Source organism: Microbacterium pygmaeum, assembly GCF_900100885.1.
Taxonomy (GTDB): domain Bacteria; phylum Actinomycetota; class Actinomycetes; order Actinomycetales; family Microbacteriaceae; genus Microbacterium; species Microbacterium pygmaeum.
In genome coordinates this window covers 1-56,027 of the sequence record NZ_LT629692.1, presented here as the reverse complement: position 1 = coordinate 56,027, position 56,027 = coordinate 1, and the positions used below count along the sequence as shown (strand labels likewise).

The window sequence follows — 56,027 nt, the reverse complement described above, 5'->3', positions numbered from 1 at the left end:
CGAGACCGACGAGGAGCTCCTCGAGAAGCACTTCAGCGGCGAGCCCCTCACGGTCGCCGAGATCAAGGCGGCCATCCGCAAGCTGACCGTCAACTCGGAGATCTACCCCGTGCTCTGCGGCTCGGCGTTCAAGAACCGCGGCGTGCAGCCCATGCTCGACGCGGTCGTGGACTACCTGCCCTCGCCGCTGGACGTGCCCGCCATCGAGGCGCACGACCCGAAGAACGAAGAGATCGTCATCGAGCGTCACGCCGATCGCGAAGAGCCGTTCACGGCCCTCGCGTTCAAGATCGTCACGCACCCGTTCTTCGGCCGTCTGACCTACATCCGCGTGTACTCCGGTCATCTGGATTCCGGCGCGGCCATCGTCAACTCGACGAAGTCCAAGAAGGAGCGCATCGGGAAGATCTTCCAGATGTACGCCAACAAGGAGAACCCGGTTCCCTCGGTCACCGCAGGTCACATCTACGCGGTCATCGGCCTCAAGGACACGACCACGGGCGACACGCTCTGCGATTCGCAGCACCAGGTCGTCCTCGAGTCGATGACCTTCCCCGAGCCGGTCATCGAGGTCGCGATCGAGCCCAAGACCAAGGCCGACCAGGAGAAGCTGGGTCTCGCGATCCAGAAGCTCGCTGAGGAGGACCCGACGTTCCGCGTCGAGCAGAACTCCGACACCGGTCAGACCGTCATCAAGGGCATGGGCGAGCTGCACCTCGACATCCTGGTCGACCGCATGAAGCGGGAGTTCAAGGTCGAGGCGAACGTCGGAAAGCCGCAGGTCGCGTACCGCGAGACGATCAAGAAGTCCGTCGACCGTCACGACTACACGCACAAGAAGCAGACCGGTGGTTCGGGCCAGTTCGCGAAGATCCAGTTCGCGATCGAGCCGCTCGAGGTCACGGCCGACAAGACGTACGAGTTCGAGAACAAGGTCACCGGTGGCCGCATCCCGCGCGAGTACATCGCCCCGGTCGACCAGGGCTTCCAGGACGCCATGAACGTCGGCGTGCTCGCCGGCTACCCCATGGTCGGCGTGAAGGCGATCCTCATGGACGGCGCTTCGCACGATGTCGACTCCTCCGAGATGGCGTTCAAGATCGCCGGCTCGATGGGCTTCAAGGAGGCGGTCCGCAAGGCGAACCCCGTCATCCTCGAGCCCCTCATGTCGGTCGAGGTCCGCACGCCCGAGGAGTACATGGGCGATGTCATCGGCGACCTGAACTCGCGTCGTGGCCAGATCCAGTCGATGGACGACGCCCAGGGCGTCAAGGTCGTCCGGGCCCTGGTGCCGCTGTCCGAGATGTTCGGCTACATCGGCGACCTGCGTTCGAAGACCTCCGGCCGTGCCGTCTACTCCATGGAGTTCGACAGCTACGCCGAGGTGCCGCGCGCCGTGGCCGACGAGATCGTCCAGAAGAACAAGGGCGAATAGCCCGGAGGATGCCGGGGGTCGCGGCCCGCTGCGGTCGCAGCCCCGGCATCCATCGCACACACAACTTCACATCAGTAAGCTAGAAACAATCCCCGTAGAAATCCGGTCGCAAACCAGTGCCCGGTGGACCTACACGAATGTCCTGAGGAGGACCCAGTGGCTAAGGCCAAGTTCGAGCGGACCAAGCCGCACGTAAACATCGGAACGATCGGTCACGTCGACCACGGCAAGACCACGCTGACCGCTGCCATCTCGAAGGTGCTCGCCGACAAGTACCCGTCGGCCACCAACGTGCAGCGCGACTTCGCGTCGATCGACTCCGCCCCCGAAGAGCGCCAGCGCGGCATCACGATCAACATCTCGCATGTCGAGTACGAGACGCCGAAGCGCCACTACGCGCACGTCGACGCCCCGGGTCACGCTGACTACATCAAGAACATGATCACCGGTGCCGCGCAGATGGACGGCGCGATCCTCGTGGTCGCCGCCACCGACGGCCCGATGGCTCAGACCCGTGAGCACGTTCTGCTCGCCAAGCAGGTCGGCGTGCCGTACCTGCTGGTCGCGCTGAACAAGTCCGACATGGTCGACGACGAGGAGATCCTGGAGCTCGTCGAGCTCGAGGTCCGCGAGCTGCTCTCGAGCCAGGACTTCGACGGCGACAACGCCCCCGTCGTCCGCGTCTCGGGCCTGAAGGCGCTCGAGGGCGACGCCGAGTGGACCGAGAAGATCGTCGAGCTCATGGAAGCCGTGGACGAGTCGATCCCCGACCCGGTGCGTGACAAGGACAAGCCGTTCCTCATGCCCGTCGAGGACGTCTTCACCATCACCGGCCGTGGCACGGTCGTGACGGGTCGCGCCGAGCGCGGCACCCTCGCGATCAACTCCGAGGTCGAGATCGTGGGTCTGCGCCCGACGCAGAAGACGATCGTCACCGGAATCGAGATGTTCCACAAGCAGCTCGACGAGGCATGGGCCGGCGAGAACTGTGGTCTGCTCCTGCGCGGCACCAAGCGTGACGACGTCGAGCGCGGCCAGGTCGTCGTCAAGCCGGGTTCGGTCACGCCCCACACCAACTTCGAGGGCACGGCGTACATCCTGTCCAAGGAGGAGGGTGGCCGTCACAACCCGTTCTTCACGAACTACCGCCCGCAGTTCTACTTCCGCACCACCGACGTCACCGGCGTCATCACGCTGCCCGAGGGCACCGAGATGGTCATGCCCGGCGACACCACCGACATGACCGTTGAGCTGATCCAGCCCATCGCCATGGAAGAGGGCCTCGGCTACGCGATCCGTGAGGGTGGCCGCACCGTCGGCGCCGGCACGGTCACGAAGATCCTCAAGTAGCACCTGCGTTCCACGAAAGGCCCCCGGGTTCACCCGGGGGCCTTTCGCTGTGTCCGGGCGGTCTCAGCGGACGCGGTGGAACCCCTGCGCCACCGAGCGCATCCGGCAGCGCGCAGCCGGCAGCGCGCAGCCGGCAGCGGGCGGCAGAGAGCTCAGGCGGGTGAGAGGGGTGGCGGCGGATGCCGCGGCGCGGCCAGAATGAGGGTGAACGCCCACCGGGGGCGGCGAAGGAGCAACGCGATGGGTATCGACGACCTGGTCAATCAGGGCAAGCAGTTCCTCGATCAGAACAAGGACAAGATCGGCGAGGCGCTCAAGAGCGACCAGGCCGAGGACATCAGCGACAAGGCCCTCGACGCGGCGGCGGAATTCGTGAAGAAGGTCGCTCCGGACAGCGTGGACCAGCACGTCGACGGCGTGCGCGACAACATCGACAAGGCAGTCGGCAACGAGAAGTAGCGCCGCTTTTCGGACGGCCCGGGAGCATGCTCCCGGGCCGTTCCGCGTGCGAGCCAGAAACTCGCCGCGCCCGGTCTTGACGCATTCCGAGCGTGCGGCTACGGTCGCCCCAAGGACAGTGACGTCCGACGGGTGAGCTCTGGGGAGCCCCTTACCGCCGAACTCGTTTTCCGGGACGACCTCGATGTCTTGTTTCGTCAGTGACGCAGCGACGGAGAGTCCACGAACGTGGAGGAGGGTGTTCTGCCCCCAAGGTTTGCCCTCCTCCACCCCGGCCTCTTGCACATGTCGGGCATGTAAACAATCTGCACGCGTCAAACCGCGCGCGCGTTTCCTGCTAGCGTCGGAGCTTGGGGCAGACGTGGAGCGGCAGCGATGCCGCCCATGTTCGAAGGCAGAGCAGGTATCTGTCTGACTTCGTTATGCCATGACTCCACGAGGGAACGGGTTATGACACGGGCAGACAGAACGCCGCGAACGACACTCACCACGCGAGCCGAGCGCCGCGCGCATCAGCAGCGACTCCAGGGGCGCCGCAGCTGGCTCCGCGGAGCCACCGCGAGCGTCATGGCGATGGCGCTCGTGCTGGGCGGGACGTCGCTGGCGTTCGCATCGACCTCCAGCCCTGCTCCCGAGCCCGAGACCACGGTCTCCGTGCCGGACGCCTCGGAGTCGAGCACGCCGACGGTCGACACGGATGCCGCCGTCGTCGAAGAGGTCGCAGAGGACGACGCAGCCGCTGACCAGGCGAACGACGTCGCTGCCGAAGAGACGGTCGCCCCCGACGAGGCCTCCAAGCGGGTTCCCGCAGCAGTCGCAGCAGGGGAAGCGACGCTGCGTGTGAAGAAGCTCGGCGAGCGCACGAGTGACGGCGGCGTCACGTCGCTCGAAGGCGCGACCTTCTACGCCATCGACGCCGCGGCGAACGATCAGCCCAGCATCGACGAGACGTCGGACTTCAGCTGCACGACCGACGCCGAAGGCTTCTGCGACATCGAGGTCCCCGCCGTCTCCGGCGGAACCGGCCTGTCGACGAACGGCTACTGGATCGTCGAAGGCTCGACGACGTCGAACGGCTACACGCGCATCACCGCCATCGGCACGGGCCAGCACACCGACGCCAAGACCGACAGTGCCTACATGTTCTTCACCGGCCCGGTCAAGGACGGCGACCTCGTCGAGGTCACCGCCGAGACGGTCGCCTTCGCCAACCCGCAGACCGGGTCGACGACCGCGACCACGAAGGCCGGCGGTGTCGTCAACTCGCGCAGCAACACGGCGCTGCCCGAGTCCTGCGGACTGAGCATCGCGCTCGTGCTGGACCTGTCGCAGTCGATCGACAACACGAAGATGAAGCAGCTCAAGGCCGCTGCCAGCTCGTTCGTGGGCGACGACGGCCTGGGCGGAACCGCCTCGTCCGTCTCCGTCTACGGGTTCGGGACGAACGCGGGGCAGCTGCTGCCGTCGACGTCGCTCCAGACCTCGGGTGGTCAGGACGTCGTGAACGACGTCATCAACGCGCTGCCCAGCAACGGGTCGGGATTCACGAACTGGGATGACGCGTTCCAGAAGGTCGCATTCAACGCCTTCGACGAGCAGTACGACCTGGTCCTCTTCCTCAGCGACGGCGACCCGACGACGTACGGCCCCAACGGCTCGGCCAACATCGACACGAACGTCAGCTTCCGCAACGTGGAAGAGGGCGCGCTGTCGGCCAACGCGGTCAAGGGACTCACCGGCCCCGCAGGCGACAACACGAAGGTCGTCGGCGTCGGCATCGGCATGACGTCGAACTCCTACCTCAATCTCGCGGCGGTGTCCGGTCCGACCCAGGACGAGGACTACTACCTCACCGACTTCCCCGGCCTGTCCGAGAAGCTCCGCGAGATCGCCACGAAGAACTGCGGCGGCACGCTGACGGTCATCAAGAAGACGGTCGACGCCGAGGGCGCCACGATCAGTGAGACCACCAGCGGCTGGGCCTTCACGGGGACGACCGAGGGTGACTGGATCGCCGGTCCCGACGGTCTGACGGACGAGCTCACCCTGACCACGGGCGACTCCGGCTCGGTCAACTTCCCGCTGGACTTCGCCGGCGATGAGGGTCCGCGCGCCATCACCGTCACCGAGGACCAGCAGGCAGGCTGGACTCCGACCGACGTCGTCTGCGATGACGACATCGAGCCTTCCGGCGACGCTGCCTCGTTCACCGTCGACGTGCCGGTCAACGGCATCGTGGTGTGCACGGTCACCAACCAGAGCGGCGGAGGTGGCGGCGGCGACGTCGGCATCGAGAAGACCGCCGAGATCGACGGCGCTCCGGTGACCGAGCCGCTCGAGTCCGGTGACGCCTTCGACTATGTCCTCGAAGTGACCAACTACGGTCCCGACGCGGCATCCGACCTCGTCGTGACGGACGCCATCCCGTCGCGCCTGACCGTCACCGGCATCACCCTCCCGGCCGGCTGGACGAACGACAACGCTCCGGAGCTCGTGGGCGAGGGCAACGTCGTATCCATCAGCGGGGACACGCTGGCAGTCGATGACGCGGTGGAGATCGTCGTCTCGGTCGTCGTGAATGCTGCGGCGCCGGCACCCGAGCTCTCGCTGCTGAACGAGGCGTGCGTGACCGCAGCCGTGGATGCGGATGCGTCCAACAACTGCGACTCGGTGATCGTCACGGTCCTCGACCCGACGCCACCGCCGACCCCGACCCCGACCCCGACCCCGACGCACAGCGGCTCGCTGCCGGCCACGGGTGCGCCGGACATGGGGCTGTTCGTCGGACTCGGATTCGCAGCGCTCATCGCCGGCATCGTCGCGATGGCGATCGTTCGCCGACGCCGCGAGACCACTGAATCGAAGTAGCGCGAACGGGCGTCCCGCCCACATGGACTGAGGCCCTCCGGCAGACGCCGGAGGGCCTCATCCGGTTCGTGCAGCCTCCGTCCGCTGGGAACACGCCGTGGACGCGCCGCCGCGACACGCCCGAGTTTGCGACACGCCCGGGCTGCACGTAGACTAGGGAAGTTCCACACTCCGGTGCCGCTCCGCGTGCGCCGGATCACTGCCAGGGCAGTGCATAGGCGGCGCACACGCGCAGGGTCCTAGGCCGCAGGCAGCAGAACGACAATCCGACTCTCCACCCGGTTCCACCGGCGTGCGTCCGCGTGCGGGGGGAGACGGAGCCGGATGCCTCGGCATGCGGTTTGACAGCAGAACAGTGGTGCAGCATCCCGCAGCAATGCGGTATGCGAAGTGCCAAAGGGCGAGGGAGCATCCTCCCGCGTCCCCGTGCGTCCAATGCCCGTGAGGTATGACGCGAGAAGAGAGAGAGCAGACAATGGCGGGACAGAAGATCCGCATTCGCCTGAAGTCGTACGATCACGCCGGCCTCGACTCGTCGGCCCGCAAGATCGTCGACACCGTGACCCGTGCCGGTGCGACCGTCGTCGGCCCCGTGCCGCTTCCGACCGAGAAGAACGTCGTGTGCGTCATCCGGTCGCCGCACAAGTACAAGGACAGCCGCGAGCACTTCGAGATGCGCACCCACAAGCGTCTGATCGACATCATCGACCCGACGCCCAAGGCCGTCGACTCGCTGATGCGTCTCGACCTCCCGGCCGATGTCAACATCGAGATCAAGCTCTGAGGTTCGACATGGCTGACATCAACTCCAAGATTTCGAAGGGGCTGCTGGGCACCAAGCTCGGCATGACCCAGGTGTGGAACGAGAGCGGCAAGCTCATCCCCGTCACCGTCATCGAGCTCGCGCCCAACGTGGTCACGCAGATCCGTACGCCCGAGCGCGACGGCTACAACGCCGTCCAGATCGCCTACGGTCAGATCGACCCGCGCAAGGTCAACAAGCCGCAGACGGCCCACTTCGAGGCTGCCGGCGTGACCCCGCGTCGTCACCTGACCGAGGTCCGCACCGCGGACGCCGCCGACTACACCCTGGGCCAGGAGCTCACGGTGGACGGCACCTTCGAGCCCGGCCAGCTTGTCGACGTCGTCGGCACCAGCAAGGGCAAGGGCTTCGCCGGTGTCATGAAGCGTCACAACTTCAAGGGCGTCTCGGCATCGCACGGTTCGCACCGCAACCACCGCAAGCCCGGCTCGATCGGCGCATCGTCGACCCCGAGCCGCGTTTTCAAGGGAATGCGCATGGCCGGCCGTATGGGTGGCGAGCGCGTGACCGTCCTGAACCTCACGGTGCACTCCGTCGACGCCGAGAAGGGTCTGCTGCTCGTCAAGGGCGCCGTCCCCGGTGCCCGTGGCCGCATCGTTTTCGTCCGCAACGCAGTGAAGGGGGCTTGAGTCCATGGCTGACCAGACTCTCGCGCTCGACGTCCGAAGCGCAGACGGCAAGAAGGCAGGCTCCGTGGAGCTGCCCGCCGCACTGTTCGACGTCAAGACGAACATTCCGCTGATCCACCAGGTCGTCGTCGCGCAGCGCGCGGCGGCTCGCCAGGGCACGCACTCGACCAAGCGTCGTGGCGAGGTCTCGGGCGCCGGCCGCAAGCCGTTCAAGCAGAAGGGCACCGGTAACGCCCGTCAGGGTTCGATCCGCGCCCCGCACATGACCGGTGGTGGCATCGTCCACGGACCGAAGCCGCGCGACTACTCGCAGCGCACCCCCAAGAAGATGATCGCGGCCGCCCTGCTGGGTGCGCTGAGCGATCGCGCTCGGGGCGAGCGTCTGCACGTCGTCGAGTCCTTCGGCATCGAGGGCGCGCCCTCGACCAAGGCCGCTGCCGCCTACCTGACGAGCGTCGCGCAGACCAAGCGCGTCCTGGTCGTCATCGAGCGCAGCGACGACATCACGGTCAAGAGCGTCCGCAACCTCGCGTACGTGCACGTGCTGCCCGTCGACCAGCTCAACGCCTACGACGTGCTCGTCTCGGACGACATCGTCTTCACCAAGGCTGCCTACGACGCGTTCGTCGCGTCGAAGGCTTCCACCACCGAGGAGGTCTCGGCATGACCGACCTGCAGACGGCCCTGAACAAGGACCCCCGCGACGTCATCCTGCGTCCGGTCGTCTCGGAGAAGAGCTACGGGCTCATCGACGAGGGCAAGTACACGTTCCTCGTGGACCCGCGTGCGACCAAGACCGAGATCAAGCTCGCCATCGAGAAGATCTTCGGCGTCAAGGTCGCCGGCGTGAACACGATCAACCGCGTCGGGAAGTCCCGCCGCACCCGCTTCGGCACGGGAAAGCGCAAGGACACCAAGCGCGCCATCGTGACGCTCAAGTCGGGCACCATCGACATCTTCACGGCCGTCGGCTGAGCGCCGGAAGAAGGACGAGAGAACAATGGCTATTCGCAAGTACAAGCCCACGACCCCGGGTCGCCGCGGCTCGTCGGTGGCGGACTTCGCTGAGATCACCCGATCGACGCCTGAGAAGTCCCTCCTCCGGCCGCTGTCCAAGACCGGTGGTCGCAACAACCAGGGCCGCATCACCACGCGTCACATCGGTGGTGGCCACAAGCGCCAGTACCGCGTGATCGACTTCCGTCGCAACGACAAGGACGGCATCGACGCGAAGGTCGCTCACATCGAGTACGACCCGAACCGCACGGCTCGCATCGCCCTCCTGCACTACGCGGACGGCGAGAAGCGCTACATCATCGCGCCGAACAAGCTGTCGCAGGGTGATGTCGTGGAGTCCGGCCCCGGTGCCGACATCAAGCCCGGCAACAACCTGCCGCTGCGCAACATCCCCACGGGTACCGTCATCCACGCCATCGAGCTCCGCCCCGGCGGCGGCGCGAAGATGGCGCGCTCGGCCGGCGCCTCGGTGCGTCTGGTCGCCAAGGACGGCCCGTACGCCCAGCTGCGTCTGCCTTCGGGCGAGATCCGCAACGTGGATGCCCGCTGCCGCGCGACGATCGGCGAGGTCGGCAATGCCGAGCAGTCGAACATCAACTGGGGCAAGGCCGGCCGCAACCGTTGGAAGGGCATCCGCCCGACCGTCCGCGGTGTCGCGATGAACCCGGTCGACCACCCGCACGGTGGTGGCGAGGGAAAGACGTCCGGTGGACGTCACCCGGTGACGCCGTGGGGCCAGAAAGAAGGCCGCACCCGTCACGCCAACAAGGAAAGCGACAAGTACATCGTCCGTCGTCGCAACGCCGGCAAGAAGCGCAAGTAGGAGTAGAGGAAGATGCCACGCAGTCTTAAGAAGGGCCCCTTCGTCGACGAGCACCTGCTTCGCAAGGTCGTCGTCCAGAACGAAGCGGGATCCAAGAACGTCATCAAGACCTGGTCACGCCGGTCGATGATCGTGCCGGCCATGCTCGGCCACACGATCGCCGTCCACGACGGTCGCAAGCACATCCCCGTGTTCGTGACCGAGACCATGGTCGGCCACAAACTGGGCGAATTCGCGCCCACCCGCACCTTCCGCGGCCACGAGAAGGACGACAAGAAGGGCCGTCGCCGCTAGGCGATGCGAGAGGAGAGAGAAATGGTGGAGTCCATCGCACGAGTGCGACACATCCGCGTGACCCCTCAGAAGGCTCGTCGTGTCGTCGCTCTCATCAAGGGGAAGCCGGCCCTCGAGGCCCTGGCGATCCTGAAGTTCGCGCCGCAGAGCGCGAGTGAGCCCATCTACAAGCTCGTCGCCGCCGGTATCGCGAACGCTCGCGTCACCGCCGACAAGACGAACGAGTACCTGGATGATGCCGACCTGTACGTGGCCAACGCGTACGTGGACGAGGGCACGACGCTGAAGCGTTTCCGCCCCCGCGCCCAGGGTCGCGCATTCCAGATCAAGAAGCGCACGAGCCACATCACGGTCGTGCTCGCAACGCCTGAGGTGGCCGAGGCCGCCCCCGCAGCCAAGACCAAGAAGGCGAGCAAGTAATGGGCCAGAAGGTAAACCCGTACGGCTTCCGCCTCGGCATCACCACCGACCACGTGTCGCGTTGGTTCTCCGACTCGACGAAGCCCGGACAGCGCTACGCCGACTACGTGGCCGAGGACATCAAGATCCGCAAGCTGCTCCAGAAGAACCTGGACCGCGCAGGCGTGAGCAACATCGAGATCGAGCGCACTCGTGACCGCGTCCGCGTCGACATCCACACCGCCCGCCCGGGCATCGTGATCGGTCGTCGCGGAGCCGAGGCCGAGCGCATCCGCACCGACCTCGAGAAGCTCACCGGCAAGCAGATCCAGCTGAACATCCTCGAGGTCAAGAACCCCGAGGCCGACGCTCAGCTGGTCGCCCAGGGCATCGCCGAGCAGCTCTCGGCGCGCGTGGCCTTCCGCCGCGCGATGCGCAAGGGTCTGCAGGGCGCGCAGCGCGCCGGCGCCAAGGGTGTCCGCATCCAGGTCTCGGGCCGTCTCGGCGGCGCCGAGATGAGCCGGTCGGAGTTCTACCGCGAAGGCCGTGTGCCCCTGCACACCCTGCGCGCGAACATCGACTACGGCTTCTACGAGGCCAAGACCACCTTCGGCCGCATCGGCGTGAAGGTCTGGATCTACAAGGGCGATCTCACCAACAAGGAGCTCGCACGCGAGCAGGCCAATGCGCCGAAGGCACCCCGTGGTCGCGATGACCGCGGTGGCGACCGTCGTCGTGGCCCGCGCAGCGAGGACCCCGTCGCAGAAGGAGCGTCTGCCTGATGCTTATTCCCCGCAAGGTCAAGTACCGCAAGCAGCACCACCCCGGCCGCTCGGGCCAGGCCACCGGTGGCACCACGGTGTCGTTCGGTGAGTTCGGCATCCAGGCGCTCACCCCCGCTTACGTGACCAACCGTCAGATCGAGTCCGCTCGTATCGCGATGACCCGTCACATCAAGCGTGGTGGAAAGGTGTGGATCAACATCTACCCCGACCGTCCGCTGACCAAGAAGCCCGCCGAGACCCGCATGGGTTCCGGTAAGGGTTCGCCCGAGTGGTGGGTCGCGAACGTCAAGCCGGGCCGCGTCCTGTTCGAGGTGGCCGGAGTCGATGAGACTCTCGCCCGCGAGGCGCTGACCCGTGCAATTCACAAGCTGCCCCTGAAGGCACGCATCATCAAGCGCGAGGAGGGCGACGCGTAATGGCGATCGGCACCAAGCAGCTCGCCCCGAGCGAGCTCGATACGTTCGAAGACCAGCGCCTCGTCGAGGAGCTGCGCAAGGCCAAGGAAGAGCTGTTCAACCTGCGCTTCCAGTCGGCCACCGGCCAGCTCGAGAGCCACGGCCGCATCCGTGCGGTCAAGCGCGACATCGCGCGGCTCTACACCGTGATCCGTGAGCGGGAGCTCGGCATCCGTGCCACCCCCGCCCCCGTCGAGGTCGCGACGAAGGCGAAGAAGACGAAAGCCAAGAAAGCGGATGCCGCTGACGAGGCCGGAAAGGAAGAGGCCGAGTAATGGCTGAGACCACCGACAAGAAGCCCGCCGCGCCGAAGAAGGCTGCCGCCCCGAAGAAGGCCGCTGCGCCCAAGGCCTCCAAGGCCGAGGTCGTGGAGACCGTCGAGGCCGTGGATCCCAAGGGGCACGAGTCCTCCGCACATGACGTGCGCGACGCCGACGCCCGTGGATACCGCAAGTCCCGCCGCGGCTACGTGACCAGCGACAAGATGGACAAGACCATCGTCGTCGAGGTCGAAGACCGCGTGAAGCACCCGCTTTACGGCAAGGTCATCCGCCGGACGTCCAAGGTCAAGGCGCACGACGAGAGCAACTCCGCCGGCATCGGCGACCTCGTCCTCATCAACGAGACCCGCCCGCTCAGCGCCACCAAGCGCTGGCGTCTGGTCGAGATCCTCGAGAAGGCCAAGTAGGCCCCGGCCTGCTTGGAACCCAAGGAGTAACAAGTGATTCAGCAGGAATCCCGCCTCAAGGTCGCCGACAACACCGGTGCGAAGGAGCTGCTCACCATCCGTGTGCTGGGCGGCTCGAAGCGCCGCTACGCGGGACTGGGTGACACCATCGTCGCAACGGTCAAGGACGCGATCCCGGGCGGCAACGTCAAGAAGGGCGATGTGGTCAAGGCCGTCATCGTCCGCACCGTCAAGTCCACGCGCCGTCCCGACGGCTCGTACATCAAGTTCGACGAGAACGCCGCCGTCATCCTGAAGAACGACGGGGAGCCCCGCGGCACCCGCATCTTCGGACCGGTCGGTCGTGAGCTTCGCGACAAGAAGTTCATGAAGATCGTCTCGTTGGCGCCGGAGGTCATTTAGTCATGGCGAAGATCAAGAAGGGTGACCTGGTTCAGGTCATCTCGGGCGCAAAGCCCGAGCGTGGCGGCGACCGCGGCAAGCAGGGCAAGGTCCTCGAGATCCTGACCGAGCAGAACCGCGTCATCGTCGAAGGCGTGAACTACGTCACCAAGCACAACCGCGTGGGCCAGACCCAGCGCGGCACCAAGACGGGCGGCATCGAGACCTTCGAGGCTCCCATCCACATCTCCAACGTCGCACTCGTCGACCCCTCGACCAAGAAGCCGACCCGCGTCGGTCACCGCGTCGAGGAGCAGACCAAGGACGGCGTGAAGCGCACCGTCCGCGTGCGCTTCGCGAAGAAGTCAGGCAAGGACCTCTGATATGACAGACACCACTGCCGCGGTGGCTGGCCCGGCGGCCGAAGGCTCGCTCACGGCATCTCAGCCCCGCCTGAAGCAGAAGTACAACGACGAGATCAAAAAGGCGCTGCTGGAGGAATTCGGCTACGTCAACGTGAACCAGATCCCGCGTCTGGTCAAGGTCGTCGTCAACACCGGTGTCGGTGAAGCCGCTCGCGACAGCAAGGTGATCGATGGTGCGGTCGACGACCTCACCAAGATCACCGGCCAGAAGCCGATCGTCACCAAGGCACGCAAGTCGATCGCGCAGTTCAAGCTGCGCGAGGGCCAGCCCATCGGCGCGCACGTCACCCTTCGTGGCGACCGCGCGTGGGAGTTCCTGGACCGCCTCGTCTCGCTCGCACTGCCCCGCATCCGCGACTTCCGCGGTCTGTCGGGCAAGCAGTTCGACGGCACCGGCAACTACACGTTCGGTCTGCAAGAGCAGTCGGTCTTCCACGAGATCGACCAGGACCGCATCGATCGCGTCCGCGGTTTCGACATCACCGTCGTCACCACGGCCAAGACCGATGCAGAGGGCCGCGCGCTGCTGAAGGCCATCGGCTTCCCGTTCCGCAACGAGGACGCTCAGGCGTAATACCCACCACCACAGGTCGGCGGGCTCGAAAAGCCCGTCGAAACCTGGTGAACAAAGGAAACACCACATGACAATGACAGACCCGGTCGCAGACATGCTGACCCGTCTGCGCAACGCGAACTCGGCGCACCACGACTCCGTGTCGCTGCCGAGCTCCAAGCTCAAGACCAACATCGCCCAGATCCTCAAGCAGGAGGGCTACATCGCCTCCTGGAACGTCGAGGATGCCCGCGTCGGTCAGACCCTCACGCTCGAGCTGAAGTACGGCCCGAACCGCGAGCGTTCGATCGCCGGCATCAAGCGCGTCTCCAAGCCCGGTCTTCGCGTCTACGCGAAGTCCTCCGAGATCCCCACGGTTCTCGGTGGCCTCGGCGTCGCCATCCTGTCCACCTCGTCCGGCCTCCTCACGGACCGCCAGGCAGAGCAGAAGGGCGTGGGTGGGGAAGTCCTCGCCTACGTGTGGTGACCTGACATGTCGCGTATTGGACGTCTTCCCATCGACATCCCCGCCGGCGTGACCATCACGGTCGACGGCCAGGATGTCGCGGTCAAGGGCCCGAAGGGCGAGCTGTCTCTGACGGTCTCGAACCCCATCGAGGTTCAGGTCGAGGAGAACCAGGTCCTGGTCAGCCGCCCCGACGACGAGCGCGAGTCGCGTTCGCTGCACGGACTGACCCGCACCCTGATCAACAACAACATCATCGGCGTCACCCAGGGCTACACCAAGGGCCTCGAGGTCGTCGGCACCGGTTACCGCGTCGCGCAGAAGGGCGGCTCGATCGAGTTCGCCCTCGGCTTCTCGCACCCCGTGCTCGTGGAGCCGCCCGCCGGCATCACGTTCACGGTCGAAGGCAACAACAAGGTGACCGTGGCCGGCATCGACAAGCAGGCCGTCGGTGAGGCTGCCGCGAACATCCGCAAGATCCGCAAGCCCGAGCCCTACAAGGGCAAGGGTGTGCGGTACGCCGGCGAGGTCGTGCGGCGCAAGGCCGGAAAGGCTGGTAAGTAACCATGGCTGTGAAGTCGAAGTCAGACGCGCGTGCGCGTCGCCACACCCGCCTTCGCAAGAAGGTCGTGGGCACCGAGTCGCGTCCGCGGCTGGTCGTGACCCGGTCCGCCCGTCACGTCTTCGTCCAGGTGGTCGACGACGCGAAGGGGCACACCCTGGCATCCGCGTCCACCCTCGAAACGGATCTGCGTTCGTTCGACGGTGACAAGACCGCCAAGGCTCGCAAGGTCGGCGAGCTCGTCGCCGAGCGTGCCAAGGCTGCCGGTGTCGAGGATGTCGTGTTCGACCGCGGCGGGAACCGCTACGCCGGACGCGTCGCGGCGATCGCCGACGGCGCCCGCGAAGGAGGTTTGAACCTGTGAGCGATGCAGCAACCAACAACAACGGGGAGACCGTAGTGGCAGTCGATGCCGAGCAGACCGCGCCCGCCGAGGCGACGGCTGCGACCGAGGCGCCCGCCGAGCGCGAGCGCGAGCCGCGCCGCGGTGGCCGCGAGCGCAACGCCAACCAGCGCGACCGTGGTTCGCGTGATGCCGACAAGAGCCAGTTCCTGGAGCGCGTCGTCACCATCAACCGCGTCTCGAAGGTCGTCAAGGGCGGTCGTCGCTTCAGCTTCACGGCCCTGGTGGTCGTCGGAGACGGAAACGGCGTCGTAGGCGTGGGTTACGGAAAGGCTCGCGAGGTTCCCCTCGCGATCTCGAAGGGTGTCGAAGAGGCCAAGCGCAACTTCTTCCGCGTTCCCCGCGTCGGCGTGACCATCCCCCACCCTGTCCAGGGTGAGGCCGCCGCCGGTGTGGTGCTCCTGCGCCCCGCCGCCGCCGGTACCGGTGTCATCGCCGGTGGACCCGTCCGCGCCGTGCTCGAGTGCGCCGGTATCCACGACGTCCTGTCGAAGTCGCTCGGTTCGTCGAACACGATCAACATCGTGCACGCGACCGTCGCCGCCCTGAAGCAGCTCGAGGAGCCCCGTGCGGTCGCCGCACGCCGCGGTCTCGAGTTCGACCAGGTCGCGCCGGCTCGTCTCGTGCGTGCGGAGGCCGACGCCGCCGCTGCTGCGAAGGTAGGTGCCTGATGGCCGCGCGTCTCAAGGTCACACAGATCAAGTCCAAGGTGAGCGAGAAGCAGAACCAGCGTGACACGCTGCGCAGCCTCGGTCTGAAGCGGATCAACGACTCGGTCGTTCGTCCCGACGACGCGCAGACGCGCGGCTACGTCAAGACCGTCGCCCACCTCGTGAAGGTTGAGGAGATCGACTAATGGCCGACAAGGCTGAGAAGGCGACCGAAGAGGTCACCGAGAAGAAGGCTTCGCCCAAGAAGGCGACGGCCAAGAAGGCGGCGCCGAAGGCCGACAAGCCGAAGGCGGATGCTCCGGCATCCCGTCCCGGTGTGCTCAAGGTCCACCACCTCCGTCCGGTCCCGGGTTCGCACACCGCGAAGACCCGCGTCGGTCGTGGTGAGGGCTCGAAGGGCAAGACGGCCGGTCGCGGCACCAAGGGCCAGAAGGCCCGCTACCAGGTCAAGGCAGGCTTCGAGGGCGGGCAGATGCCCCTCCACATGCGCACTCCCAAGCTGCGCGGGTTCAAGAACCCGTTCCGCGTGGAGTACCAGGTGGTCAACCTCGACAAGCTCGCCGAGCTGTACCCCGCAGGCGGAGAGGTCACCATCGGCGACCTCGTCGCCAAGGGTGCGGTGCGCAAGAACGAGAAGGTCAAGGTGCTCGGCACCGGCGACATCGACGTGAAGCTCACCGTGGCGGTCGACAAGGTCTCGGGTTCTGCCGAGCAGAAGATCGTCGCCGCAGGCGGATCCGTCAAGTAGTTCACCCAGCAGGGGCCGGAGCATGCTCCGGCCCCTGCTGAGTTACCCTGGGAGTTGATGCGCCCCGTGCGCATCGGCACCCCTCTGGAGGCATCCTCTTGTTCAGCGCCATCGCGCGGGTCTTCCGTACACCCGACCTTCGTCGGAAGATCGCATTCACTCTGGCGATCATCGCCATCTACCGCTTCGGTGCGCACATCCCCGCGCCGTTCGTCGACTTCCCCAACGTGCAGGAGTGCCTGCGGCAGTCCGCCGGCACCGAGGGTCTGCTCTCACTCGTCAACCTGTTCTCAGGCGGCGCGCTCCTGCAGCTGTCGATCTTCGCACTCGGCGTCATGCCGTACATCACGGCGACGATCATCGTGCAGCTGCTGCGTGTGGTCATCCCGCACTTCGAGACTCTCTATAAAGAGGGCCAGTCGGGCCAGTCGCGTCTGACGCAGTACACCCGCTATCTCACGATCGCGCTGGCGCTCCTGCAGTCCACGACCCTGGTCACGGTGGCGCGCAGCGGTCAGCTGTTCGGCACCACCGGCGTCCCGGAGTGCGAGCAGCTGCTCACCAACGACGTGTGGTGGGCCCAGCTGCTCATGATCATCACGATGACCGCCGGTACCGGCCTCATCATGTGGTTCGCCGAGCTGGTCACCGAGCGCGGTATCGGCAACGGGATGTCGATCCTGATCTTCACCTCCATCGCTGCGGCCTTCCCCGCCTCGATGTGGGCGATCTGGCAGTCGCGCGGCTTCGAGGTCTTCCTCCTCGTCTTGGCGGTCGGGATCCTGGTGGTCGCGTTGGTGGTGTTCGTCGAGCAGTCGCAGCGGCGCATCCCGGTGCAGTATGCCAAGCGCATGGTCGGTCGCCGCACCTACGGCGGCACCAACACGTACATCCCGATCAAGGTGAACATGGCCGGCGTCGTGCCCGTCATCTTCGCGTCTTCGCTGCTGTACATCCCCGCGCTGATCGCGCAGTTCAACCAGCCGCAGGCAGGCCAGCAGGTCCAGCCCTGGGTGGCGTGGATCGCGCAGTACCTCACCACCGGTGACAGCCCGCTGTACATGCTGGTGTACTTCCTGCTCATCGTCGGCTTCACGTACTTCTACGTCGCGATCACGTTCAACCCGGTCGAGGTCGCCGACAACATGAAGAAGTACGGCGGCTTCATCCCCGGCATCCGCGCCGGTCGCCCGACGGCGGAGTACCTCGACTACGTGCTGACCCGCATCACCCTGCCCGGCTCGATGTACCTCGGCTTCATCGCCCTGCTGCCGCTGATCGCCCTGGCCGCGGTCGGCGCCAATCAGAACTTCCCGTTCGGCGGCGCCTCGATCCTGATCATCGTCGGCGTCGGCCTCGAGACCGTCAAGCAGATCGACGCGCAGCTCCAGCAGCGCCACTACGAAGGACTCCTGCGATGACCGCACGCTTTCTCATCGTCGGGCCGCAGGGCTCCGGCAAGGGGACCCAGGGCATTCGGATCGCGGAAGCGTTCGGAATCCCGGCGATCTCCACAGGCGACATGTTCCGCGCGGCGATCGCCGGCGGTACGGACCTCGGCACGCAGGTCTCCGCGATCATCGAGGCGGGCGACCTCGTCCCGGACGAGCTGACCAGCGCGGTCGTGCGGGAGCGGCTCTCCCAGCCGGATGCCGCGGAGGGGTTCCTCCTCGACGGCTACCCGCGCAACGTCGGTCAGGTCCGCGACCTCGACGCGTTCCTCGAGGGCCGCGATGAAGAGCTGGACGCCGTCATCGAGCTGAGCGTGCCGCGCGATGAGAGCATTGCGCGGCTCACGCTGCGCGCACAGGAGCAGGGCCGCACGGACGACACCGAAGAGGTGATCGCCAACCGTCTCGCGATCTACGAGCGCGAGACCGCGCCGATCCTCGGCGTCTACGGCACGCGCGACCTGGTCGTGGAGGTCGACGGCACCGGATCGCTCGACGAGGTCACCGATCGCATCGTCAGCGCACTGCGCGAGCGCGGTCTCGGCCGCGCCGCGGCGTGACCTGCGCTCCCACGCCGTGAACCGGGTTCTGTGATGCTGCGCCGTTCGATCTACAAGTCGCCGGCTCAGCTGCGGTCGATGGTCGAGCCCGGGCTGATCACGGCCGCGATGCTCGACGCGGTGCGCGCAATGATCCAGCCGGGTGTCACCACCCTGGAGCTGGATGCCGCAGCATCCGCAGTCCTCGATCAGCGCGGCGCGAAGTCCAACTTCCAGATGGTCCGCGGATACCGCCACACCATCTGCGCCTCGGTCAACGAACAGGTCGTGCACGGGATCCCCTCGCATCGCCCGCTCGAGCCGGGTGACATCCTCTCGATCGACGCGGGTGCCGAGTACCAGGGCTGGAACGGCGACTCGGCGTTCACCGTCGTGCTGCCCGACCCGGCGCGGCCGGTGCTGGTCGCCGCGCGCACCCGCCTGTCCGAGATCACCGAGGGATCTCTGTGGGCCGGCATCGCCGCGTTCGCGACGGCATCGCACATCGGCGAGATCGGTGTCGCGGTGGAGCGTTACGTCGAGGCATCCGGCGAGGGATACGGCATCCTGCGCGACTACGTCGGGCACGGCATCGGACGCAAGATGCACGAGTCGCCGTCGGTGTTCAACTACCGCGTGCAGGATCCGGGCGCCGAGGTGCGCCCGGGCCTGGTGCTGGCCATCGAGCCGATGGTCGTCGGCGGCGATCAGGCGACCTTCGTCGAAGACGACGACTGGACGGTCTCCACACTCGACGGCACAGCAGGCTCACATTGGGAACATAGCGTCGCCGTGCATGATGGCGGTATCTGGGTGCTCACGGCACCCGATGGTGGGGCCGCCGGCCTCGCGCCCTTCGGCGTGACGCCCACGCCCGTTCAGTAGATGCTTCTCAGCAGGTGAGGAATTGTGATGGCTGCGACTGCCCGCAAGGTTAATTGGTTCGCGATCTGGGTGAGCGCGGCCGTTGTGGTCGCGCTCGTGCTGGTCACAGTGCTGGTCGTCGCGATGAACAACTCCACGGACGACCCCGGTCCGGCGCCGCAGGGCGCGACCATCAACACCGAGACCGGAGCGATCGCCGTCGGCGAGGGCACCGGGACGATGGACACCTACATCGACTTCATGTGCCCGATCTGCAACCAGTTCGAGCAGATCTACGGCGAGGCCATTTCGGGGCTCGTCGATGACGGCACGATCACGCTGAACATCCACCCGATCTCGATCCTGGACCGCGCCTCGCAGGGCACCGAGTACTCCACGCGCGCCGCGAATGCGATGTACTGCGTGGCTGCAGCGGACGGGACCGCCGCCCTGCCGTTCATGCAGGCGATGTTCGCCAATCAGCCCGCGGAGGGAACGGCAGGGCTCACGAACGAGCAGATCCTGGCGGTCGCCGCGGGTGTCGGGGTGACCGGCATCGATTCGTGCGTGAACGACGGCGAGTACTCGAAGTACGTCACGGCGATGACCGATCAGACTCCGATCGCGCCGGGCGCGACGGGCATCGGCACGCCGACGATCGCGATCAACGGCGAGACCATCGCGACCTCGACGCTGCCCGACCCGGCGGACCTGGGCTCGCTCTTCCAGTAGGCGCGCTGCGGCGCCTGGCGCCGCGCGCCGCATCCGCTCGCCCTCCCGCCGAGCCGCGATGCTTCGTGCGACCCGGGGTGTGTCGAGCGCGCGGAACGTCGCGGCTCGCACCAGTCGTATCGGCTGGGCGAGCACGCCGGGCGGTCGAGCTCGGCATGCGGGTTCCTCCCCAGAGTCCACGTGTCGCGGATCGTGCACAGACGCGACGCTCGGGAGGTGAATCGAGGGGACGGCGGCGGATGCTGGGGCATGCGCATGACCGCAGATCTGACCGATCTGATCTCACGGGGTGAACTCGACGCCCGGGGTCTCTCGAGTCGCGCCATCGCTGCGTCGGTGCGCGCGGGACGCCTGCACAAGCTCCACAGCGGGTGGTACATCGACGGCGAAACGTGGCGCGCAGCGCACGTCGAACAGCGTCACCGGTACCGCGTCCTGGCGGCATACGCGCGAAGCCGCGATGGAGTCGGGGTCGCCTCGCTCGTCTCGGCGGCCGTGATGTGGGATCTGCCGCTGTTCCGGATCACGCCGCGCCGCGTGCATCAGAGCGGGTCCACCCTCGACGGTCACGTGAGCACCGGCGATGTCGCCCGTCACGAGGTCGATGTGTCCGAGGGGGAGCGGGTGCTGATCGACGGCATCCCGACAACGTCGCTGGCACGGACAGTCGCCGACATGAGCCGGCTCGCGACACCGGAAGCCGGGCTGTCGATCGCGGATGCTGCGCTCCGACGCGTCGCGTGGGATCCGGCGACGCGGACGTACGATCACGTCGCCGCCGAGGAACTGCGCGAGGCCGTCCGCGCATCGATGGAACGAGTGCGTGGCGCGCGTGGCGTCAGACGTGGCCGGAGGATCGTCGCGCTCGCGGACGGCCGCGCACAGCTTCCGGGGGAGAGTGTCAGCCGGCTCTACCTGCTCGAGCTCGGTTTCGCGCCGCCGCGCCTCCAAGTGCCCATCCCAGACCCCGTCGGGGGCTGGTACTTCGTGGACTTCGGCCTGGACGACGTGAACTCGTGGGGGGAGTTCGACGGCGTCGGGAAGTATCTGGACGCCCGGATGCGAGGTGGCGTCGACCTCGAGCGCACGCTCCTCGCCGAGAAAGCGCGCGAGGACTGGATCCGCGGAACGACGAATCGCAAGTTCCCGAGGTGGGGGATGCCTGCGCTCGACAGCGCGCGCACCCTCGGCATCCGCCTCGCGCACTTCCACGTCGTTCCGCCGCGCTGAAGCGCGCCGCATGACCCTGGGCGCCCCGCGGCGCTGACGCGCGCTGCATGACCCTGGGCGCCCCACGGCGCTGACGCGCGCACGTCGTCCCACGGCGCTGACGCGCGCTCCGTGACCCTGCGCCCGACCGCGCGTTTCTCTGGTCACTTTCCCGAGCCGATCGATTCCGTGCGAGCCGGGGTGTGTCGTGTACACGAAACAGCACGGCTCGCACAGTACGTCGCGGCTCGGCGAAATGGTGGGGAGGAGGCGGGGCGGGGTGGGGGGCGGCGGGGCGGGGCGCTCAGCGACGGGGCGAAGCGGATGCCGCGACCCGCCGAAATCGCCGAACCCCGGCGCGGCGACCGCGGTTTGCCGACCCACAGGTTAAGGCGTATGCTTGATCTTTGGTGCGTTGCGCCTCATCGGCGTGTCCACGCACCACAATCCCACCCAAACCGCAGACCGACCGGTCTGCCCAGCGTTAGCGAGTGTATGGCGAAGAAAGACGGTGTCATCGAGATCGAGGGCGTGATCTCCGAGGCGCTTCCCAACGCGATGTTCCGCGTTGAGTTGAGCAACGGACACAAGGTCCTCGCCACGATCTCGGGCAAGATGCGGCAGAACTACATCCGCATCATCCCGGAGGACCGCGTCGTCGTGGAGCTCAGCCCCTACGACCTCACGCGCGGCCGGATCGTCTACCGCTACCGCTAGACCGGTCGAGAAGTAACACCCCAGGCTCCGGCCTGCCCGGTGAAGACAGCGAACAGGAAACATCATGAAGGTAAACCCCAGCGTCAAGCCGATCTGCGATCACTGCAAGGTGATCCGCCGCCACGGCGTCGTCATGGTCATCTGCAAGTCCAACCCGCGCCACAAGCAGCGCCAGGGTTGAGCCGCGGCGAGGCCGCGTTGATGCGCCGGTGCCTCAAGATCGAGTAGGCGCGCCAGCGCCGCATCGAGATCTCAACGCAGCACGCACGTACAACTGAACACATCACAGGCAGTCTCAGAACCTCGCGAGAGGGGACACCCCGGGTCGGAGGCCCGGGCACCGATTCTGCTCCATACCTCCACTCACTCCATAGGAGAGAACCGCATGGCACGTCTTGCCGGCGTTGACATCCCGCGCGATAAGCGCGTGGTGATCGCCCTTACCTACATCTACGGCGTAGGCCCCACCCGTTCGAAGGCGATCCTCGCCGCGACGGACATCGATCAGAGCATCCGCGTCAAGGACCTGACCGACGACCAGCTGATCGCGCTCCGCGACAACATCGAAGGCAACTACAAGGTGGAGGGTGACCTCCGTCGCGAGGTCGCCGCCGACATCCGCCGCAAGGTCGAGATCGGCTCATACGAGGGCATCCGCCACCGCCGCGGCCTGCCCGTGCGCGGCCAGCGCACGAAGACAAACGCCCGCACGCGCAAGGGTCCCAAGCGCACCGTCGCCGGCAAGAAGAAGGCGCGCTAGGGCGCGGCTAGGAGAACACGAACATGGCTGCACCCAAGACCGCTGCGCGGAAGCCCCGTCGCAAGGAAAAGAAGAACATCGCGCTGGGCCAGGCCCACATCAAGTCGACGTTCAACAACACGATCGTCTCGATCACCGACCCGGCCGGCGCCGTCATCAGCTGGGCCTCGTCCGGTGGAGTGGGCTTCAAGGGCTCGCGCAAGTCGACCCCGTACGCCGCCGGTATGGCCGCCGAGTCCGCTGCGCGCCAGGCGCAGGAGCACGGCGTCAAGAAGGTCGACGTCTTCGTGAAGGGTCCCGGCTCCGGCCGCGAGACCGCGATCCGCTCGCTCCAGGCCGCAGGCCTCGAGGTCGGCTCGATCAACGATGTGACGCCGCAGGCGCACAACGGCTGCCGTCCCCCCAAGCGTCGTCGCGTCTGACGCGACGGCTGCGCAGCGGCCTGCTCGAGCCCGTTTCGGTTATCGAGCAGGCCGTGTCGCGGCCGGTCCGACACGACACTGAACATCGGATGCCGCGGCGCTCGCGCCCCCGGCATCCTCGAGAACAACTCAACACCTCATCCACACCGCACGTGTCATATAGCGGGCACGTGATTGAAAGGAACACATAGTGCTCATCGCACAGCGTCCCACTCTGACCGAGGAGAAGATCGGCGAGTTCCGGAGCCGCTTCATCATCGAGCCCCTGGAGCCCGGCTTCGGTTACACGATCGGCAACGCGCTGCGTCGCAGCCTGCTCTCGTCGATCCCCGGCGCGGCCGTCACCAGCATCCGCCTGGACGGCGTCCAGCACGAGTTCAGCACGATCCCCGGTGTCAAGGAAGATGTCACCGAGATCATCCTGAACATCAAGCAGCTCGTCGTCTCGAGCGAGCGCGACGAGCCCATCACCGCGTACCTGCGCAAGACGGGTGCGGGCGAGGTCACCGCCGCTGACATCTCGGCTCCGGCCGGTGTCGAGGTCCACAACCCCGAGCTGGTCATCGCGACCCTGAACGACACCGCGAAGTTCGAGCTCGAGCTCACGATCGAGCGTGGCCGCGGCTACGTGTCGGCCACGCAGAACCGCAACGAGTACGCCGAGTCGGGTCAGATCCCCATCGACTCGATCTACTCGCCGGTCCTCAAGGTCAGCTACCGCGTCGACGCCACCCGTGCCGGGGAGCGCACCGACTTCGACAAGCTGGTCCTGGACGTCGAGTCCAAGGCATCCATCGCCCCGCGCGACGCCGTTGCGTCGGCCGGCCGCACCCTGACCGAGCTGTTCGGTCTGGCGCGCGAGCTGAACGTCGAGGCCGAGGGCATCGAGATCGGCCCCGCGCCGGTCGAGACAGTCCTCTCCAACGAGCTGTCGATGCCGATCGAAGACCTCGATCTGTCGGTCCGTTCGTACAACTGCCTCAAGCGTGAGGGCATCAACACGGTCAGCGAGCTCGTCGCCCTCTCGGAGACGCAGCTCATGAACATCCGCAACTTCGGTCAGAAGTCGGTCGACGAGGTGCGCGACAAGCTCATCTCGCTCGGACTGTCGCTCAAGGACTCGGTTCCCGGGTTCGACGGCGCGCACTTCTACGGCGGCTACGACGACGAGACCGTCTGAGTTCCGGCCACCCGAATCTGATCTGGAGTAACTGAGAATGCCTAAGCCCACCAAGGGTCCCCGCCTCGGAGGCGGCCCCGCCCACGAGCGCCTGCTGCTTGCGAACCTCGCCGCTGCGCTGTTCACGCACAAGTCGATCAAGACGACCGAGACCAAGGCCAAGCGCCTGCGTCCGCTCGCCGAGCGCCTGGTCACCTTCGCCAAGCGCGGCGACCTGCACGCCCGTCGCCGGGTGCTGTCGGTCATCGGCGACAAGACCGTCGTGCACGAGCTGTTCACCGAGATCGCGCCGCTGGTCGCCGACCGTGAGGGCGGCTACACCCGCATCACGAAGATCGGCAACCGCAAGGGCGACAACGCCCCCATGGCCGTGATCGAGCTCGTTCTCGAGCCCGTGAACCCGAAGCCGAAGTCGGCCAAGAAGACGGCGAAGGCGGATGCCGCCACCGCCGCTCCGGTCGAGGACGCGCCCGTCGAGGAGACCGAGGAGGCGCCCGTCGAGGACGCCGCCGCGGACGCCGGCGCCGAGTCGGCGGAGGAGGGCGCGGCCGCCGAGGCTGCGGCCGAGGACGCCGTGGTCACCGAGGACGAGACGGCCGCCAAGGCCTGATCGCTTCGACCCGCTGTTCGCGAGACCCGCGTGCCCTTCGGGGCCCGCGGGTCTCGCTGCGTTCGCGGGCTCGCGAGGGCTCACGCGGGCTGAACGCGGGCGCACGAGGGCTCACACGGACGGGTACGCTGGCGGGCGTGAATGAGGAGCGCGGCGCAGCTGCTGAACTGATCTGGCGCCCGGCGACGGCGGACGACATCGACGCGATGCACGCCTCGCTCGCGGCATCCGATCGGGTCGATCATCCGACCTGGGTCACGCCCCGCGACGAGATCGCCGACATCTTCGAGCTCTCGCACGTGGATCCGGAGCGCGACCTGCTGCTGGCGCTCGCCCCCGACGGGACCGTCGTCGCCCAGGGCTGGGCCTTCCTGCACCCGTCGCACGACGCCGAGCTGCACGCCTACCTGCAGGGCGCGGTGCATCCGCACTGGCGGCGCCGCGGAATCGGCACGCGGCTGATCGAGTGGCTGTACACACGCGCGCGCGAACTGATCACCGAGACCGGATCCAGCGCGGATGCCGCGGTCTACCAGTACGTCGACGACGGCAACATCGGGGCGGTGATCCTCGGCGAGCGACTCGGCCTGCAGACCGAGCGCTGGTTCACCTCGATGCAGCGCGATCTCGCCGAGCTCGTAGACGCGCCCCTCGACGTCGACGGCGTCGAGTTCGTGCCGTACTGCGCCGAACGCGCATCCGATGCGCTGGCCGCTCGAAACGACGCGTTCCGCGACCACTGGGGCTCGCTGCCGAGCACGCCGGAGCGCTGGGCGCAGTTCGTCGGCGGCGCGTTCCTGCGGCCTGACCTGTCGACGCTGGCGCTGCGCGACGGGCGCATCGTCGCATTCTGCCTGGCCTCGGTCAACGAAGAGGACTGGGTCGCGCTCGGCGCCTCGAACACCTACATCGACTTGATCGGCGTCGTGCGGGATCAGCGCGGCCTGCGCCTGGCCCCGGCCGTCATCGCCCGCACGCTCCGGGCAGCCAAGGACGCCGGTCTCGAGGCCGCCGTCCTCGACGTCGACACCGCGAGTCCGACCGGCGCGCACACGCTCTACGAGCGGCTCGGGTTCCACCCGACGCAGCGGCAGCAGGTACTGGTGCGCAGGTTCTGACCGCACTCCTGCGCGACTCTGATCGCACTACTCCGCGACGCGGACCTCGGAATGGTGCAGCCGCCGGAACGCGCGCATCTCCACCTCGTAGGCGCGCAGCGCGCGGTCCAGCTCGGCGCGCTCGACGGCGTCCGCCACAGCGTCCGCGAACAGCCGCCCGCCGGCATCGCCGGGGTGGATCTGATCGCCCGCGAGAAGATCCTCGTGGCCGGCGATGGTGCCGGCCCAGTCGGCGACCGCGACACCCGGGTGCGAGGCGGCGAAGGCCGCGATGTCGGCGTTGACGCCGGGGATCCAGTCGCGCGGCGCGAAGGCGTTCACCAGGATCAGGTGGCGGTCGGGCCCCGTGATCGCGGCCATCTGCTCCATCGCGCCCGCATCCAGCGGCCCGTTCGTGCCGAGGGCCAGGACGACGTAGGGACGCAGCTGCCCGCTGTCGGCGAGCGACTGCAGGATGCCGGGGCCCGCCCAGCTCGACCGTGACACCGCGGCATCCACCGAGATTCCGGGAAGCTTCTCGAAGAGACCGGGGGTGGAGGCGAGCATCACCGAGTCGCCGACCGCGGTGATCTCGTCGCCGGAGACCGGTGTCGGGGATGGCATCGGACGCGGGTTCTCGACCTCGACGCCGGGACCGGCCGCAGACTCCGAGCCCTCTGCCGGCGGTTCCGCGTCGGCGGCCCTCGCCGGAGGCGAGGGCTGCTCGGCCAGCGCCTCGAGCCCGCTCTGCACCGCCGCCTGACCCGAGGACACGTCGGGAGCCGCGGCGATCGCGGCCGAGGTGCCACCCAGCAGCACGACGACCGCTGCAACGCCGCCGATCGCCCGCACCCGCGCACCGGGGGTGCCCAGCAATCGCCGGTACACGCGTGCGGCCGAACCGCGGAACCCGTAGCGGCGGACCGGCGTTTCCACGAACCGGTACGAGAGCTCGGCGGCGATCACCGTGAGCCCGAGCGCGAGCCACCCGATCTCAGTCGGCACACCGGCATCCGGACCCGTCTGGCGGATGCCGGCCACCAGCAGCACCAGCAGCGGCCAATGCCAGAGGTAGATCCCGTAGGAGCGGTCGCCGACCCAGCGCAGCGGCTGCGCGTCGATCGCGCGGCCGAAGGCCGAGCCGGGCCAGACACCCGCGGTGATGGCGACGGCCGTGAGGACGCTGGCCGCCAGCACGACGCCGGGGAAGGAGATCGCAGTGTCGGTCGGCGGGAGCAGGGCGAGTGCGCCGATGCCCACCAGCGCCGAGGTGCCGATGATGCCGGTGACGGTCCGGACGCGTCCGGAGGCGACGCCCTCCCCGGCTGCGCGCGCCATGGTTGCGTGACCGAGGACGCCCTGCAGACCGAATGCGAGGGCGATGCCGATCAGGATGCCGAAGGCGTGCGTGTCCGTTCCGAAGTAGGCGCGGGTGAGGTCGGTGCCGGACGAGACGAGCGCGCCCATCCACGCGGCTGACGCGAGCGCCAGCATCCCCGCAGCGGCCGCCCTGCCCCATGCCCGCGGCACCAGGAGGAACAGCGGCAGCACCAGCGGCCAGACGACGTAGAACTGCTCCTCGACGGCCAGCGACCAGAAGTTGCGGAACAGTTCGGGAGTCGCGGCGGCGAAGTACCCGCCCCCGCCGGCGATCGAGACCCAGTTGTAGCTGAAGGTCGCCGCTCCCAGCACCTGATCGCCGAGGCGCACGAGCACGTCTCCGCCGATCAGCCAGGCCGCCGTGGCGCAGACGGTGACGACGATCGCCAGGGCCGGAAGCAGCCGACGGGCGCGGCGCTGCCAGAAGGCGCCGAGCGCGATCCGGCCGGTCGTCCCATGCTCGCGCAGAAGCAGCGTGGTGATGAGGAATCCGCTGATCACGAAGAAGACGTCGACGCCCAGGAAGCCGCCGCGCACCCAGGATCCGGGGAAGAGGTGGAAGACGACGACGAGGGCGACGGCGAGCGCGCGCATGCCGTCGAGACCCGCGAAACGGGCCGGAGAGGGGTGTGGAGGTGTCATGACAATCCGTGGGGAGGCGACGTGCCAGTCTAAGCGGGCCGCGACCGGGACACACCGACGCGCCCGCCTCCGCGCGCGATCGTGTCGCGTTGCGAACGCGTCACGTATCAGGACCGCAGCACACGGCCTCTATACCCGGTGGAACATGCACCGCTAGTCTGAGCCCACTCTCAGAGGCGAGAGCTGGGGAAGAGCGCAGGATGTCGGGATCGAACGGGTCGGTCGCGGGGCCCACCGAATGGGTGGGCACGCCGCGCGCTCGCCGGCGCGCGGGCCTGTCCATCTACTCGATCCTGCTGATCATGCTCCTGTCGGTCAGCGTGCTCTCCAGCATCGTGGTCGGCATCATCGGGTACGTCAACGGGACGCAGGCGCTGCGCACGATCGCGTACGAGAAGCTCGTCGAGATCCGCGAGAACCGCGCGCGCGAGGTGACCCAGCTGTTCGCGACGATCGAGAACGCGGTCCGGCTCGGCGCGATGAACGACACGAGTCGCCAGGCGATCCAGGACTTCACGGCGGGCTTCGATCAGCTGCAGGGGCAGGAGGTGGATGCCGCGGCATCCGCTGCCCTTTCCACCTACTACACCGACACCTTCGCGGCCGACCTGTCGGAGGCGACCGGGCAGGACGTGGACGGTGCGGAGTTCACGCCGAGGGATGCCGCGGAGCAATACCTCCAGTACCACTACGTGATCCCCTTCGACACATGGAAGGAGGCGATCACCGTCGATGATGCCGGCGACGGCAGCGCGTGGTCGGCGGCGCACGCGAAGTACCACGAGTACTTCCGCGCGATGACCGAGCTCCAGGATTTCGAAGACGTGCTGATGATCGACGCCGACGGCGACGTCGTCTACAGCGCGTTCAAGGGCGTCGATCTCGGCACGAACCTGCTGGAGGGCCCGTACCGGCTCTCCAACCTCTCGGATGCGTACCGCGAGGCGATGAGCAGCAACATCGTGGGCGAGGTGGTGCTGGCCGATTTCGATGCGTACAGCCCGAGCCTGGGCAACCCCGCCGGCTGGGCGGTCACCCCGATCGCGGTGGATGGGCAGGTCGCCGGCGCGCTCGCGATCGAGCTGCCGATCGACCGCATCAACGAGGTCATGACCGTCGGCGGCGACTGGGCGCTGAACGGCCTCGGCAACACAGGGGAGACCTACCTCGTCGGCCGGGACGGGCTGATGCGCTCGATCTCGCGGACGCTTCGCGAGGATCCAGCGGCGTACGAGAAGGAGTCGGTGGCGGCGGGTCTGTCTCCGGCGGCGGCCGCGCTCAGCGTGCACAACGACAACACGCTGCTGCAGCAGATCGTCGACGGCGCGGCGGTCACGCGCGCGTTCGCGGGGGATGCCGGAACCATGCTCGAGCGCGACTACCTGGGCCGCGAGAGTCTCACCGCGTTCGCGCCGCTCGATGTCGACGGGCTGAACTGGGCGATCGTCGCGCAGGAGACCTCGGGCGAGGCGCTGGTGCCGGTGGATGACTTCACGCGCAACCTGATCCTCTCCACCGCGGGAATGATCATCTTCGTGTGCCTGCTCTCCCTCGTGCTCGCGCAGGTGTTCGTGCGGCCGCTGCGGCGCCTGAAGACCGCGGCCCGCCGGATCGCCGAGGGCGACGAGGGCGTGCAGGTCGACGCGGGCTCCAGTGATGAGCTTGCCGACGTGGCCACGGCGTTCAACGACATGAGCCGCAGCCTGCAGGTCAAATCCAGCCTGATCGCCGAGCAGGAGCGGGCGAACGAGCAGCTGATCCTCTCGTTCATGCCCGAGGGCATGGCCGATCGCTACAAGCACGGCGATGAGGCGATCACCCAGGACAACGAAGACGTCACCGTGATCTTCGCCGACATCGTCGGGTTCGAGGAGCTCGCCCTGACGATGAGCTCGGAGGAGGCAGTGGCCAAGCTCAACGACCTGATCCGCACCTTCGACGAGGCCGCGGAGCGGTACGGCGTCGAGCGGGTGCGCACCACGCGGCAGAGCTACCTCGCCAGCTGCGGGCTGGGCACGCCGCGCGTGGACAACGCGCGTCGGGCTGTGGAGTTCGCGATGGAGCTCTCCGCGATCCTGGAGCGCTACTCGGCGCAGCAGGGGATCGAGCTGGGCCTGCGTGCGGGGCTGGATTCCGGGCAGGTCACGAGCGGACTCATCGGCCGCGCGCGGGTCGTGTACGACATGTGGGGGGATGCCGTGAACCTCGCGTTCCGCGTGCAGGGCGATTCGGATGCCCCGGGCATCTACGTCACGCAGCGGGTCGCGGACCGCATCCCGGACACCATTCCGATCATCCCGGCGGGCGAGGTCACGACCCAGAACGGCAACCAGCGCGTGTGGCGCATCGAGACCGTCGTCGCGGTGACCGAGGGCACCTGATGGACATCGTCTCGCAGCCCTGGTTCTGGCCCGCCGTCATCGTCTCGGTCGGCCTGCCGCTCGTGCTCATCGGCCTGACCGAGATGCACAACGCGATGGCCCGGCGCGGATCGCGCGCGGCGCCGATCGTGCTGATGATCCGCAACTACCTGGTGCCGGTCGCCGGCATCCTGGTGCTGATCAGCCAGCCGGGCGCGTGGGAGGGCGAAGGCACCTGGCCCAAGGTCGTCACGACGGTGTTCGGCCTGCTGGTGATCCTGGTGACGATCAACGCGATCAACCACCTGGTGTTCCACCGGGCGGAGAAGGGGTCGTGGCGCGACCGGTTCCCGACGATCTTCAGCGACCTGATCCGGTTCGTGTTCATCCTCGTGGGCATCGCGCTCCTGTTCTGGTGGGTGTGGGGCGCCGATGTCGCCGGTATCTTCGCCGCCCTCGGGGTCACCTCGATCGTGGTGGGCCTCGCGCTGCAGAACGCGGTCGGATCCATCGTCTCGGGCCTCTTCCTCATCTTCGAGTCGCCGTTCCAGCTCGGAGACTGGATCGAGACCGGCGAGACCACGGGGCAGATCATCGAGGTGAACTGGCGCGCCGTGCACCTGGACACCGGCAACGGGATCGTCGTGATGCCCACCGCCGAGCTGGCCGAGGGCAAGTTCACGAACCTCTCCCGCAGTCCCACCCCGTTCGCGGTCACCCGCGACTTCGCCTTCGCCACCGACGACCCGCCGGCGCGGGTGCGGGCGCTCCTGGTGGACGTCGCCCGCGACATCCCACTGATCTCCGCCGACAGCGAACCGAGCGTGGCGACCCTGTCGGGGGCGAACTACAGCGTCGCGATCCCCCTGCAGTCACCCGGGGATGCGGGCGCCGTCATCGACGCGTTCTCGACCCGGCTCTGGTACGCCGCCCGGCGGGTCGACCTGCACCTGGACAACGACCTCACCGACGACTGGAACACCCCGGCGCGCCTGCAGGATGCGCTGCACCAGATCGCACCGATCCTGAGTTTGCGCGGAGCCGACGCCGAAGCGCTGGCCGCCGCGGCCCGCCTCGAGCGCTACTGCCAGGGTGAGGTGCTGCTGCGGCCCGGCATGGTGCCGACGGCGACCCGGTACATCCTGTCCGGCCGGGTGATCCTCGGGGTGCCGACCGAGACCGCGTTCATCCAGGTCACCGAGCTCGGCCGGCATGATGCGGTCGGGCTCACGGCACTCACGCGCACGCAGACGATCTCGCGGGCGGTCGCCCTGACCGAGCTCGAGGTGATCGCGATCCCCGTGCAGCTGCTGGATGACGTCGTTCGCGCGCACCCGGTGCTGGCGCGCGAGATCGTGCGCGAGAACGAGAACCGGGTGCGCCTGGCGCGGTCGGCGCTCGCCGCTGCCGGCGAGGATCTCGTGTCGGGGCGCAACGTCTTCGGGTGAGCCGCGCCGGCCGTCCTCGGGGTGGCCCGCCGTGCCGAGCCGCGTCGTCTTGTGCGACCTGAGGCGATTCGGGTACGCGGAATGTATCGGTTCGCACGCGATCTCTCGGCTCGCCGCGAGTGCGTGTGAGCGCGCGGCGCCGCTGGCGCGGCGCGCGCGGCAGCGCGCGGCTCAGGCCACCAGCGACAGCAGCCAGGCGTAGCACGCCATCGAGGCCGCATAGACGACGAGCAGGATGCCGAAGCCGAGCACCTGCGCACGCCAGCCGGGCTTGGGGGCCAGCCACCACGCGAAGCGCTTGAACACCCACGGCATCACGAACCAGCCCAGCAACTGGGTGCTCACGAAGTTGCCGACGAACAGCGACAACCAGAACGGGATCGCGTGCGGACCTTCGAACAGCGGCGTGCTGACGAAGTACCCCCACCCGAAGACGATCGGGTACAGGGCCATGAGCACGAGCAGGTTGTTCTTCATGACCGACTCGCGCACCGTCTCGGCGCGGGCGTTCCAGAACCCGAAGCCCACGCTCGTCTTCTTCACGGTGAGGTCGGCGTTGAAGCGCCCGCCTTCGCCCAGCAGGCGCGCGCGTTCGTCCGACTCGATCCAGGTGGACAGGTTCTCGTCGGTGTCGAAGGTGACCAGCACGACCCACTGCGGCTGGATGCCGGCCACCGGACGCTGCACCCGGTGCCCGCGGAACCCGCGGAACCGTGCCTCGGCCTCGGAGATGCGCGCCTGCCAGGACAGGAACTCGTCCTCCAGCGCGTCGGGCACCGTCGAGGTGAGGATCACCGAGACCCCGTCATCGGCGTGCGTCGGGTCCTCGCGGAACATCGCGATGTCCTCGTCGATGATCTCGAGCTCGTCGATCTGCGCGTGGCTCGCGTGCCTGGCAGGGCTGGCCAGCCACGAGCGGGCAGCCGCGGCGTTGCTGAACCGCTGCACCAGCGTCCAATCAGCCCGCTCTTCGGATGGCGCGATGACGGTGCTGCCGAGGTATCCGGGCACCGCGGTCAGAGCCTTGCCGGAGGATTCCACCCAGCGCTGGAACGCGGCCGCGTCATGATCGGCGACCCGACGGTGCACGACCAGCGAGACGGGCGCGTCGTCGACGACGGCGAGGCTCTCCACGCTCAGTCCTTCTTGTAGAGGCGGACGCCGGCGACCCAGGTCTCGTCCACGTTGCGGTCGTCGCCGACCATCATGATGGAGAACAGCACGTGTGCGGCCTCCTCCATGGTCGTCGGGCCCGCCTCGTCGACGAACAGCGACTCGTGCCAGGGCATCGCGGTGGGGCCGGCGTTCCAGTCCAGGGCGACGAAGTCCGCCGCCTTCCCGACCTCGAAACTGCCGACCTCGTCATCGATGTACAGGCCTTCGGCGCCGCCGAGCGTCACCGACCAGAAGGCGCGGTACGGCGAGAGCTTGCTGCGCTCGGACTGCGCGAGGTCCTGCGTGATGCGGTTCGTGCTGCCGTCGAGGAGCGTGTTCCCCAGCATCCCGACCTTGTATGCCTCGTCGAGCACATTGATCATGCTGAAGCGGTTACCGCCGCCCATGTCGGTGCCGAACGACATCTTGACGCGACGGTCCGGGTCGGTCGCCTTGCCGAGCCGGAAGATCCCGCTGCCCAGGAACAGGTTCGAGCAGGGGCAGAAGACGACCGCGGCGCCGCTGTCGGACATCCGGCCGAACTCGTTGTCCGAGAGCCAGATCGCGTGACCGCCCGAGAACTTGGGTCCGACGAGGCCGTACTTCTCGTAGACGCCGAGGTAGTCGGTGCAGTCCGGGTGCGCGCGGAGCACGTTGGTGATCTCGAGCGGATTCTCCGAGATGTGTGTGTTGACCCACGCGTCCGGATGCTCCTGCTTGAGGCGCTGGCACGCGAGCAGCAGCTCGGGAGTGGCGCCCAGGGCGAACCGGGGAGTGATCGCATACCGGTTGCGCCCCTTGCCGTGGTACTTCTCGATCATGGCCTTGCTGTCCGCGTAGAACTGCTCAGGGGAGCTGGTCGAGGTCTCCGGCGCGAACTGGTCGATGCCGGTCACGCCGCCGATGACCAGCATGTTGCGGCGCGATGCGGCTTCGAAGAACTCCTCGGTGGCAACGGGCGAGGTCGTCGTGAACGCCTGCACCGTCGTCGTTCCGCCGGCGAGCACATTCTCGAAGAAGCGCTCCGAGCCCTCGCGCGCGTACGCGTGATCGCTGTAGCGCGCCTCCTCCGGGAATACGGTGTCGTTCAGCCATGGCAGCAGCTGCTGCCCGAAGGCACCGAGGACGCGCGTCTGCGGGACATGCACGTGACCGTCGATGAAACCGGGCGTGATGATCCGGTCGTCGATGACCGTGATCTCGAGGTCGGGATGATCGCCTGCGATGTCGGCGAACGGGCCGAACGCGACGATGATCCCGTCCTCGATGACGAGAAGCCCATCGGGGAGGAAGCGCGCGGCCTCCTGCTCGTTGCCGACGTGCTTCCACGGGTCGTCGGTGAAGTCGAAGAATTTTCCACGGATGCCGGAGAGAGAGATGGCGTGCCTTTCGAGACGGGCTGGACGGGTGACAGCTCGGAGCGATGATGGACGACGCGGGCGCTCCTTTGCGCATCCTGGCAGAGGCGGGTTTCCACTTCGTGTCGCGGCACATCAGACGGCGCGATGTGCGTGCTGCGTGGCGCGCAGGGCGCAAGCGCGGGTGGTACGGGTCGGAACCGTCGCGCTGGGTAGGCTGAGCGCGTGCGCATCCGGCTCGATATCGCCTACGACGGCACGCACTTCCGGGGCTGGGCCAAGCAGCCGGGGCTGCGCACCGTTCAGGGCACGCTGGAGGGTGCGATCGCCCGCGTCCTGGGCGGGGATCCCCGCCTCGTGGTGGCCGGCCGAACCGACTCCGGCGTGCACGCGAGCGGGCAAGTCGCCCACGTCGATCTCGACGAGGAGCAGCAGAAGCGCCTGAGCGGGCAGCGCAGGCGGCAGGATGATCCGGTCGCGGCGCTCGCCGCCCGCATCCGTGGCGTGGTCGGCGCCTACGCCGACGTCGACGTGACCCGTGCAGCGATCGCTCCCGAGGGATTCGATGCACGCTTCGCCGCGGTGTGGCGACGCTACGAGTACCGGATCGCCGACGGTGCGTACGACCCGATGGAACGGCACCGGACGACGACCGTGCGCGGTCCGCTGAACACCGAGGCGATGGATGCCGCGGCCCGGTCGCTCATCGGGTTGCACGACTTCGCCGCATACTGCAAGCCGCGCGAGGAGGGTACGACGATCCGCACGCTGCTGGAGTACGACTGGCGGCGCGACTCCGACGGCGTCCTCATCGCCAACGTCAAGGCCGATGCGTTCTGCCACAGCATGGTGCGCGCGCTCGTGGGCGCCTGCGTCGCGGTGGGCCAGGGGAGGCTCGATATCGCCGACCTCGCGACGATCCGCGACGGAGGCCTGCGCACCAGCGAGTTCACCGTCTTGGCCGCGCGCGGTCTGACGCTGACCCAGGTCGGCTACCCCGCCGACGAGCTGCTGGCGACCCGCGCCGAACAGACGCGCGGCCGGCGCACGCTGGACTGATCGGGGCGGCCGGGACGCGGCATCCCGTTCCTGAAAGGTTCTCCAGCGATTGTCAAGGCGCCACCACTGCGCAACCGGGCAGGCCTAGGCTGGAGCGGCTATGAAGGTCATCTCGTACAACCTCCGCAAGCACCGCGCCGTCGGCGAGCTGCGCGGCCTCGTCGAGCGTCACGCGGCAGACGTGCTGTGTCTGCAGGAATGCGACACCACCGACATCCCTGAGGAGATCGGCGGTCTGCGTCTGGCCGACGCGACCTCGCGCAATCGCCTGGGGCTGGCCGTCTACTACCGGGCGAACACGTACACCGCCGTCGAGGTCCGCTCGATGGCACTGAAGAAGTCGCTGCACGATCGTGTGCTCAAGCCCGCGGAGGAGCGGATGCTGGGCGTCCGCCTGCATGACATCGATGAGAACCGCGACGTCATCGTCGCCTCGTTCCACGCCGCGCCCCTGACGGCGCTCAACTCGCTCCGGCGGCATCAGATCCGCACCGCACTGACCGAGCTGCAGCAGCTCGGTGAGGGACTCCCGCTCCTGATGGTCGGCGACTACAACTATCCGGTCTTCAAGGAGAACCTGGGTCAGCAGATCCGTGAGCACGGGTACGAGCTGAACCTCAGCGACGCGCGTACGTACACGCGGTACCGCTTCTTCCGCGGTCACTACGACTTCGCGACGTCCGTGGGGTTCACGATCGACCGCGTCCGCACGCTCCCGCAGGGGCGCAGCGATCATCTGCCCATCCTCGTGACGACGCGCCTGGCCGACCCGCCGGTGTCCAAGATGCAGTCTTCCGAGGCGGATGCCTCATCCCAGGCGGTCGGCGCGGCCTGAGCGTCATCGCGGCACGCTCCTGTGCCGCTCAGCGGACGGCGCGAGTCGCATCCCCGACGCGCACCCAACGGTCGCCACCGGCGAGGCGCGCATCCACCGCGGCGGCGGATGCCACCCGGACGAGCTCGTCCAGGTCGTAGCCGGATGTCGCCGTCGTGACCCACCCGACGCTGGCGGCCAACTGCACGCTGAGCGGCTGCTCCGCGTCCATCGACGAGATGGCGTTCAGCATCGACCGGACGTTCGCCCGGATCGTGGCTTCCGGCCGGGTCAGCAGGACGAGTGCGGTCGTGTCCGAACGGAACTCGATGTCCGCCTCCGTCGGGAACGCCGAGCGCACATCAGAGGTGAATCGCTGGATCACCTGCTCGAACGCGGCGTCGCCGACGGCGAGACGGATGTCGACGACGTCGTCGAGGTTGATGTACAGGAGCGACCAGGTCGCCTCGTTGCGCGCCTGGGCGCGCGTCAGGCGGTCGGCGAGGGTGAGCCGGGGGAGGCGGCGTGCGCCCCGCTTCCCGTCGTCGGACTCGGCAGCCGAGGCGAGGTAGAGCAGCGAGACGATCGCGCACACCAGGTAGACGGGCATCCCCAGCACGTTCACCGTCTGCGTCGCTGTGAGGTCGTCAGCGCCCTCGACGACGGCCCGGAGGGCGATCACGATGTTCGCAAGTGCCAGCATCGGGAAGATCACCGAGATGATCGTCAGCGGCAACAGCATGCCGAGCCCGCGCTGGGGAGAGCCGATCAGTTCGGCCGCCGTGAGCGCGGCGAAGACTGCGGAGGCGGCGAAGGCGAGCCGGAAGCCGAGGATGTAACCGTCGCTGCCGGCCAGTGCCACGAGCAGCACCGCGGAGGAAGCCCCCAGCACGAGCCCGATCCAGGCCATGGAGGACTTGCCGAACGCGGCCCGGACGCCCGACCAGATCAGCGGCGGCCCGGCGAGGATGACCCCCACGCAGGCCACGCGGACCAGCTCCATCTCCGAGACGGTGGCGGCGATCTGACCGAACGTCGCGAGCATCGCGAGAAGGAACGCCAGGGCCCACAGGCGCGTCGCACGCGAAGGATGACGCAGGAATCCCAGCCCGATCATCATCACCGTCGCCAGTGTCGCCAGCACCGCGGTCTGCAAGTTCAATTCGACCTGTTGCACGATCGCCCCCCGTTCATGCTCGCTCCCCAGCTCCGACCCGCTCTGCCTCGGCGCGGTCGAGGGGGATCCTCGCGGTCACCGTCGTCCCCTCGCCCAGCGTGCTGGTCAGATCGATCGTCCCGCAGTGCGACTCGACGATATCGCGCACGATCCCCATGCCGAGGCCGGTGCCCGGGATGCCGCTCTCGCGAGCCGACTCGGCGCGGAAGTAGTCGTCGAAGACGTGGTCGAGGTCGTCCTCGGACATCCCCATGCCGGTGTCGACGATGGTGAGCTCGGCGAACTCCCCGACCATGCGACCGCCGACGACGACGCTTCCCTCACGGGGCGTGTACTTGATCGCGTTGCTGACCAGGTTGTCCAGCACCTGACGCAGGCGGAACGCGTCCGCTTCGAAGACGACCGGCGACGGGGCGTCGATGTCCAGACGCACCCCGCGTGCCGCTGCGGCGGGAAGAAAGGATTCGACGGATGCCTCCAGCAGCGGTCGCACGTCGACCACTTCGCGCGGCGGCTCGGGGTCTTCTTCACGCTCGGGGGGCGAGGTCAGGATCGACGAGATCATCTGGTTCATTCGCTCGCTCGCGCGCTCGACGACCTCGAGTCGCTCCTGGTCTCGAGGCGTGAGCTCGTTGTCGTCGAGAATCAGGTCGACGTGTCCGAGGATGGCGGTCAGCGGGTTGCGCAGCTCGTGCGAGATCACGGCCGCCAGGTCGTCGCGGCGGCGCTGCGCGCGCATGAGCTCGGTGACATCCTGCGCGACGATCAGTGTGCTCTGCTCTTCGCCGTCGGCGGCGGTGAGCGGCCGGGTGGTGATGTCGAGGGTGTGCCATTGCCCGTTCGGGTCGTACAGCCACACGCGCTCGTCGTCGAGGACGTCGCCGCGTGCGGCGCGGGTGATCGTACGCTGCGCATCACGGAGGGCCTCGCCACGGAAGCCGGCGTATTCGACGGCGAGGCCAGGGTCGTTCGGATCCTCGCGGTCCCTGGCGTACAGCGCCAGGAAGGCGTCGTTGGCCGAGAGCAGCTCGCCATCGGCGTTCACACGGGCAACCGCCAGGTCGAGACCGTTGAGGGTCTGCGTGACGCGGCGCTCCTGCGCAGACACGCGATCGAGCGTGTACTGCAGCCGCCGGGCCTGGCGACGCAGCAGTCGCTTGAACGCCCCGGTCTGGCGAGCGGTGCTGAAGATCGTGATCCCGATGAACGTGAGGCACAGCAGCACGATGACGAAGCGGGCGACGCTGGCGCTGTTGCCGAAGTGCACGATGCCGTCCACGACCATGATCGCAGCGATCAGTCCGAGCGCCGAGATCATCCAGACGAGCGTGTAGTGGGCGGCGATCCAGGCGATCGGGAACACCCAGAGGTAGCTCATCCGCAGGTCGCCGCCGAAGGCCATGATGCCGATGCCGATGACATCGGCGAACGGCACCGCAGCGATGAGCGTCGGCGAGGCGCTGCCCCAGGGGATGAACAGGGTGGCGGCGGTGACCGCCATGAGCGTGCCGATGCCGACCAGCATCAGCGGCTCGGCAAAAGCGACCGGGCTGATGACGGCGATCACGACGGCGATCACCACGACGACGGCGGCGAGGGTCAGCTGACGCAGCCAGATCGATCGCGTACGCGTGCTGAGGGGGCGTCGCGGCGTTGCGGCGACGCCGTTCAGCGGCACGAGTGCCGTCGTTCGGGACGCCACCGACATGACACGAATCTTACCGACGTCCACGGGCATCTCGTGTGCAGACCTTGCGGTGCTCTTGCGGTTCGGTGCGGGGGTTCGTTGCGGTCGGTGGGACACGCTGGCACCGCAGCATCCGATTTCGCGCTGCCCGCCCTCGTCCACCGCCGACCGGAACGATCTCATGACCCGCTCACACCTGTCCCTGCCGCTGCGCCGGCCCTCCGTCCGCCGCGCCACCGCCACCCTCGCCGCTGTCGCGCTCGCCGGCTCCCTCCTCGCGGGCTGCGCATCTTCGCCCGCGGCAGGCGCGGCGACGCCGACCCCGACGCCGACTCCGACGGCGTCGATCGCCTTCGATTCGGTCTTCACCTACGACGGCTCGCAGACGCTGACCTCCGAGGTCGCCGACCAGCTCGAGGTGCGCCTCGAGCTCTGGGCGGACGAGCCCAAGCGGACCCTGGAGTGGACGCCCGACAACCCGAAGAGCTTCGGGTTCGCCGTCAACGTGTACGACCACCGGGTGGACGAGAAGGCCGTCCTCGAGCAGAAGCGGCGCGTGTACATCTCGGCGATCTCGATCACGTCGCAGACCTCGCAGACCTCTGGGCAGGTCTCGCAGCCGTTCCAGTTCACCGCGGACCCGCGGACGCTGGTGCCGACCGACACGCTGCGCTCCGATCAGGGCCTGCTCCTGAACAGCTACCAGGGCGGCCTGCTCGTGCCGTCGACGACGATCGCGCAACTGCCGGCCGACACATACGGCTTGACGCTGCAGTTCGCGATGACCGTCACCGTCGAGGGTGCTGCCGCCGGCGGTGCGTTCACGCAGCAGACCGTCTACCAGACGGTGCCGATCGCGATCGCCCCGGCCGCGTAGCCGCAGGTCAGAGCCCGCTCCACCGCCCGATCGGCCAGAGGATGACGACGGCCTTGCCGACGACTCCCTCGCCGGTCGCCCACCGCCAGCAGTCCTCCGCGGCGTCATCCGTCCGGCAGCGCACGGCGGAGTCGGCCGAATTCGCCCGGTTGTCGCCGAGCATCAGGTAGGAATCGGCAGGCACCGTGACCTCGTCGAAGCAGCGCGGTGAGCGGATCGCCGAATCGCAGTCCAGGATGTCTGGCGTGAACTCGAAGTCGTTCCACACGTACGGCTCGGTCAGCGGCGTGCCGTCGACGGTGACCGCCCCGGTGTCGGTGCAGCACTCGACGCGCTGACCCGGCCCGCCGATCACCCGCTTGATGAGGGTGTGCGGGCCGGAGGGCCCGAAGCCGGTGAGCTGACCGATCCAGCCGACGACCGAGCCGAACAGGTCGGTCTCCGGCGGCGGGGTCGCGTCCCACTTGGCATCGGCGTCGAACACGATGACGTCACCGGTCGCGGGCGAGGAGCCGACGAAGGCGAGGCGGTTCACCAGGATGCGGTCGCCCGGCTGGAGGGTGTTCTCCATCGACCCGGAGGGCACCCAGTAGGGCTTGGCCACGAACGAGAGGACGAGGCCCGCCACGACGAACGCCGCAATGAGGTGGAACCAGGGATTGCCGATCACCCGTCGCCACCACTGCTGTCGGGTCGGCTTGGGCGTCGGGGCGACCACTGAGCTCACTGCCCTAACGTACCGGGGCGGTGCGCGTCGTGGGGCCTCGAAAGGCCCCACGACGACGCCATGCGCGTTCCGATTCGGGTGCGGACCGCGACTTGCGCCGACGGCGCCCCACGCGTCGTCGACGTCCTCACGCTAGCGAACTCCATGCGACGGAATCGAGCACTTCACACAATCCCAAGGCAAACCTGAGCTTCGCGGGAGGGGTTCGTCGGGGAGTGCGTCCGGGTCGATCACCGGATGCCGGGATCGCCCTCGTTCCACTTCTCGATGCACTGCACGACCCAGAAGGCGCAGAACAGGCACAGCGCGGCGGCTTCGACCAGGAGCACGACCGGAACGCCCGACCGCGTGACGATGCCCAGGACCCCGAGCGCCACGTAGACGACCAGCACGAGCGCCAGCAGGGCCGCGATGGCGATGTACCAGGCGCGGATCGCCTGCGGGGGCGGCGCCGCATCGCCCCGAGGAAAGGCATTGAGCACGGCGACCGCCGCGAACAGGGCGAAGAAGGCGACCGTGGCGACGAAGTGACCCTGCTGGAGGAAGGCGTCGCGAGCGAACAGCCAGGTGAGCCCGACCGCGGCGAGTACGGCGACCGCCAGGCCGAGCGAGAACGCCACCGAGCGGAACGAGGACTGCTGCAGGGCCACGAGCGCGAGCGCGACCAGGACCGCGACACCGCCGACGATGACATAGGTGATCACGCCGTTCTCGGCATCCGGTTCGAATTCCGGAGGGAAGCAGCGGTATTGGCACGGCAGACCCACGCCGGGGATCGTGCCGGGCGCGAGTGTGGTCGGCACAACGGCGATGAGCGGGGCGAACAGGGCGGCCGCATCGAGCAGCGCACGCTCCAGGCCGCGGCCGGAGAGGGCGAACAGTGCGAGCGAGACGGCGATGAGCGACCCGACGAAGACGTTGCGCGCGGGCGTGTAGAAGTAGTCGCTCACGGAGGTGAGCCAGCCGACGGATGCCGCGGCCACGGCGACCGAGACGAAGATGGCGACCACCGTGGCGGCGATGCTGATGCGCAGGTAGCGGTAGGTGCGCTGGAGCGAGGTCGAAGACTCCACGGGGCGCGCCATCTCAGGGACGCTATCCGCGGGCCGCGTGCAGTGTCAAACGGCGACCCGCCACGGGCGAAGCCCGTGCGCCGGCGGCTGCGGTGTGTGGGTTTCGTTTGCCTCGGGGTGTGGTTCGGGGTGCGGTGGGGCGACGTTCTGAGGCAAGTGAGGTGGGCGCGCTGTGCGGCTGGCGGGTCCGGTTGCCTCGGGGTGTGGTTCGGGGTGCGGTGGGGCGACGTTCTGAGGCAAGTGAGGTGGGCGCGCTGTGCGGCTGGCGGGTTTGTTTGCCTCGGGGTGTGGTTCGGGGTGCGGTGGGGCGACGTTCTGAGGCAAGTGAGGTGGACGCGCTGTGCGGCTGGCGGGTTCGTTTGCCTCGGGGTGTGGTTCGGGGTGCGGCGGGGCGACGTTCTGAGGCAAGTGAACGAGATGCGGCGGAGCAAGCAGGAGGCAATCGGAAGCCTGGGCGCACAGCGACCCGCGTCGGAAACACCCGCCGCGTAGGCTCGCCCCATGGACGAGATCGATCGCATGGCCAATCAGCTCGAGAGGGCGATGGGCGACCCGATCGCCGATTCCGTGCAGGGATTCGTCCGGGTGGTCTCGGTCAGCGAGCCGAAGGGTCGCTTCGGCTACCTGTCGTGCGAGCTGGACGTGATGACCGAGGCCGACGGCATCCCGCCCACACTCGTGAGCACCGAGGTCGTCACGCTGCGCAAGTGGTGGCCGAAGGTCGGTCAGCGGCTGCCCGCTCGCATCGCGAAGTCCAAGCCCGACCGCATCGACGCCAACTGGGAAGCACTCTCCCGTAAGACCGGCTGACGGCGCGCCGAACCCGGCGGCCCTTGTGCGGGATGCCCCGCGTACCCTGAGATCATGGCCGTGACACCCGATGACGGCGATGCTGCTGCGTTCCCTGCGCCACCGCACCGCAGCATGCCCGACGACCTCGACGCCGTCGAGCAGCCGGCCTGCCCGACATGCGGCACCGTGATGCACGACACCGCAGACGGCTATGCCTGCCGTTCCTGCGGTTCTACGGTCACCGATGACCGGGGGCAGACGGCGAGGCCGATCGACCTCGACGGGCCTGCGATTCACTGGGGCTGACCCCGACGCGCGCCCGCGCGGGGCGTCGGCTCCGAGATGAGGGCGGGACGCGCCTCGGCGTGCCCGGAGATGCGGACGGGGTGCGCCTCGGCGCACTGCTCAGTGAGGACGAGGTGCGCCTCGGCGCACCGCTCAGTGAGGACGGGGTGCGCCTCGGCGCACCCCGAAGTGAGGACGAGGTGCGCCTCGGCGCACCGCTCAGTGAGGACGGGATGCGCCTGGTGCGCTTCGAAATGAGGGCGGGAGGCGGTTTCGGTGCTCCCCAACACGGGGCCGTGAGCTCATCCGCGCCCAGAAATGAGGGCGGGGCCGGAAATGAGGAGTGATACAGCCTGGATGCTCCTCAATTTCGCGCATCACCGCATTTCGGTGCCGCGGAAACGGGGGATGGCGGAGGTGCCGCGGAGACGGGGATGGCGGAAGTGCGGTGGGCACGGCAGACGCGGAACTGGGACGTACTGGAACGTCGCACCGCAGCCCAACGTCGCGGCACGACCGCCCCAAACGTCGCGGCACGACCGGCCCGAACGTCGCGGCACGACCGGCCCGAACGTCGCGGCACGGCCGGCCCGAACGTCGCGGCACGACCGGGCCGAACGTCGCGCAGCGGCACGGCTGCGCCGCGCGCCGCGGCAGGCGCACCCCGCCGCGGCCGGCACAGCCCGCGCAGCGCGGAAGGTGGGTCTCCTCGGCAACGATGCGGGGACAGGGCTGCCGAGGAGACCTCGCCCGTGCCTCACAGTTCGGGGCTGTTCGGCGGCAATTTCGCGCTGGCGAGGGGCGAGCGCGACACGGGCTGATCTCACGCTAACGGGACGCCCCCGGCGGGCGCAAACCAAACAGCATTCAGGTTTGCTGAGAATGCGAAGAGGAGCGGAGAAGCGCGCAGAGAAGCAGAGAAACGCGCAGAGACACAGAGAAGCAGAGAAGCGCGCAGAGAAGCAGAGAAACGCGCAGAGACACAGAGAAGCAGAGAAGCGCGCAGAGAAACAGAGAAGCAGAGAAGCGCGCAGAGACACAGAGAAGCAGAGAACCGCGCAGAGAAGCAGAGAACCGCACAGAGAAGCAGAGAAACGCGCAGAGACACAGAGAAGCAGAGAAGCGCGCAGAGAAGCGGTGGAAAGTGAAGCGGCCCGCGGTCTGGGGAACCGTGGGCCGCTCTTCCATCGTGTGTATGCTCAACCCGAATGAGCCACGCGACGGGCAAATTGAGGGGTCTGGGGGAACCCTCGATATAAGGCTAAGCGGTCGCCTGAGCCTTGTATGTCGGAACTTTGGGGGACAAACAGGACCTCAGTCCAGTGTGGGAGTGAGTTCCTTCAGCCAGGATGTCAGCGCCGGCCCGAGGTCGTCGCGATCGAGCGCCAGCAGCAGGCTCGACTTCAGGTACTCCAGCCGGTCGCCGGTGTCGTAACGGCGGCCCGAGAAGATCACCCCGAGCACCGGACCCGCGATGCTTTCGTCCTCGGCGAGCTCCTCCAGCGCGTCGGTCAGCTGGATCTCGCCACCCTTGCCGGGCTCGGTGTGCTCGAGCACGTCGAAGATCTCGGGCTTGAGCACGTAGCGTCCGATGATCGCCAGGTTACTCGGGGCGTCCTCGGCCTTCGGCTTCTCGACGAGCGCCTTGATCCTGACGACGTCGCTGTCCGCGGTGGTATCCACGTCGGCGCAGCCGTACAGGTGGATCTGCGACGGGTCGACCTCCATCAGCGCGACGACCGTCGCCGACTGCGCGAGCGAGACCTCGATCATCCGGGACAGCAGCGGGTCGCGCGCATCGATCAGGTCATCCCCCAGCATCACGGCGAAGGTCTCGTGGCCGACGTGCTTGCGCGCACGGAGCACCGCGTGACCCAGCCCTTTCGGGTCGCCCTGGCGCACGAAGTGCACGTCGGCGAGGGAGCTGGCCTCCATGACGCGCGCGAGCTTGCCGTGGTCGCCCTTCTGCTCGAGCGTGTGCTCGAGCTCGGTCACCCGGTCGAAGTGGTTCGCGAGCGCGTTCTTGTTGCGTCCGATGATCACGAGGACGTCATCGATGCCGGCTGCGACCGCCTCCTCGACGACGTACTGGATCGCCGGCTTGTCGACGACGGGGAGCATCTCCTTCGGCATCGCCTTGGTGGCCGGCAGGAACCGGGTCCCGAGGCCGGCAGCGGGGATGACGGCTTTGATGGACGGTTGAGTCATTGTTCGAAGGTATCCAGACGACGTGAACGGGATGTTTCAGTGGGGGCGGATGCGGGGGTTATGGGCGTCCCATGCCGTGGTAGGTCCAGCCGGCGGTTCGCCAGGCGGTGGCGTCGAGGCAGTTGCGGCCGTCGATGATGATGCGCCCTGCTGTGAGGGTGCTGGCGTGTTGGGGAGTGAGGTCTTTGCGGTATTCGTCCCATTCGGTGACGACCACGACTGCTTCGGCGTCGCGGATGGCGTCGTCGCGGTGGGGGGTGTAGTCGAGTTGGGGGTGGATGCGGCGGGAGTTGTCGATCGCTTCGGGGTCGGTGACGATGACGTCGGCGCCGAGGCCTTTGAGGCGGACGGCGACATCGAGGGCGGGGGAGTCGCGGATGTCGTCGGAGTGGGGTTTGAACGCGGCGCCGAGGACGGCGACGCGTTTGCCGTAGACGGTGCCGCCCAGGGACTGGACGACGAGGTCCACGGCACGGTCGCGGCGGCGCATGTTGATCGCGTCGATCTCGCGGAGGAACGCGACGGACTCGCCACGGCCGAGTTCTTCGGCGCGGGCGGAGAACGCACGGATGTCTTTGGGCAGGCACCCGCCGCCGAACCCGATCCCGGCGCCCAGGAACCGGCGGCCGATGCGGGCGTCGTGGCCGATCGCGTCGGCGAGCTGGGTGACATCAGCGCCGGTGACTTCAGCGATCTCGGCCATCGCGTTGATGAACGAGATCTTCGTGGCCAGGAACGCGTTGGCGGCGACTTTGACCAGTTCCGCGGTGGCCAGATCGGTGACCAGGAACGGGGTCCCCTTCCCCACCGCCGGGTGATACACATCCCGCAGGATGTCCGCCGCCCGCGCACCCTCGTCGCCCGCGGGCACGCCGACCACGAGCCGGTCCGGGTCGATGGTGTCTTGCACCGCCCACCCCTCCCGCAGGAACTCCGGGTTCCACACCAACGTCGCACCCGTCGCCGCCACCCGGGGGGTCAAATCCGCCGCGGTCCCCACCGGGACCGTCGATTTGCCCGCGACCACATCACCCGGCGACAGGAACGGGACCAGCGCATCGACCGCCGCGTGCACATACGTCAGGTCGGCGGCGTACCCGTCTTTCTGCTGCGGGGTCCCCACCCCCACGAAATGCACGGCCGCGCCCTTCGCAGCAGCCATATCGGTCGTGAACGACAACCGGCCAGACGCGATCCCCTCCGACAGGATCTCCCCCAACCCAGGCTCGAAGAACGGCGCACGACCCTCCGCCAACGCAGCCACCTTCACCGCATCAACATCAATCCCGACAACCTCATGACCAATCGAAGCCATCGCCGCCGCATGCACCGCACCCAAATACCCACAACCAACAACAGACAAACGCATGAGAACTCCTCGAGCCTTCAGAGATGATTTTCGCCGGCGACCGGTGGCGACGAAGAGTACGGATCACCATTATCGCCAGACCCAGGAGGCCTCATTTCGCCCCTCCGCGTCACGACCTTGAAACAGAGTGTTACGAGATCGCAGGTAGGGTGGGTGCCAGCATCTCGATGGCGCGGTGCTTTCCAGTCGACGTTGGAGAGCAGACCGTAGTGACAAAATCCGTGGCAATCATCGGCACGCGCGGCTATCCGAGCTACTACGGTGGCTTCGAGACCGCGGTCCGATACTTGGCCCCATACCTGGTCGATCAGGGGTGGGATGTTGACGTTTACTCTCGTCGCGGCGCCACGAAGCCTGAAGATGCCCGCTTGGACCCGCGAGTGAACGTTCGGTACACGCGCGGAGTCGAGATGAAGTCCGTCAGCACACTGACCTACGGATTGACGGCGAGCCTCGACGCAGCGCGGAGACGGCCCGATGTCGCTCTCGTGATGAATGTCGCCAATGGCTACTGGCTGCCGATTCTGCGCGCGGCAGGCATCCCGAGCCTCGTGAACGTGGATGGCATTGAGTGGGAGCGCGCCAAGTGGAGCGGGCTTGGGAAAGCCGTCTTCCGACGAGGGGCGCAACTCACGGCGCGCTACGGGTCCAACCTTGTGTTCGATGCTCACGCGATCGGTGACCGGTGGAAGCGGGACTTCAATCGCGATGGATTCTTCATCCCGTACGGCGGCGATGCGATGACGCCCGGCGACCTCGATCCCGGCTTGGTGCCGGGTGATTACGTCTTGATCGTTGCTCGCTTCGTTCCCGAGAACACGGTTCCCGAGTTTCTCGAGGCCGCTAAGATCATCGCTCGAAAGCATGACGTGGTCATCGTCGGCTCATCCGGCTACGGCGGCCCCATCGATGACGCGGCGAAGCTACTCGACGAGCAGGAGCCGCGGGTGCGTTGGCTTGGACACCTGAGCGATGACAAGCGGCTGGCCGCGCTTTGGCAAAACGCTGGCGCGTATTTCCACGGCCACAGCGTCGGCGGAACCAATCCTGCCCTCGTGCAAGCTATGGCAAACAAGGCTCCTGTGGTGGCCCGTGACACTGTCTACAACCGCGAGGTCTTGGAGGACGCAGGCGTGTTCGTGCAGCCGGATCCGGCTGCAATCGCGTCAGCCGTGATCGATCTCATCAGTGACTCCGCCAAGCGGCAACGATTGATTGAGCGTGGGTCGGAGCGTGCTGAAAGCATCTACTCCTGGGAGCGGGTGTGCGCGTCTTACGCAGAGGCGTTGGATGTGACGCGTCAAGCGGTTGCAGTTCGTTGAGCGAAACGAGGACGGTCATGGATCGCAAGACAGCGCTCATCGCGTTCCCCATGCACGGTCAGCACAAGCTGTCAAATGAGGGCTATCGCACCCGAGACGGACACTTCATCGAGTGGTTCGGGCGCAAGCTCGTTGGGAGCGGTGAAGTTCGTGTCGTTTCTCGACCGGAACCGCGTGCATTGGCGCCCTTGAGGCGATACCGAGCGACGTCAGTCGCGGCGAATACCGCTCCAGTCTCATCCTTCGTCTGGAAGTTGCCGTCGCTCAGAGATAGGCAGAGATGGTGGGTGGACTCGCTGCCGATGTACCACCGCGCGTTGCCTTCGGTGTCTGCGCCTGTTGTGACATGGAATCCTTTCCTCTCCCTCTCCTCTGCTTGGCCGTCGATCGTCGAGTCCGGTCAAGCCGTCGGCTTCGATCTCCTTGATGACTGGACGATTCATTATGCGTTCGAAGGCGTCAACCAAGAGGTTGACCGCGCATACCGCAAACTCTTCGACCAAGCCACGGTCGTCACCGCCAATGCGGAAGGCACAGTCGAACTCGCCAAACGTTACGGCCGAGACGACGTTGTATTTCTGCCGAACGGTTGCGACCCGGAACGCTTTGACCACACTTCGATCGCCGCCGGGCCGATGACGGTCGGATACGTGGGAAAGATCGGTAAGCGCCTGAACCTCGAGCTCATCGTCGCAGCAGCACAGGCGCTACCTGACGTGTCATTTGTATTCGCGGGTCCCGTCCTTGACCAGGAGTACAAGCGTCCGATGAGCGATCAGCCGAACATCACGATGCTCGGCGATGTGCACTATGACGATGTTCCGGCGTTGCTGCGGAAGTTCGACATCGGGTGGGTGCCTCACCGTGTTGGCGAAGGCGAGGTGGGCGGCGACGTGATCAAGACTTACGAGTATCGTGCCGCCGGGTTGCCTGTACTCAGTACCCCAGTCACCGGGGCGTCGAGCCGAGGTCTGGATGAAGTAGCAGTGCTGTCGGCTGACGAACAGATCGACTGGCTCGGCAAGAAGGCAAAGTCTGGCCCAAGAATCGCACGTGTTGTGACAACTCTTCCGGGCGAAGTGCGCTGGGAAGGCAAGGCGGATTTCATTCTTAGCCGGCTTGGTATCGGGGAGCTTCGAGCGTGACCGCGAATCCAACGGTCACCCTGTTGGCAATGCCTCTGATGGCCCGCAGTGGGGTCTACCGCTCGACTCACGATCTCGTTCGCGCTGCTCAGGACTCAGGAATGGACTGGAAGGCAGTCATCGGCATCCGCCCGACGGCGTCCGGCGCGCCGCTGAAGACGAGCGGTGTGCGGGAACTCGAGTTCACTTGGCACGGGCGTGATAGCGTCCGCCGCATCCGTGAGATCGCCGAGGTGTCGCCGGAGATCGCCTCGTCCGACGTTGTGATCTCACTGATATCCCAGAGCGACATCGCTTTTTCTCGATCTCGCGCTCGCGCCTCCGCGAAATGGGTGGCATGGGTACGCGGAAAGCCTTGGCCGGCGGCCGGCGAGCAAAGCCTTCTCCGCCGGCTGCCACTCCGATGGCTAGAGACGCGCGCACTTCGATCCGCGGATGAGGTCTGGGCCACAACCCCGGTACTCGCTTCCGAGTTCGCGGCCGCGCGCGCCGCCGAGATCGTGCCGGCAGGGATCGGAGGTGTCAGCCGAACCTCTTGGGGCACGGAGGGCGCCGGCCCACTGGTGTGGGCGGGCCGCGTCGATGTAGACAAGCGACCTGGACTCTTCATCGACATTGTCGAGAAGACCCGCCACCCCGGTCGTTTGTTCGGGGAGGGGCCGCTGACAGTAGACCTGCAGAAGCGACATGCTGACGGGCTGACTTGGGCTGGCTGGGCGGACGCCGATGAACTTTGGAACGGCGCTTCCGTGTTCGTCGGGACGTCCGCACGAGAAGCCTTCGGACGAAGTGCTGTCGAGGCGGCGGCTGCAGGGCTTCCGATCGTTATCGCGCGCGATTACGGTGCGGCGCCGCTCCTGGTCACATCGGATGAGATGCGCCGAGCATGCGTAGTGGAGTCTGACGACCCCGAGGTGTGGGCGAATGCCGTCCGTCGCATCTTGGACGATCAGGATCTACGAAGAGCGGTTTCCGATCACGTGTATGCCAACGCAAAGCAACTGACGATTGCAGCATCGGTGAAGATCGCGGCAGAGCGTGCGATGACGTTAGTTGATGGAGTGCGGTCGATATGAGCACGCAAATCGTTGGCCGGGCACAGCGTCGTCTTGCGAAACTGCGCCGCGGCATGAAGGCGAGTCTGATAACCCCAGTTTTGAGGTCTCGCGCCGCCCGATCGAACCGATCGCTTGTAGATGAGTCAAATGATGTGGTCATCTGCCTCACGAGCTACGGTGACCGGCTCGGCACGGTGCACCTCACCGTCGAGTCGATCGGTTCGGGCAGAACGCTACCTGGAAGGCTCATTCTGTGGACCGACCCTGGCGTGGACATCGATGAGTTGCCGAGCCCCCTGCGACGAATGCAAGCGAGGGGTCTCGAGATTCGCCCAAGTGCAGCTCGCGTCGGATCACATACAAAGTACTTCCCATACGTCATGTCGGAGGTCGCACACATGCGTCCACTTGTGACGGCCGACGACGATTCGATCTACCCGCGGTATTGGCTAGCGCGTCTGCAACAAGCTGGCGCATCTCACGCCGGGGAGATCGTCTGCTACCGAGCGCACCGGGTCGGGATAACGCCTGAAGGGGTGTTGAAGCCCTACAACTCGTGGCAACCCGCGCGTGATACTGAGGCGAGCGTTCTGAACTTCGCGACGGGCGTCTCAGGGGTCTACTATCCGGCGGATTTCTTGGATGAGTTGCGTCTGGCCGGGGACAAGTTCTTGGCGACATCTCCAAAGGCCGATGACGTGTGGTTGCACTATTGCGCAGTGGCAAACGGACGCGTGATTCGACAGCTGGGTCGTACCCCTGAGAAGTATCCGGAGTTGCGGGCAACGCAGGAGACCGCATTGCACAGGTACAACACTGGTCTGAGTGCGAATGATTCTCAGATCGCTGACACCTACAGCCCGGAAGTCCTCTCTGTGCTTCGTTCGCGGGCTTCGGTGTGATGATGTCGTCAACGACAGCGCCAGGAGGTGGAAGTGGGGCGTCGGTCGGGTAACGATTCGATGTTCGCTGGCGCCGCCAAGAACTTTCTAGGCAACGTCGTTGGCCCGCTTGCGGGTTTGATCAGCGCGCCGATTCTTGCCCACGTTCTTGGCGCGGAGGGACGAGGTGAAGTCGCTGGTGCAACCGCTCCGCTTCTCCTCTTCGCGACGTTGGCGGCGTTCGGCATCCCAGAGGCAGTAACCTACTTCGTCGCGAGAGACCTCACCCATCGGCTCGTCATCCTCCGCCGCGCCACGATCATCACGGCACTGGTGGGGCTAGCTGCAACGGGTGCAGCGATCGCGCTAGCGCCGTTCCTCTCGGGCGGAAGTCAGGAGCTGACCTCTCTCATCGTGATGGCTTCTCTTGCCATCCTTCCAACCATCTTCGTGGGCATTCTGCGGGCGACTGCAGCTGGACTCGGAAGATGGTCGTTAGTTGCATCGGAACGTGCCGCTGGGCCTTTGATTCGCTTGATTGCGATCATAATCCTGGCCCTCCTGGCACAACTGGATGTATTTTCGGCGACCCTCGCGATCGCATACTCTCCGGTCATCGCGGGCCTGATCTACCTCGCCTTGCCGTGGCGTTCGGGGCGATCGGAAGAGCCACCGCCTTCATACGCAGATGTCACCGGCTACAGTGCTCGCGCGTGGCTTGGGTCAATTGCGGGCGTCATCCTCATGCGCATCGACCAAGTGCTGATGGTTCCGCTGAGTTCGACAACCGAACTCGGGCTCTATGTCGTCGCGGTCACTGTCAGCGAGCTGCCCCTTGTCGTGAATACCGCCATCCGCGAGGTGGTTTTCGCCACCGATGCGAGAAGCTCGTCGGACGAGGCCTTGACGCGAGCAGCGCGCGTGTCCCTGCTTGTGTGTTTGATGATGGGGCTCGCGCTCGGGCTCACCTGCTACTGGTGGCTTCCTGTCCTCTTCGGCGCTGAATTCGGAGCGGCTGTGCCGGTGGCGATGATTCTTCTCCTAGCGGTGGTGATCGGGATACCCGGGTCGGTCGCGGGTGCGGGACTCAGCGCGCGGGGTCTGCCGCAATTGAGGAGCTACTCGCTCGTACTTGCATGCGTGATCAACCTCGTCATCGTGATCACCACGGTTCCGCTGATCGGCGCGGTCGGGGCAGCGCTGGCAACGCTCGCCGGGAACCTTATCTCCAGCAATTTCAATGTGCTGCAAATGCGGCTTCGATTCGGCACACCATTCTGGTCGTTCTACGCTGTTAGGCGATCAGATGTGTCCACGCTCGCGGCGCGTGTCCTACGACTCTTCCGACGAGGCTGAGCGTCAGTTGGATCGAGTAGATTCGCTTCGTGCGGAGTGAACCCTCCGATGTGATCCAGCGGTTGCGTAGTCCCGGCTATTGAGAGTCGGGCGCTTCTCGGAATCGAATCTGCCCGCGGTGAGCATGAGCGCCGCCAGGACGGCAAGGAACGCGAGTGCCGGCGGCTCGCCATACAATGCGCTGTTGTCTCCGAGACCGTGAATCGCGACCCACAGAAATCCCGAACCAGACATCGCCATGGCGAACTTTGCGTGACCGCTGCGCGCGTCGTTGACGGCGCGCAATTGCATGATGAGTATCACGACAACGAACACTATGGAGATGGCGACATACGCGATGCCGGCGTCGAGCCAGGCCTGGAGAAACCAATTGTGCGCAGGTCGCATGGAGAACGCTATGGCGACGCCCCCGGATTCCCACCTCTCGTACCACCCTCCGAACCCAAGGCCCAGGAGCAAATTCTCGCCGATCGCCCGGATCGCCTCACCCCATAGCTGAAGCCGAGGTAGGAGGGTCGCCTCGGAAGCATTCACATAGTCGTCGGCTGTAGCAAAGAAGACCTGAACCCCCACGACTGCGATCACCAGGCCGCCTACCACTACACCCATCCGTGCGGCCGGGTTACCGCTCCGCGCTGCGACGGCAAGGATGAGTGAAAAAAGTGGAAGAAGCACCAAGAGTGCGAGTCCTGTTTTCGACCCGCCCAGCACAATCGCGGCAGCAAGTGGTGCGACGGCGAGCCACACCCATCGTTTGCGCGCCAGATACCCGTATGCGACAAACGCCACGAGCATGACACCCATGGCCATCGAGGCGCGATTCAAGTTGACGAACAGGAACCCGCCCGCACGATCTGGATTGAGTACGTTATTCACCGCGTCCGTGGTGTACAGATCCTGCCCTAGCCGACCGATGAAGAGCGTCGAGAGCGAGGAACGATAGTAGCTCTCCTCGACCGCGGGAGCGAAGCGAAATACCACTGTTGAGAGCGCCTGCACGACGGCCACCGGTGCCAAGGCAGCGAGAAACTTTCCCAACGACGGCAATCCGTCGTCGAGAAGCATGTTCACCACGAACAACGTTAGGAGCGGCAAAGCGAGCCACGTCAGCCCAGCCTCGATTGCGGAGTCGCCCCGGACAGACCAGGCAATCGACATGAAGCAGAGTAGACCGGCGACTACCGATGTCGTCACGAACATTCGCGTCGAACGAAGAGGTACCGCGGGTCTCTTCGTGCGGAATAAGGTCAAGACGACCGCCGCAACCAGGTACACCGGCGTGGCTAGGACCGAGAAGCCACGGAACAGGGCTGCGAAGGCCGCAATGCCAGCAAGGTAAAGCCACTTTGGAAGAGCGATCGCTAGCGCGATGGCGAATGGAGCGATCACGCCCAAGATGAGCAAAACGTTCGATGCTACGGGTCCAATCTGAAGAGCTGGCGACTGTTGTCCAGTTTACGACCGGTGGGTTGGCTCGATTTCTGCCGTTCAGTCTTCGACTGGATCACGCAGCGGCGGCCGGAACTTTGCTCGGTTGGGGAAGCCGCCCAGCGAAGGGCAGTTTCCGAGCCCCGCGCGTGATCGGTTTCTCGACCCACACGTATATGAGGGCGCTCCCCACGAGCGCAGCGGTAATCGACCCAATTACAGAAAGCCAACCGACCTCTAACCCGATCAGCGCCAAGATTGCTGGTACGAGAGGGGCAAGCAGGGGGTGGAAGAGATAAAGAGAATACGACGCGTCGCCGAAGAAGAGAACGGGGCGAGGAATCCGACCCGTGAGTAGTCGATCCGATGCAACCGCCGCGAGAACGATGAACGTGACGACAACGGTCCGCAACCATGCGTTTCTAGACCAGTCGAGTTGACCAAGGATGATCAGGACGCCGGCGATCGCGACAAGCCCTCCCAACATGTAAGGGACGAACCGACGTAACCGGTTGCTGCTCACGATCTTCGCAATCGTCATGCCGATAACGAAGTACAGGACCACTTTGTCGAAGTAGAACGCCCAAACCGGCCAATCGCCGTCTCCGCGCAACAGGTGTCCGGCGGCTGCCAAACACATGATGATTGTTGCAAATATGTAGGGATTCGCCCGCAACAGCAGGCCGACCGCGAATACTGCGTAGAAGAACATCTCAAAGGTTAATGTCCAGCCGACACCGAGAACCGGCTCGACAGATCCTGACTCGTTCCTCGTGGGAAGGAAGAGGTAGGACGATATGACATGGCCCGGGGTGAGCGCGCTATTTATTGCTGCGCCGGGCAGGATGAGAATCATTGCGATCTTGGCGGTAGTCGCTATCCAATACATAGGTACGATGCGCGTAACACGTCGCATCGCGAAGTAGCGCCAACCTCCGCTCACCTTCTGAAATGGCGGAGCAGTGATCATCATCACGAAACCCGATATCACGAAGAAGATGTCAACGCCTACCGTTCCGCCCTTCCAGACGAAAAGGTCCGGGTCGAGCCTCTCAGAGGCGTAGAACGTCGAATGCGTGATCACGACCAGCAGTGCAGCCACGAATCGAAGTGCTTGACAGTGTCATAGCGCTGCACGTTTGGTGCCAGATCGAGGGGGCTCCGGCCATGCGTTCGACGCTAGCAGTCGGATGTGTCGCGCCTGTTAACACGAACGAACGTGGCGGCAGGCGCACCCTCTACGACGCGGATTGAGCCGACGCGTAGGCGCCAGGTGCTGCAGACGGGCACGCACCATGTGCGCGATCGTCGAAGCCAGGCGGACGTCCCACCGCATGGTTCAAGGCCTGTCACAGACAGGGTGTAGCCCTACTGTTCGAGGGTGATGTCGATGTAGGGGGGCTTGTTGTAGTCGCGGGATGACACGTAGACCATCACGTTATTGGCGCCCACGTTGTCTTGCGTGAGGCCGAGAGAGAGTCGACTCGTGCGGTTGGCGGCGAGTGATGCGACATAGTCGGTGATGTCGGCGGACGTGTATTTCCGGGTGCGATCGGTGAGGAAGCTTCCGACGGTCGCGCCCAGAGCTGGCTTGTTCGTATAAGTCACAGCTGACTCGCTCCAGCTGCCAGCGACCGAGTGTGCGTCGACGCGCGCCGTGTCCAGGGCGCCGTCGGTGATCATGTTCTCCGTCGATAGTACGGCGGAGGTCACTGTCTTACCGGCCAGTGAAGACAGGTTGAAACCGAGGTACGTGATCCGGTCAGGGCCGCTGTTCCACGAAGGCTTTGACAGCAAACCCATCTGCGTCCCGAAGTTCGTATCCGGGGTTGTGCTCTGCACGTACGAATCGGCGTCCGCATAGATCCGCACCCGCGTCGAATCCACGACCGTCACCGACACCGAGGACGAAACCGCAATACCATCCGCCGTCGCGGTGACGACGATCGATGTCGAACCCGGCGCCACCGCGTTAATCACTCCTGAAGGAGTGACCGTTGCAACTCCCGGTTGTGTAGAAGAGTACGCAACCGTTGCTCGGGTGAAAGCACCGCCGATGCTGTCCTTAACGGACGTGACGGATGTCGCTGATTCGCCGATCTCAATCGACGATGGAACATCCGACAACGACACCGAATGGATCAAGCGCGCAGGTAGTTCCGCAGCGGGCGAAGGTGAAAGGGTGATGTCGATGTAGGGGGGCTTGTTGTAGTCGCGGGATGACACGTAGACCATCACGTTATTGGCGCCCACGTTGTCTTGCGTGAGGCCGAGAGAGAGTCGACTCGTGCGGTTGGCGGCGAGTGATGCGACATAGTCGGTGATGTCGGCGGACGTGTATTTCCGGGTGCGATCGGTGAGGAAGCTTCCGACGGGTCGCGCCCAGAGCTGGCTTGTTCGTATAAGTCACAGCTGACTCGCTCCAGCTGCCAGCGACCGAGTGTGCGTCGACGCGCGCCGTGTCCAGGGCGCCGTCGGTGATCATGTTCTCCGTCGATAGTACGGCGGAGGTCACTGTCTTACCGGCCAGTGAAGACAGGTTGAAACCGAGGTACGTGATCCGGTCAGGGCCGCTGTTCCACGAAGGCTTTGACAGCAAACCCATCTGCGT

General features: G+C 66.6%; 60 protein-coding genes (1 of these 60 running past the window's edge). 47 read left to right on the top strand and 13 right to left on the bottom strand.

The window, feature by feature from the left end; translation table 11 throughout:
• The 36 genes from fusA to BLT19_RS00125 all read left to right on the top strand — a co-directional run.
• On the top strand, positions 1-1,435 hold the 3' portion of the coding sequence (gene fusA, locus BLT19_RS00300) for an elongation factor G (protein WP_091484852.1). The gene continues 680 nt to the left of window position 1, outside the view; the window shows 1,435 of its 2,115 coding nt (coding positions 681-2,115); its start codon lies off the left edge, out of view; its stop codon occupies positions 1,433-1,435.
• Between the two features lie 156 nt (positions 1,436-1,591).
• On the top strand, positions 1,592-2,785 hold the full coding sequence (tuf, locus tag BLT19_RS00295) for an elongation factor Tu (protein WP_091484849.1): 1,194 nt from the start codon (positions 1,592-1,594) through the stop codon (positions 2,783-2,785).
• A gap of 240 nt (positions 2,786-3,025) precedes the next feature.
• Complete coding sequence (locus BLT19_RS00290; RefSeq protein ID WP_091484847.1) at positions 3,026-3,244, top strand: Rv0909 family putative TA system antitoxin; 219 nt, start codon at positions 3,026-3,028, stop codon at positions 3,242-3,244.
• A 450-nt stretch (positions 3,245-3,694) separates the two neighbouring features.
• On the top strand, positions 3,695-6,112 hold the full coding sequence (locus BLT19_RS00285; RefSeq protein WP_157681718.1) for a VWA domain-containing protein: 2,418 nt from the start codon (positions 3,695-3,697) through the stop codon (positions 6,110-6,112).
• Between the two features lie 475 nt (positions 6,113-6,587).
• The gene (gene rpsJ, locus BLT19_RS00280; RefSeq protein ID WP_013584016.1) at positions 6,588-6,896 is read left to right on the top strand and encodes a 30S ribosomal protein S10; all 309 of its coding nucleotides are present in this window, start codon (positions 6,588-6,590) and stop codon (positions 6,894-6,896) included.
• 8 nt (positions 6,897-6,904) lie between these two features.
• The gene (gene rplC, locus BLT19_RS00275; protein ID WP_091484842.1) at positions 6,905-7,564 is read left to right on the top strand and encodes a 50S ribosomal protein L3; all 660 of its coding nucleotides are present in this window, start codon (positions 6,905-6,907) and stop codon (positions 7,562-7,564) included.
• Positions 7,565-7,568: 4 nt separating this feature from the next.
• On the top strand, positions 7,569-8,231 hold the full coding sequence (gene rplD / locus BLT19_RS00270; RefSeq protein ID WP_091484840.1) for a 50S ribosomal protein L4: 663 nt from the start codon (positions 7,569-7,571) through the stop codon (positions 8,229-8,231).
• Entirely contained in the window at positions 8,228-8,539 is a 312-nt protein-coding gene (rplW, locus tag BLT19_RS00265) for a 50S ribosomal protein L23 (protein ID WP_091484837.1), read from the top strand. Before rplD ends, rplW begins: the two co-directional genes overlap by 4 nt.
• A 25-nt stretch (positions 8,540-8,564) precedes the next feature.
• Positions 8,565-9,404, top strand: a complete 840-nt coding sequence (gene rplB / locus BLT19_RS00260) for a 50S ribosomal protein L2 (protein ID WP_091484834.1) — start codon at positions 8,565-8,567, stop codon at positions 9,402-9,404.
• 12 nt (positions 9,405-9,416) lie between these two features.
• Positions 9,417-9,698 (top strand): 30S ribosomal protein S19, encoded by a 282-nt coding sequence (gene rpsS, locus BLT19_RS00255; protein WP_091484831.1) that lies wholly within the window; start codon positions 9,417-9,419, stop codon positions 9,696-9,698.
• Between the two features lie 21 nt (positions 9,699-9,719).
• The gene (gene rplV, locus BLT19_RS00250) at positions 9,720-10,118 is read left to right on the top strand and encodes a 50S ribosomal protein L22 (RefSeq protein WP_091484829.1); all 399 of its coding nucleotides are present in this window, start codon (positions 9,720-9,722) and stop codon (positions 10,116-10,118) included.
• Positions 10,118-10,879 carry a 30S ribosomal protein S3 gene (rpsC, locus tag BLT19_RS00245; RefSeq protein ID WP_091484826.1) on the top strand — a complete coding sequence of 254 codons (762 nt, stop codon included), beginning with the start codon at positions 10,118-10,120 and terminating at the stop codon, positions 10,877-10,879. Before rplV ends, rpsC begins: the two co-directional genes overlap by 1 nt.
• On the top strand, positions 10,879-11,298 hold the full coding sequence (gene rplP / locus BLT19_RS00240) for a 50S ribosomal protein L16 (protein ID WP_091484823.1): 420 nt from the start codon (positions 10,879-10,881) through the stop codon (positions 11,296-11,298). The genes rpsC and rplP overlap by 1 nt, the downstream gene beginning before the upstream one ends.
• The gene (gene rpmC, locus BLT19_RS18065; protein ID WP_091484821.1) at positions 11,298-11,612 is read left to right on the top strand and encodes a 50S ribosomal protein L29; all 315 of its coding nucleotides are present in this window, start codon (positions 11,298-11,300) and stop codon (positions 11,610-11,612) included. The genes rplP and rpmC overlap by 1 nt, the downstream gene beginning before the upstream one ends.
• 110 nt (positions 11,613-11,722) lie before the next feature.
• Positions 11,723-12,025 carry a 30S ribosomal protein S17 gene (gene rpsQ, locus BLT19_RS00230; RefSeq protein ID WP_091492975.1) on the top strand — a complete coding sequence of 101 codons (303 nt, stop codon included), beginning with the start codon at positions 11,723-11,725 and terminating at the stop codon, positions 12,023-12,025.
• A 33-nt stretch (positions 12,026-12,058) separates the two neighbouring features.
• Entirely contained in the window at positions 12,059-12,427 is a 369-nt protein-coding gene (gene rplN / locus BLT19_RS00225; RefSeq protein WP_050722502.1) for a 50S ribosomal protein L14, read from the top strand.
• Between the two features lie 2 nt (positions 12,428-12,429).
• Complete coding sequence (gene rplX / locus BLT19_RS00220) at positions 12,430-12,789, top strand: 50S ribosomal protein L24 (protein WP_091484818.1); 360 nt, start codon at positions 12,430-12,432, stop codon at positions 12,787-12,789.
• A gap of 1 nt (position 12,790) precedes the next feature.
• Complete coding sequence (gene rplE / locus BLT19_RS00215; protein ID WP_091484816.1) at positions 12,791-13,405, top strand: 50S ribosomal protein L5; 615 nt, start codon at positions 12,791-12,793, stop codon at positions 13,403-13,405.
• Between the two features lie 67 nt (positions 13,406-13,472).
• Entirely contained in the window at positions 13,473-13,871 is a 399-nt protein-coding gene (rpsH, locus tag BLT19_RS00210) for a 30S ribosomal protein S8 (protein ID WP_091484813.1), read from the top strand.
• Between the two features lie 6 nt (positions 13,872-13,877).
• A complete protein-coding gene (gene rplF / locus BLT19_RS00205; protein WP_091484810.1) occupies positions 13,878-14,414 on the top strand; it encodes a 50S ribosomal protein L6 in 537 nt (178 codons plus the stop codon).
• Between the two features lie 2 nt (positions 14,415-14,416).
• Positions 14,417-14,776, top strand: a complete 360-nt coding sequence (gene rplR, locus BLT19_RS00200; RefSeq protein ID WP_091484807.1) for a 50S ribosomal protein L18 — start codon at positions 14,417-14,419, stop codon at positions 14,774-14,776.
• Positions 14,773-15,486 (top strand): 30S ribosomal protein S5, encoded by a 714-nt coding sequence (gene rpsE / locus BLT19_RS00195; RefSeq protein ID WP_407939800.1) that lies wholly within the window; start codon positions 14,773-14,775, stop codon positions 15,484-15,486. The genes rplR and rpsE overlap by 4 nt, the downstream gene beginning before the upstream one ends.
• Positions 15,486-15,671 (top strand): 50S ribosomal protein L30, encoded by a 186-nt coding sequence (gene rpmD / locus BLT19_RS00190; RefSeq protein WP_091484804.1) that lies wholly within the window; start codon positions 15,486-15,488, stop codon positions 15,669-15,671. Before rpsE ends, rpmD begins: the two co-directional genes overlap by 1 nt.
• Positions 15,671-16,234 carry a 50S ribosomal protein L15 gene (gene rplO, locus BLT19_RS00185; RefSeq protein ID WP_091484801.1) on the top strand — a complete coding sequence of 188 codons (564 nt, stop codon included), beginning with the start codon at positions 15,671-15,673 and terminating at the stop codon, positions 16,232-16,234. Before rpmD ends, rplO begins: the two co-directional genes overlap by 1 nt.
• A 98-nt stretch (positions 16,235-16,332) precedes the next feature.
• Positions 16,333-17,655 carry a preprotein translocase subunit SecY gene (gene secY / locus BLT19_RS00180; protein WP_091484798.1) on the top strand — a complete coding sequence of 441 codons (1,323 nt, stop codon included), beginning with the start codon at positions 16,333-16,335 and terminating at the stop codon, positions 17,653-17,655.
• The gene (locus BLT19_RS00175) at positions 17,652-18,245 is read left to right on the top strand and encodes an adenylate kinase (protein WP_091484795.1); all 594 of its coding nucleotides are present in this window, start codon (positions 17,652-17,654) and stop codon (positions 18,243-18,245) included. Before secY ends, BLT19_RS00175 begins: the two co-directional genes overlap by 4 nt.
• 30 nt (positions 18,246-18,275) lie before the next feature.
• The gene (gene map, locus BLT19_RS00170; RefSeq protein ID WP_172825563.1) at positions 18,276-19,109 is read left to right on the top strand and encodes a type I methionyl aminopeptidase; all 834 of its coding nucleotides are present in this window, start codon (positions 18,276-18,278) and stop codon (positions 19,107-19,109) included.
• A gap of 27 nt (positions 19,110-19,136) precedes the next feature.
• Positions 19,137-19,820 carry a DsbA family protein gene (locus tag BLT19_RS00165; RefSeq protein ID WP_091484789.1) on the top strand — a complete coding sequence of 228 codons (684 nt, stop codon included), beginning with the start codon at positions 19,137-19,139 and terminating at the stop codon, positions 19,818-19,820.
• Positions 19,821-20,075: 255 nt separating this feature from the next.
• Positions 20,076-21,050 (top strand): hypothetical protein, encoded by a 975-nt coding sequence (locus tag BLT19_RS00160; RefSeq protein ID WP_157681717.1) that lies wholly within the window; start codon positions 20,076-20,078, stop codon positions 21,048-21,050.
• Positions 21,051-21,524: 474 nt separating this feature from the next.
• Complete coding sequence (infA, locus tag BLT19_RS00155; RefSeq protein ID WP_017201569.1) at positions 21,525-21,746, top strand: translation initiation factor IF-1; 222 nt, start codon at positions 21,525-21,527, stop codon at positions 21,744-21,746.
• Between the two features lie 64 nt (positions 21,747-21,810).
• On the top strand, positions 21,811-21,927 hold the full coding sequence (gene rpmJ / locus BLT19_RS00150; RefSeq protein WP_056224002.1) for a 50S ribosomal protein L36: 117 nt from the start codon (positions 21,811-21,813) through the stop codon (positions 21,925-21,927).
• 204 nt (positions 21,928-22,131) lie between these two features.
• Positions 22,132-22,506 (top strand): 30S ribosomal protein S13, encoded by a 375-nt coding sequence (gene rpsM / locus BLT19_RS00145; RefSeq protein ID WP_091484783.1) that lies wholly within the window; start codon positions 22,132-22,134, stop codon positions 22,504-22,506.
• Positions 22,507-22,529: 23 nt separating this feature from the next.
• A complete protein-coding gene (gene rpsK / locus BLT19_RS00140) occupies positions 22,530-22,928 on the top strand; it encodes a 30S ribosomal protein S11 (protein ID WP_091484780.1) in 399 nt (132 codons plus the stop codon).
• 190 nt (positions 22,929-23,118) lie between these two features.
• On the top strand, positions 23,119-24,108 hold the full coding sequence (locus BLT19_RS00135) for a DNA-directed RNA polymerase subunit alpha (RefSeq protein ID WP_091484777.1): 990 nt from the start codon (positions 23,119-23,121) through the stop codon (positions 24,106-24,108).
• A 37-nt stretch (positions 24,109-24,145) separates the two neighbouring features.
• The gene (rplQ, locus tag BLT19_RS00130) at positions 24,146-24,718 is read left to right on the top strand and encodes a 50S ribosomal protein L17 (protein ID WP_091484774.1); all 573 of its coding nucleotides are present in this window, start codon (positions 24,146-24,148) and stop codon (positions 24,716-24,718) included.
• A gap of 137 nt (positions 24,719-24,855) precedes the next feature.
• The gene (locus BLT19_RS00125) at positions 24,856-25,836 is read left to right on the top strand and encodes a GNAT family N-acetyltransferase (protein ID WP_091484771.1); all 981 of its coding nucleotides are present in this window, start codon (positions 24,856-24,858) and stop codon (positions 25,834-25,836) included.
• Between the two features lie 27 nt (positions 25,837-25,863).
• Here the strand turns inward: BLT19_RS00125 and BLT19_RS00120 are convergent, their stop codons facing one another.
• Positions 25,864-27,837 carry an acyltransferase family protein gene (locus BLT19_RS00120; RefSeq protein ID WP_091484768.1) on the bottom strand — a complete coding sequence of 658 codons (1,974 nt, stop codon included), beginning with the start codon at positions 27,835-27,837 and terminating at the stop codon, positions 25,864-25,866.
• 200 nt (positions 27,838-28,037) lie between these two features.
• On the opposite strand from BLT19_RS00120, the gene BLT19_RS00115 reads away from it, so the two are divergent.
• Positions 28,038-30,218: an adenylate/guanylate cyclase domain-containing protein gene (locus BLT19_RS00115; protein ID WP_091484766.1), complete on the top strand. Its 2,181-nt coding sequence runs from the start codon at positions 28,038-28,040 to the stop codon at positions 30,216-30,218.
• Entirely contained in the window at positions 30,218-31,645 is a 1,428-nt protein-coding gene (locus BLT19_RS00110; RefSeq protein ID WP_091484763.1) for a mechanosensitive ion channel domain-containing protein, read from the top strand. The genes BLT19_RS00115 and BLT19_RS00110 overlap by 1 nt, the downstream gene beginning before the upstream one ends.
• Before the next feature lie 171 nt (positions 31,646-31,816).
• Here BLT19_RS00110 and BLT19_RS00105 read toward each other — a convergent pair whose 3' ends face one another.
• Both BLT19_RS00105 and guaD read right to left on the bottom strand, forming a co-directional pair.
• On the bottom strand, positions 31,817-32,779 hold the full coding sequence (locus BLT19_RS00105) for an antibiotic biosynthesis monooxygenase (protein ID WP_091484761.1): 963 nt from the start codon (positions 32,777-32,779) through the stop codon (positions 31,817-31,819).
• Positions 32,780-32,781: 2 nt separating this feature from the next.
• Positions 32,782-34,164: a guanine deaminase gene (gene guaD / locus BLT19_RS00100; protein WP_231917906.1), complete on the bottom strand. Its 1,383-nt coding sequence runs from the start codon at positions 34,162-34,164 to the stop codon at positions 32,782-32,784.
• A gap of 219 nt (positions 34,165-34,383) precedes the next feature.
• On the opposite strand from guaD, the gene truA reads away from it, so the two are divergent.
• Positions 34,384-35,217: a tRNA pseudouridine(38-40) synthase TruA gene (truA, locus tag BLT19_RS00095; protein ID WP_091484757.1), complete on the top strand. Its 834-nt coding sequence runs from the start codon at positions 34,384-34,386 to the stop codon at positions 35,215-35,217.
• Between the two features lie 100 nt (positions 35,218-35,317).
• Positions 35,318-36,052 (top strand): endonuclease/exonuclease/phosphatase family protein, encoded by a 735-nt coding sequence (locus tag BLT19_RS00090; protein ID WP_091484754.1) that lies wholly within the window; start codon positions 35,318-35,320, stop codon positions 36,050-36,052.
• 28 nt (positions 36,053-36,080) lie between these two features.
• On the opposite strand, the gene BLT19_RS00085 is transcribed toward BLT19_RS00090, so the two are convergent.
• Both BLT19_RS00085 and BLT19_RS00080 read right to left on the bottom strand, forming a co-directional pair.
• The gene (locus tag BLT19_RS00085) at positions 36,081-37,193 is read right to left on the bottom strand and encodes a diguanylate cyclase domain-containing protein (protein ID WP_157681716.1); all 1,113 of its coding nucleotides are present in this window, start codon (positions 37,191-37,193) and stop codon (positions 36,081-36,083) included.
• A gap of 28 nt (positions 37,194-37,221) precedes the next feature.
• The gene (locus tag BLT19_RS00080) at positions 37,222-38,916 is read right to left on the bottom strand and encodes a sensor histidine kinase (protein ID WP_172825562.1); all 1,695 of its coding nucleotides are present in this window, start codon (positions 38,914-38,916) and stop codon (positions 37,222-37,224) included.
• Between the two features lie 160 nt (positions 38,917-39,076).
• Here BLT19_RS00080 and BLT19_RS00075 point away from each other — a divergent pair, with 160 nt between their 5' ends.
• Entirely contained in the window at positions 39,077-39,772 is a 696-nt protein-coding gene (locus BLT19_RS00075) for a fructose 1,6-bisphosphatase (RefSeq protein WP_231917713.1), read from the top strand.
• 7 nt (positions 39,773-39,779) lie between these two features.
• Here BLT19_RS00075 and lepB read toward each other — a convergent pair whose 3' ends face one another.
• Both lepB and BLT19_RS00065 read right to left on the bottom strand, forming a co-directional pair.
• Positions 39,780-40,499 carry a signal peptidase I gene (gene lepB / locus BLT19_RS00070; protein WP_157681715.1) on the bottom strand — a complete coding sequence of 240 codons (720 nt, stop codon included), beginning with the start codon at positions 40,497-40,499 and terminating at the stop codon, positions 39,780-39,782.
• Positions 40,500-40,729: 230 nt separating this feature from the next.
• The gene (locus tag BLT19_RS00065) at positions 40,730-41,584 is read right to left on the bottom strand and encodes a hypothetical protein (protein WP_091484743.1); all 855 of its coding nucleotides are present in this window, start codon (positions 41,582-41,584) and stop codon (positions 40,730-40,732) included.
• Between the two features lie 489 nt (positions 41,585-42,073).
• On the opposite strand from BLT19_RS00065, the gene BLT19_RS00060 reads away from it, so the two are divergent.
• Both BLT19_RS00060 and BLT19_RS00055 read left to right on the top strand, forming a co-directional pair.
• On the top strand, positions 42,074-42,382 hold the full coding sequence (locus tag BLT19_RS00060; protein ID WP_091484741.1) for a hypothetical protein: 309 nt from the start codon (positions 42,074-42,076) through the stop codon (positions 42,380-42,382).
• 54 nt (positions 42,383-42,436) lie between these two features.
• The gene (locus BLT19_RS00055) at positions 42,437-42,670 is read left to right on the top strand and encodes a hypothetical protein (RefSeq protein ID WP_091484739.1); all 234 of its coding nucleotides are present in this window, start codon (positions 42,437-42,439) and stop codon (positions 42,668-42,670) included.
• A gap of 1,293 nt (positions 42,671-43,963) precedes the next feature.
• Here BLT19_RS00055 and galU read toward each other — a convergent pair.
• Positions 43,964-44,857: a UTP--glucose-1-phosphate uridylyltransferase GalU gene (gene galU / locus BLT19_RS00045; protein ID WP_091484734.1), complete on the bottom strand. Its 894-nt coding sequence runs from the start codon at positions 44,855-44,857 to the stop codon at positions 43,964-43,966.
• A 58-nt stretch (positions 44,858-44,915) separates the two neighbouring features.
• Positions 44,916-46,226: a UDP-glucose dehydrogenase family protein gene (locus tag BLT19_RS00040; protein WP_091484730.1), complete on the bottom strand. Its 1,311-nt coding sequence runs from the start codon at positions 46,224-46,226 to the stop codon at positions 44,916-44,918.
• A gap of 209 nt (positions 46,227-46,435) precedes the next feature.
• Between BLT19_RS00040 and BLT19_RS00035 the strand changes: the two genes are divergently transcribed.
• The 4 genes from BLT19_RS00035 (at position 46,436) to BLT19_RS00020 (ending at position 51,988) form a co-directional block, all read left to right on the top strand.
• A complete protein-coding gene (locus tag BLT19_RS00035) occupies positions 46,436-47,548 on the top strand; it encodes a glycosyltransferase (RefSeq protein WP_231917711.1) in 1,113 nt (370 codons plus the stop codon).
• Positions 47,549-47,565: 17 nt separating this feature from the next.
• Complete coding sequence (locus BLT19_RS00030; RefSeq protein ID WP_197672996.1) at positions 47,566-48,693, top strand: glycosyltransferase; 1,128 nt, start codon at positions 47,566-47,568, stop codon at positions 48,691-48,693.
• Positions 48,694-48,794: 101 nt separating this feature from the next.
• On the top strand, positions 48,795-49,769 hold the full coding sequence (locus BLT19_RS00025) for a glycosyltransferase family 4 protein (protein WP_157681714.1): 975 nt from the start codon (positions 48,795-48,797) through the stop codon (positions 49,767-49,769).
• A gap of 944 nt (positions 49,770-50,713) precedes the next feature.
• Positions 50,714-51,988 (top strand): oligosaccharide flippase family protein, encoded by a 1,275-nt coding sequence (locus tag BLT19_RS00020; protein ID WP_091484725.1) that lies wholly within the window; start codon positions 50,714-50,716, stop codon positions 51,986-51,988.
• Positions 51,989-51,991: 3 nt separating this feature from the next.
• Here BLT19_RS00020 and BLT19_RS00015 read toward each other — a convergent pair whose 3' ends face one another.
• The 4 genes from BLT19_RS00015 to BLT19_RS18210 form a co-directional block, all read right to left on the bottom strand.
• Complete coding sequence (locus BLT19_RS00015; protein WP_091484723.1) at positions 51,992-53,392, bottom strand: O-antigen ligase family protein; 1,401 nt, start codon at positions 53,390-53,392, stop codon at positions 51,992-51,994.
• A gap of 100 nt (positions 53,393-53,492) precedes the next feature.
• Positions 53,493-54,518, bottom strand: coding sequence for an acyltransferase family protein (locus BLT19_RS00010; RefSeq protein ID WP_091484720.1), 1,026 nt, complete (start codon positions 54,516-54,518; stop codon positions 53,493-53,495).
• A gap of 266 nt (positions 54,519-54,784) precedes the next feature.
• Positions 54,785-55,651, bottom strand: a complete 867-nt coding sequence (locus tag BLT19_RS00005; protein WP_231917905.1) for a CBM96 family carbohydrate-binding protein — start codon at positions 55,649-55,651, stop codon at positions 54,785-54,787.
• A gap of 4 nt (positions 55,652-55,655) precedes the next feature.
• A complete protein-coding gene (locus BLT19_RS18210; RefSeq protein ID WP_407939838.1) occupies positions 55,656-56,021 on the bottom strand; it encodes a DNRLRE domain-containing protein in 366 nt (121 codons plus the stop codon).
• Positions 56,022-56,027 lie beyond the last annotated feature (6 nt).

What these genes read in the sequence shown, in the direction of transcription:
- rplC (WP_091484842.1), top strand. Translation starts at nt 6,905, where the DNA reads ATGGCTGACATCAACTCCAAGATTTCGAAGGGGCTGCTGGGCACCAAG.
- rpsK (WP_091484780.1), top strand. Translation starts at nt 22,530, where the DNA reads ATGGCTGCACCCAAGACCGCTGCGCGGAAGCCCCGTCGCAAGGAAAAG.
- infA (WP_017201569.1), top strand. Translation starts at nt 21,525, where the DNA reads ATGGCGAAGAAAGACGGTGTCATCGAGATCGAGGGCGTGATCTCCGAG.
- rplF (WP_091484810.1), top strand. Translation starts at nt 13,878, where the DNA reads ATGTCGCGTATTGGACGTCTTCCCATCGACATCCCCGCCGGCGTGACC.
- rpsS (WP_091484831.1), top strand. Translation starts at nt 9,417, where the DNA reads ATGCCACGCAGTCTTAAGAAGGGCCCCTTCGTCGACGAGCACCTGCTT.
- rplB (WP_091484834.1), top strand. Translation starts at nt 8,565, where the DNA reads ATGGCTATTCGCAAGTACAAGCCCACGACCCCGGGTCGCCGCGGCTCG.
- BLT19_RS00060 (WP_091484741.1), top strand. Translation starts at nt 42,074, where the DNA reads ATGGACGAGATCGATCGCATGGCCAATCAGCTCGAGAGGGCGATGGGC.
- galU (WP_091484734.1), bottom strand. Translation starts at nt 44,857, where the DNA reads ATGACTCAACCGTCCATCAAAGCCGTCATCCCCGCTGCCGGCCTCGGG.
- rpsC (WP_091484826.1), top strand. Translation starts at nt 10,118, where the DNA reads ATGGGCCAGAAGGTAAACCCGTACGGCTTCCGCCTCGGCATCACCACC.
- rplD (WP_091484840.1), top strand. Translation starts at nt 7,569, where the DNA reads ATGGCTGACCAGACTCTCGCGCTCGACGTCCGAAGCGCAGACGGCAAG.
- BLT19_RS00120 (WP_091484768.1), bottom strand. Translation starts at nt 27,837, where the DNA reads ATGACACCTCCACACCCCTCTCCGGCCCGTTTCGCGGGTCTCGACGGC.
- BLT19_RS00065 (WP_091484743.1), bottom strand. Translation starts at nt 41,584, where the DNA reads ATGGCGCGCCCCGTGGAGTCTTCGACCTCGCTCCAGCGCACCTACCGC.
- BLT19_RS00110 (WP_091484763.1), top strand. Translation starts at nt 30,218, where the DNA reads ATGGACATCGTCTCGCAGCCCTGGTTCTGGCCCGCCGTCATCGTCTCG.
- BLT19_RS00165 (WP_091484789.1), top strand. Translation starts at nt 19,137, where the DNA reads ATGGCTGCGACTGCCCGCAAGGTTAATTGGTTCGCGATCTGGGTGAGC.
- BLT19_RS00290 (WP_091484847.1), top strand. Translation starts at nt 3,026, where the DNA reads ATGGGTATCGACGACCTGGTCAATCAGGGCAAGCAGTTCCTCGATCAG.
- rplQ (WP_091484774.1), top strand. Translation starts at nt 24,146, where the DNA reads ATGCCTAAGCCCACCAAGGGTCCCCGCCTCGGAGGCGGCCCCGCCCAC.
- BLT19_RS00090 (WP_091484754.1), top strand. Translation starts at nt 35,318, where the DNA reads ATGAAGGTCATCTCGTACAACCTCCGCAAGCACCGCGCCGTCGGCGAG.
- BLT19_RS00040 (WP_091484730.1), bottom strand. Translation starts at nt 46,226, where the DNA reads ATGCGTTTGTCTGTTGTTGGTTGTGGGTATTTGGGTGCGGTGCATGCG.
- BLT19_RS00020 (WP_091484725.1), top strand. Translation starts at nt 50,714, where the DNA reads ATGTTCGCTGGCGCCGCCAAGAACTTTCTAGGCAACGTCGTTGGCCCG.
- BLT19_RS00075 (WP_231917713.1), top strand. Translation starts at nt 39,077, where the DNA reads ATGACCCGCTCACACCTGTCCCTGCCGCTGCGCCGGCCCTCCGTCCGC.
- rpsH (WP_091484813.1), top strand. Translation starts at nt 13,473, where the DNA reads ATGACAATGACAGACCCGGTCGCAGACATGCTGACCCGTCTGCGCAAC.
- BLT19_RS00030 (WP_197672996.1), top strand. Translation starts at nt 47,566, where the DNA reads ATGGATCGCAAGACAGCGCTCATCGCGTTCCCCATGCACGGTCAGCAC.
- BLT19_RS00175 (WP_091484795.1), top strand. Translation starts at nt 17,652, where the DNA reads ATGACCGCACGCTTTCTCATCGTCGGGCCGCAGGGCTCCGGCAAGGGG.
- rplR (WP_091484807.1), top strand. Translation starts at nt 14,417, where the DNA reads ATGGCTGTGAAGTCGAAGTCAGACGCGCGTGCGCGTCGCCACACCCGC.
- BLT19_RS00160 (WP_157681717.1), top strand. Translation starts at nt 20,076, where the DNA reads ATGACCGCAGATCTGACCGATCTGATCTCACGGGGTGAACTCGACGCC.
- rplW (WP_091484837.1), top strand. Translation starts at nt 8,228, where the DNA reads ATGACCGACCTGCAGACGGCCCTGAACAAGGACCCCCGCGACGTCATC.
- rpmJ (WP_056224002.1), top strand. Translation starts at nt 21,811, where the DNA reads ATGAAGGTAAACCCCAGCGTCAAGCCGATCTGCGATCACTGCAAGGTG.
- rpsJ (WP_013584016.1), top strand. Translation starts at nt 6,588, where the DNA reads ATGGCGGGACAGAAGATCCGCATTCGCCTGAAGTCGTACGATCACGCC.
- rplV (WP_091484829.1), top strand. Translation starts at nt 9,720, where the DNA reads ATGGTGGAGTCCATCGCACGAGTGCGACACATCCGCGTGACCCCTCAG.
- BLT19_RS18210 (WP_407939838.1), bottom strand. Translation starts at nt 56,021, where the DNA reads ATGGGTTTGCTGTCAAAGCCTTCGTGGAACAGCGGCCCTGACCGGATC.
- BLT19_RS00285 (WP_157681718.1), top strand. Translation starts at nt 3,695, where the DNA reads ATGACACGGGCAGACAGAACGCCGCGAACGACACTCACCACGCGAGCC.
- rplX (WP_091484818.1), top strand. Translation starts at nt 12,430, where the DNA reads ATGGCGAAGATCAAGAAGGGTGACCTGGTTCAGGTCATCTCGGGCGCA.
- BLT19_RS00080 (WP_172825562.1), bottom strand. Translation starts at nt 38,916, where the DNA reads ATGTCGGTGGCGTCCCGAACGACGGCACTCGTGCCGCTGAACGGCGTC.
- rplP (WP_091484823.1), top strand. Translation starts at nt 10,879, where the DNA reads ATGCTTATTCCCCGCAAGGTCAAGTACCGCAAGCAGCACCACCCCGGC.
- rpsM (WP_091484783.1), top strand. Translation starts at nt 22,132, where the DNA reads ATGGCACGTCTTGCCGGCGTTGACATCCCGCGCGATAAGCGCGTGGTG.
- BLT19_RS00025 (WP_157681714.1), top strand. Translation starts at nt 48,795, where the DNA reads ATGGACTGGAAGGCAGTCATCGGCATCCGCCCGACGGCGTCCGGCGCG.
- BLT19_RS00005 (WP_231917905.1), bottom strand. Translation starts at nt 55,651, where the DNA reads ATGGTCTACGTGTCATCCCGCGACTACAACAAGCCCCCCTACATCGAC.
- BLT19_RS00055 (WP_091484739.1), top strand. Translation starts at nt 42,437, where the DNA reads ATGGCCGTGACACCCGATGACGGCGATGCTGCTGCGTTCCCTGCGCCA.
- rplO (WP_091484801.1), top strand. Translation starts at nt 15,671, where the DNA reads ATGGCCGACAAGGCTGAGAAGGCGACCGAAGAGGTCACCGAGAAGAAG.
- rplE (WP_091484816.1), top strand. Translation starts at nt 12,791, where the DNA reads ATGACAGACACCACTGCCGCGGTGGCTGGCCCGGCGGCCGAAGGCTCG.
- BLT19_RS00115 (WP_091484766.1), top strand. Translation starts at nt 28,038, where the DNA reads ATGTCGGGATCGAACGGGTCGGTCGCGGGGCCCACCGAATGGGTGGGC.
- rpmC (WP_091484821.1), top strand. Translation starts at nt 11,298, where the DNA reads ATGGCGATCGGCACCAAGCAGCTCGCCCCGAGCGAGCTCGATACGTTC.
- rpmD (WP_091484804.1), top strand. Translation starts at nt 15,486, where the DNA reads ATGGCCGCGCGTCTCAAGGTCACACAGATCAAGTCCAAGGTGAGCGAG.